We start from the raw sequence: 57,671 nt of genomic DNA, 5'->3' as shown, positions 1-57,671 counted from the left end.
TATGTGGCAAAAAGGATATATACATAAAATACAACCTTTTTCACCCGCTTATCATCCTGCAGAACAGAACCAGAGGCATAACGCTCAACTCCGATCGAAGCTCTGCCTTTTTTTCCCGTCCGGTATACACGGACAAACAGGTTCATATAAAGCATGAAGAATACCAGCAGTACAACAGCCAGTGTCACCGCAGAAGGGATTGCATTTTTTGCTGCCAGTTTGCTGACTTCATTCTTATCCACGATCGCAACCACATACCAGTTATCCAAGATTGGTTTCACAGATATCCATGCACTGTCTGTCTTATAGCTGACAGTACCTTCTGTCTCCAACGCAAGTTCCTTATCAATATCTGAAACATAAGTCTCATATGCATCCGTTCTGTGATACATGCTGTCCAGTGTCTTTCCCATATATGCAGACTCTCCGCCTGCAATAATACTTCCGGTCTGATCTACAATATAGATCTCACTCGTTCCTGCATCCAGTTCCTTCAGAAGATCTGACAGTTCCTCCAGATCAACATCTACACCGATCAGGTTCGAACCGTCCCGGAACATACGTCCAACGGATACCACCTGCCGGTTCGTCTTCATATCCAGATATGGTGTCGTGATCGTAAGTTCTGTACCATTCTGCTTCATCTCCTGATACCAGGAACGATCCTCGATCCGATATCCCTCTGGCTGCTCCCATGCAGTACTCAGCATCAGTTCTCCGTCAATATATCCATAAATCCCAAGATACTGCATACTTTCTTCATTTTTCAGATAATGGGTCTGTTCGGTAAAATACGCACGGAACTCATCCATACTATGTCCTGACTCATGCATATACTGCACTGTGAAATAATTCACTGTCAGAATATCGATCGCATCCGACAAACAGTTCTGACAGGACATGGCTGCATAATCTATATTTTTGTTCATCTCATCATCCACCTGCTCCGTTGTCTCCCGGATCTCTCTTGCACAGAAGATCAGAATCACACCTGCCATAAGGATCACAAATATACTTATATAAAATGCCAGTCTTTTATATGCTCTTTTTACCATCATTCACACTCCCCGCCTCTTATCCGCATTTATACCGTTCCAGATCAGGATCTGTCTGCTAGATTCCTGACTCAAGCAGTTCTTTCAGATGCTCCAATCGCATCTCAAACTGCTCATAAAAATCCCGGTTCTCCTCATATCTCGCAACATACATGATATTCAGAATATACATACACATCTGCTTGATCCGTGCATCCTTACTTTCTTCTGCCCCGTCCTGCATACGGATCCGTGCAAATGTCTCCTGCACCTGCTTCTGAAAATCATGCCACTCATTAATGTACTCTGTATATCTCGGCAGATCCGGTGTATCGATCCATTTTGATACCTTGACCTTCACCTTGCCTGCCCGATCACATTCATGGATCTGAAGAAAGTATTTAAATCCGCCATCCTCATAATATCTGCCAAGCGGAAACAGTCTGCAGAATCCCGGCCTTGCCGCATGGATCCCACATCTGCCTTCTGCATTTAAAAAAGTACATGTTCCATTTACCATCTTGATATTTGGGAGGATCAACCCATCTACAACATTTAACTCTATCGTATCGGCAAGCAGAGCTTCAAAACTCTTCCCTGTCTCCTTTGTCAGTCTGCTCACATCCAGCGGATCTAAGATGATGGAATTTCCCATTCCCTCACAGCAGGCATGACACCCTTTACATTCATTGCAATATGCTTTTACCATATCCGTCTGATCGTATAAACGACCATCCGATATCTCTTCCAGACTACAATTTCTAAGCATGCTGTTTTACCTCACACAATACTCCATATTTTATCTTGATCCGGTCCAGTTTCAGCAAAAATGGCCGGGCCATGATCCACAGAAACAGAACCGTCGCAAATCCCTGTACCACATCAAACGGAAAGCCGGTTACATACGCTGCCACGATCATCTTAAGGTTCACTGCCGGCTGCCACATGATCACAGATGCCGGATTCATGATACCGCCATAGATCAGAATACAGCACAGGCCGCCAAAGATACACAGGCCAAGTTTCGTCACATTCTGACTTCTGACCCGACTGTTATTAAATACAAGCCCCGCCGCAAAACCAACCAGGCCAAGTGAAAACATCTGCCATGGTGTCCACGGTCCCTGTCCAAATACCATATTCGATACCAGCATCGTCACCGCTCCGGTCACAAATCCGGTCTCACATCCAAATGCTACCCCGCTGATGATCACGATCGCCATAACCGGATTAAAATTCGGGATCATAAAAAATGCTGTTCTTCCGACTGTAGCAAGCGCGCACAGAACTGCCACCGTTACAATATCCCGTGCTCCCAGTGCCTTTGTCTCAAAGGCTGTGAGAAACGGTATCATCATTTCGATCAGAACCAGAAGAGAAATAAAATAATACTTCCGGTCTGACAGAACCGTCTTGCCAAACCAGATCGTTCCTGCCACTGCTGCAATACAAAGAACCGTTATGATCAATTTTTTTCTGCTGATCCGGTTCCTTCTGCGCAGGTCAATATCCTGATCCCTGTTTCTTCCGACCGGACGCAGCAACAGAATATATATGACCGTTGCCAATATAAATATACCATACAAGATCAGATATTGTATACCTTCTCCGGTCACCGTTCCATCCTCAATCAGCCGGGTCAGATCCGCCTGTGTCATTGTCTTATAAAAACAGAACGCCATGATAACCGTTGTAAGTAGAAGTCCCAGTTTTCGGACAAATGACATTTTTTCCGGTTTTTTCTCCTGTATTGATATCTCGCTTTGAGTGCCGCTTCCTATCCGGTCTTCTTCCTGCTTTGCTTCGTCATTTTCCTTCCTGTTCCCGGTATCTGTCCATACAATTCCGTCATCTATATCGTCATCCGGTTGATCCCATGCACCGGTTTTGCCATATGCATGCAGGATATCCTCAACCGTTACAGCGCCCCGGATTGTTTCTTTTGCTATTCTGGCTGCCGCAGTCGTATAGAATTCATTTCCTGAAAAATAATCGTTTGTTCCCGCAACCGTTGCCACTCTGCCATCAAAGATCAGACAGATCCTGTCAGCCGTTTCTGCGCAGAATTCAATATCATGACTTACCATCACGATCGTATGTCCGGAAGCTTTAAGCTTCTTCATCATATGCGAAAACCGTTTTTTAAATGCTGCATCCATGCCCTTTGTCGGTTCATCCATCAGTATCACATCCGGAGCAGCAAGCAGTACCTTTGCAAGTCCAAGTCTCTGCTGTTCTCCCCCTGACAGATCATATGGATGCTGCGTCAGTACAGATTCCAGCCGGCAGAAATGAATACTTTTCCAGATCATTTCCTTCGAAATCTCCTGCTCCGCCACCTCAAACGTCCCATGTCTGCGGATCAGTCCCAGTTCTTCTCCAACTGTATTTGCAGTAAATAACAGCTTGGGATCCTGCGGAAGATATCCGATCCGGAGTTGCTTCTCCCGCCGGATCCTGCCTCTGTCCGGCCGGTAGTTCCCTGCGATCAGGGATAACAATGTTGACTTTCCGCATCCATTTGTACCATTTATGGCAAGGATCTCCTGCCGCTTTACCGACAAGGTAAGTCCGGACAATACCTCTTTCTCCATGGATGAATAATGAAAAAAAACATCCTTGATATTGATCACGTTCTCCGCTGTCTGATTTTTTCCCTGCGTATCCGCCTGCTCTGACTGTCCCCCTGCTGCCATCTGTTCATGTTTCTCATCATACTGCCGCAGCCATTCTCTGCCTTCTGCAACTGTAACCGGACAGTCTGTAACTCCATAACCTGACAATCCAAATGCTATCCTACATGCCGCAGGGATCTCGATTGCCGGTGCATTCTGTGCCAACAGCACCACGCCATCTGCAATGCTTCCATCATAGATCACTCTGCCATCTTCCATCAGAATGAACTGGCTGCACATCGGCCAGATTTCCTCCAGTCTGTGTTCTGTCAGGATCACTGTAGTTCCAAGTTCCCGGTTAATACGATACAGGCACTGAAAAAATTCCCTCGCTGCCATTGGATCTAACTGGCTTGCCGGCTCATCTAAGATCACCACCTCCGGCGCCATTGCCATGACTGATGCCAGATTTACCAACTGCTTCTGTCCGCCGGACAATTCATTTACCTTTTTGTGAAAAATCCCATCCAGACCAAAGAACGAACACATTTCCGCTACCCGCTTATGAATAAAGGCATTGTCATATCCAAGACTTTCCAACCCAAATGCAAGTTCATGCCATACCTTATCCGTTACAAGCTGTGCATCTACATCCTGTACAACAAATCCGATCTGCTCCGTCTGTACACGATCATCTATGTCTCCAAGTTTTTTCCCCTGAAAACAGACAGTTCCTTCCCGTTTTCCACGAGGTGTCAAAACGGATTTCAACTGTCTGAGCAATGTCGTCTTCCCACTTCCGGAACCACCTGCGACAATGACAAAGCTGCCCTTTTCTATGGAAAGGCCGATATCCTTTAATACCGGCTTCAGATAAACATCATCCCTCTCCGATGCAATATCCGGATATGCAAATGTCAGATTATCGATCTCATATAATTTCATCTTTTCTTCCTTTCCCGGATTGCCTGATACAAATGCATCACACATGGCAGGCTTACTAATAACAGATAGCCTGCAAATACCGCAGTTCCCATTCCGTCTGATCCATTTCCTGTTATATCCGGATAATACTGCCAGTCAATCACGCCCCGGATCATTCCTGCCGCAACAAAGCTTCCCGTTGCCAGAATCACGACCAGACAGCAGCCATCACTTTTTCTAAAATGAAATAATGAATATGCTGTCCTGCCTTTTAACCCATATCCCCGGCTCTTCATACTGTCACCTGTTATGACCGCCCGTTCTAACGCCCAGGTTGCTGCCGAAGAGATCACCCGCATACCGGTTCGAAGCCGTTTAAAATATTTCCCAGGCATCACACAGCCTGCCGCTTTCTGTGCCTGATATACCTGCCGGATCCTTGCGGTAAATTCCGGCAGGAACTTCAACGTCATAGACAGAACGATCGACAGATACGGTGCCAGCCGCCCAAACAGATAGATCATTTTATCAGAAGTCATGATCCTGTTGAAGGATGAGAACCAGCACAGTACTGTCACCAGCATTACAGCAGCCGCTATACCATACAGAATAGATTCGAGCGTCAGCGGATTGCCGGACGGCAGATACCGCAGGATCGTCACCCCCTGATGACTGAATGCCGGATTAATGAGTGCCGTCAATATCACAACCGGCAGCATATAGCGCAGATTCTGATATAGTGCCCGTCTGCCATTCAGGCAGATAGAATATGAGACCGCTCCCAAAAAAGCGATCCCTAAACTAACCGGATGAAGCGACATCATTGCAAATCCGATGACAAATATAAAATATATCAAATTCACGATTGGATGACTGTCTGCAAATGCATCCCTTCTGATCTTCTTCACCTGTTTCTCCTGTCTGTTATTCAAAATATGGATTTCCTACATCTGCTCCAAGGTCACAGGTGTATTTCCATTCAATCTTATCTCCATCTTTCAATACATATTTTGAGCATCCAAATGCCGGGAACTTCCCATTGACACAATACTCCCAACCGGATAATTCTCCGCAGTCAAATTCATACAGATTATGGATTCCCTCAATGTAGTAGCTTCCGTATAATGCAGTAAAGGAATATTCAAGCTGTATACTCTTTTTTTTCGTGATATCCTTTAATACATCAAATACGGTCTGTCCCTTTTTAAATTCTACCTCGACTTCCTTCAGGATCCAGCCATCGGCAGGTACACAGGACTGCTTGCTCTTATCTAACATATTCCAGTTTTTCAGAATATTATCGCAGTTAATCGATATCGTGCAGGTATATGTCTGCTCCTCGGTCGGCTTCTGCTCTGTCGTTTCCGGTTCTTCCGTTGTTGCAGGCTTCTCCGGTTTCTGATGCGCCGGCCGTTCCGTCGTTGGAGCTTCTGTCGTATTCTGCCCCGGTTCTTCTTCCGTCGTTGGCTGTTCCGTTGTTTTCGGTTCTTTTGTTTCAGTCGTTTGTTCCGTCGTTGGCTGTTCGGTCAGAACCTCTGTCGTCCCTGAGGAGCCTTGTCCATCCGGACCATATGGATCCTGTCCATCTTCTGTTGCCACTCCTTCTGATGTCTCATCTGTACGGTCTGTATCCTGACTATCAGCGTCCTGACCGTCCGTTGTTTCCGATTCCGTCACCGATGACTGTCCGGTCTCCTCCTGACCAGTTTCAGCTTCTGCCAGTTCGGTCGAATTCCGGGATTCCGTATGCTGCTTTCCAAATCCGGAAAAGCCTCTGGAACCCGGTGCATTTCCACCATACCAGAATGCCACGGTAAGGATCAGCACCACCGCCAGAATACCAATTATTTTTTTTATATTTTTTTTAATGAACTTCATATACTGCTGCTTTCTGTCATACGGTATTTATTGTACCTGTAATTTCTGCTTTCCGGACATCTGCATGTTTATTCATCTTCTACGATCCCGATCATGCCCGGATATTTACGGTCTTGCTCCAACTGCTGTAATACTTCTTTTTATTCACCGTTTTACAGCTCCGGATCCGTACATAGTATTTCTTTCCGGCTTTTAATCCGGCTATAGTCTTTTTCACGGTTCCGGCTTTTTTTATCGCGATCGTCTTTGCCCCCTGCATGGACGCCTTCGTTCCATACATGATCTGGTAACTGTTCGCCTTCGTGTTCTTCTTCCAGGAACACTTCAGTCTGCCTTTTCCTGCCTTTTTCACTTTCAGGGCTGGCTGTTTTACCCGGTATATTGTGTGTATGGAACTGTATGCTCCATATACACCATCCGCATACGCCCGTATCTTATATGCGTATTTGCTTCCATTTGTAACTTTAGTATCTGTAAAGGAACATCCATTTGCCGCCTTTACCGACTTATATTTCTTCCAGGAGCCATTTCCCGCTTTACGATATATGATATATTTCTCTGCGCCTGTCGTCTTTTTCCATTTCAGCCGGATTCCGGTTTCTATATTTGTCACCGAAGAAATCACCGTTGCCGTCGGTGCGATCGTGATCGTTCTGCTTACGCTTCCGGTATAATCACCCTTACCTTTTACTACGACCGTTGCCTTGCCTGGCATTTTATTATTCTTATATGTGACTGTATAATCTGTGTCTTTTTTTAAAGTGATTGTTGTTCCATCCAGCTTTTTACAGGTAACAGTCACTGCAGGTCTGATCGTCTTTCCGGTATATGTGTATGCGGTCTTTGAAATGGTTACGCTGCAATCTGCCAGCTCCATAACACATGCTTTATCCGCATCTGTCATATCATATAAGGTTGCTTTTTTATTCCGGAACCTCTGATACGCTACCAATGCGTAAAACGACTGCTCGGTCGCCATCTGATTGCCGGATTTTTCCGTGTCTACATGTTTAAACATACCGGTTGATGGTATATAAAAATACAACAGACCATCCAGCACAGACTTTCCATTTTTTACAAAACGACTGTCCGTGCTTCCATCAATTCCAAGACTGGATAAAGCCACCAGCACCTGTGCCGTGCTTTCTGCATTCTCACTTCCATATGAACTGTATGCTCCGGAGGTTTTCTGCATATCTGAGAGAACTTGTATGTTCCGGTCCACTGCTTCCCTGATCTGCTTCTGAAGTTCTGTTCCAACAGTTATCCGTCCGGTATAATATGGTGCAAATGCCTGCAATGCCATTGCTGTCACATCCGGATCTGCCCCCTGTGAATCACTTTTCGTCAGATTAAATCCACCATCTGTAAGCTCACTGCTTAATATATAAGATAACAATTTTTCTCTGGATACCTGGGCTGTTGTTTTACCCGATGAGATCTGCGGTATCTCATAATTACCGGAATCCAGCGCAATCAACGCCCAGATTGGTCCATTTAAGCCCTGTTTTTTTACATATGTCATATCCGACAGCGCACCGGTCAGATCATATCCCTCTATATCAGATGCATCAAGCCCCATAGATGTAAGGGCGAGAATAATTCGAGAATTTTCAGTACTTTTTGTTTTATGCAGTTTTAAAAACTGATTATCCCAATCTCCTACTGCATATTTTTCTTTATTTATGTTATATGTTGCCTTTATATATTCTGTTATATTGTTATAATATGCCCTATACCATGGTGCATTTTCCATACCATAACGGCACTCGCCGATAACAGTCCATTCCCCACCAATAGATCCAATTGCCGGTCCCCACCATTTAACCGTTCTCTTTACCTCTTCATACTCACCTTTTTTATTCTTTTCATAATGAATCGGCAATTCATATTCATATGAAATTTCTAATGTTTTCTCGATTGCAGCAGAAGTCTCTTTCAAAACCGCCTTATAATCAATGGCAGTATCCGAAGCTGCCTCTACCTGACTAATCTCTGCAATCGTACCTGTGCCTGCCTGTTTGCCAGTTCCGTCAAATGCTCCATTCACAGCAACCTGTCCAAACAAGGAAACAGCCATCACCATTACCAACATATAACTAACAATTTTCGTCCAACGCGATCTATACATTTTCTCTCTGTTTTCTTTTATCTTTCTCATTCTAACCTCATATCATTTCAAAATACATCATGCCCTGCAGCCATGATCTTCATAATCTTTCTTAACAAGTTTTCCTAACAAGCTCATCCATAATGCTCATACATAATACCTGATTCCGCATGGAAATCCCCTATATCAAGCCTATACTAGCAATTATAAAACAATGTGTCAACAGAGAGAATCTGGCAGGGAAACTTGGCAATTCTATAAAACCCTCTCCATGTCCGGATCATTTCTTTATGCAGAGCACTTGCGTTACGTGAGACACAAACAAATGTAGCTATAAAAAACGCCCACGCCGTGATCAGATATTTCTTTTGGCAGACCTTGTCTCCCGTCGGTTCTTGATGAACCGCTCTGCGGTGAATTTAGTACCGCTACGTGAGACACAGAACGAAAGTGTTCTGCATAAAGAAATGATCTGATCACGGCGTGGGCGTTTTTTATAATATTATTCTTCAGCCTGCTGCTTCATGAGCTCCTTGAAGAACGCATCCTTCTCCGGATAACGTTTCCGCATGAACACCGGCTTATTGTTCTCATCCAGCAGACAATGACAGGATGTGCCGACGCACCGAAGCTCTCCGGTCTTCTTGTCATGTACTTCATAGGAAAATCCAATACGGATGCCTGTGTACTCTGCAAGCTTTACATAGATCACAATGTTGTCTCCATATCTGGACATGGTTTTGTATTCCGCAGATACCGACAATACCGGAATAATGATATTGTCGTCCTCGATGGTCTTGTAATCCCATCCAATCTGCTTCATCCAGTCCAGTCTCGCTTCCTCAAACCATCTGATATAGTTAGAATGATGAACAATTCCCATTCTGTCAGTTTCATAGTAATAAACCATACGCTCATATGGCTTAATTTCCATATCTATCATTTTATGAACATCTCCATTTCCTGCCTGCTTCTCACAGGCTATGTCATTTCATCTGCCTGTAATCTATCCCAGCAGATAATCGTCCGGACTTATTTCCAGTCTTTCTCTTTGATCTCTACACGTCTTACCTTACCACTGATCGTCTTTGGCATCTCATCGACAAATTCGATCACACGAGGACGTTTGTAGCTCGCCATGTTCTCCTTGAAATAACGCTTCAGCTCTTTCTTCAGGTTATCATCGCCAACCGTTCCTTCTGTCAGAACGATCGTTGCCTTGATCGCCTGTCCTCTGGTTCCATCCGGTATAGCTGTAACTGCACATTCCAGAACATATGGGATCTTCATAATCTCATTTTCAATCTCAAAAGGTCCAACACGGTATCCGGCAACCTTGATGATATCATCCACACGGCCTACGAACCAGAAATATCCATCCTTGTCCATATATGCGGTATCACCCATGTGGTAATAACCGTCGTGCTTAACTTCTTTTGTCATTTTCTCATCATTATTATAAGTAGAGAACAGACCATATGGTTCGCCATCTGCAATCTTAATAACGATCTCACCGGTCTCATCTACATCAGCAAGTGTTCCGTCCGGTCTCATAATGTGAACATCATAGAGTGGGCTTGCCTTACCCATGGAACCCGGTCTCGGTGTTGTATTTTTCAGATTTCCGATTGCAAGTGTAGTCTCTGTCTGACCAAAGCCTTCAAAGATCGTAAATCCTGTCATCTCTTTGAATTTATAGAATACTTCCGGATTCAGGGCTTCTCCTGCGGTTGTGCAGTAAGTCAGTGCGGAAAGATCGTATTTGCTCAGATCCATCTTAACAAGGATTCTGTAAAGGGTCGGTGGCGCACAGAAGGTTGTGATCTTGTACTGTTCTACAAGCTTCATGATATTGTCTGCACTGAATACATCAAAGTCATAAACGAAAATACAGGTCTCGCATAACCACTGACCATAGAGCTTGCCCCAGAGAGCCTTACCCCAGCCGGTATCGGATACTGTAAAATGAATACCATCCGTCTTTACGTTATGCCAATATCTTGCTGTAATATAATGTCCAAGTGCATACAGATGATTATGTGCAACCATCTTTGGATGCTTGGTTGTTCCTGATGTGAACATGATGATCATGGTATCATGTGCATAGACTGTATCTTCACCTGTCGGACGTGCAAATTCTTTGCTGAATGAAAGGATATCTTTATCAAATGGATGGAAATGCTCTCTCTCACCATTTACGATAACCTTGATCACCTTATCATCCGGATCGATGGCTGCCATTGCATCCGGAATCTTGTCATCAGCTGTACATACAACAGCCTTTACATTTGCAGCTTCAATTCTGTATCTGTAATCTTCTACCTTTAAGATATTGGTTGCAGGAATTGCTACTGCTCCGATCTTGTGAAGTGCAAGGATCGTAAACCAGAACTGATAATGGCGCTTTAATACCAGCAGCACTCTGTCGCCCTTCTTGATACCAAGGCTCTTATAATAATTTGCTGCCATATTGGAATACTCTTTGATCTCTTTAAATGTAAACTTCTTTTCTTCCTTATCTCTGGACACATAGATCAACGCTGTCTTATCCGGTGTCTTTTCTGCTAATGCATCCACTACATCAAATGCAAAATTGAAGGTCTCATCATTTGTAAATTCAATCTTGCTTAATACACCATTCTCATCAAATGCTGTCTTGACAAACTTTCCGGCAATTCCTTCTTCCGGTTTTAACTCTGTTATCATACTGTCTGTTCCTCCGTAAAATAATGATCTATATAATGAAAAATATATTTCCTTTTTTCACGTTTTTGCAACTTCGTTCTCGGTTTTTCCAGACTTTATTCTGGGTTTTTCGTTAACTTCAAACGTAGTTTTGAAAACTACTTTACCTATAGTACCATATTTCACTTATCTGTCAACAGTTTTTTGCAGTTCATTTTTACAAAAAACGGGGGAATTATAACTACAACCAGCTAATTATATATTGACTTACGTCGATTTCTATTCGCTGCATATGCCTGATTCGTAAATACTCCTGTGCCAACTCGTCCTTCGGACTCAAACAGGCACTCGTATTTACTGGCACTATGCATCTCATTACGAAATCTTTGGTAATGTCAATATATAATTAGCTGGTTGCAGTTATATTCCACCTTTATTATAATTTAGAAATATCGCAGATAGATGCAGACCATCGAGATCAGAATAACGATAACGGATGCCGGAGCCGATACCTTACAATATTTGCCCCAAGAGATCGGATGACCTTCTTTTGCCGCGATCGACATTCCGACAACATTTGCCGATGCCCCGATCGGAGTCGCACTTCCACCGATATCTGTACCCATTGCCAGTGTCCATGCAAGAACCGAGAGATCCACACCTGTCGATGCTGCCAGAGTCTTGATAACCGGGATCATGGTTGCGGCAAATGGAATATTATCTACAAATGCACTTGCGATCGCGGATACCCAGATAATAATGGCTATCATTACCTTGGCATTTCCATGGCTTACCTTCCCGATAAATCCGGCTGCCAGTTCCAGAATACCGGTCTGCTCCAGACCGCCGACTACAACAAACAGACCAATAAAGAAAAGGATCGTCTTATAATCTACATTTTTTAAAATATGTCCGATATTCTTTCCTGATGTCAGAAGAACCAGTATTGCTATAAACAGACCGATAAATGCAACTGTCAGTCCGGTCTGTGCATGTGTGATAAGTAAGGCAACCGCACATAAAAAGATCACACAGCTAATGGCAAATGCCCGTTTATCCGTGATCGCAGATACCGGTGATGGATGATCTTTCTCCGAAGTCTGTGACGCCGAAGATGCAGTGAGTTCTTTCCTGAAACAAAAATAAAAGTAAAAAATAATAACCACCAGTGAAAGTACCGCCATCAGGCCGGTATTTGTAATAAAATCGGAGAACGAATACCGAAGGGATGTTCCGACAATGATATTTGGAGGATCACCACACATTGTTGCCGATCCACCCAGATTTGCACAGAAGATCTCAGACAGGATCAGCGGAATCGGATTAAAGTCCAGAAGCTGCGCCAGTTCCACCGTAACTGCTGCTAAGAACAGGATAACCGTGATACTGTCAATGAACATAGCAAGGACAAATGACATGATCATGAATGTAATAAATATCGGAATGACCCTATACCGAACGGCTTTCGCGATCGTCATACATAGCCAGCGAAAGAACCCCGCCTTTGCCATACCTTCTACCATAACCATCATTCCCGCAAGAAAGATAATCGTGGCCCAGTTGATACCACCCGTACTCTCGGATGAGGCTCCTGCCTCATACCAGAACGAAAGTGTAAAAATGTTTCTGATATTTAATGTTTCAAGTATCGCATCCATGCTGTGCATTGCTACACCAAATACCAGAACAAGTGTTGCCAGTCCACATACCAATGTGATAACATGACGCTCAAATTTTTCGGATATGATCAATCCGAACATAACTACAAAAATGGCAAGTGCCAAAATCTGTGCTACCATGCGTGTAACCTCCATTGAAAAAAATGCCGCCGGGCTTATTTTATGTTTCGTCTGGCGACATTTAATTTTCTTACTTTCTTCTTTATTTTCTTTTGTTGTTAATAGTTTCTGCTTTTCCCTGTAATATCAGAAGTCCCCACATCCGATATTACAATTACCTTCTTATATCTAACGGATCATATCAACCGTTTCTGCATTCTGTTTGTCCAGATTGTCCTTGATCAATATATCCGATGATTTTGCAAGTGCTGCATTTCTGTCACGCATTGCAAGATTTGGATCCCGGTGTCTCGATGGACCGCCGACACAGCCACCTTCACATACCATACCTTCGATGAAGTCTTCTGGAAGTCTTCCGACCTTCATCAGCGTCAATGCCTTCTTGCATTCGGTTATGCCACTGCATTTGCATACAGATACATCACCGGTACAGCCAAGTTCTTTCATACTTTCAAGAACTGCTGCGGTTACACCACCTGCATTTGCAAATTTCTTACCATAGATACTGCCCTGATCATCCGTATCTTCTTCCGGCTCCAGCTTTACACCCTTTGCACGAAGCATCGCACGAATCTCACCATAAGTCAGTGCATAATCTGCAGTATCCTTCTCTCCTGACATGGATTCCGCTTTCTTCGCGATACACGGTCCAATGAATACAGTAACTGCACCCGGAAATTTTTCCTTTATATAACGGGATGCTGCACACATCGGTGATACTGTCTCTGAGATCGCATCCTTTAATGTCGGGAAATGCTTCTCAATATAGTTCTTAAATGCCGGACAGCAGGAGGTTGTCTTCTTCTCCCCCTTCTCCTTGGCTTCGATCCATTCCTTCGCCTCATTCATGGCAGTCATGTCCGCTCCAAGTGATACATCTACAACATCATAAAAACCAATCTTCTTTAAAGCGGTTCTCCAGCTTGCCATCGTAATATCTGCACCAAACTGGCCGATCGTTGCAGGTGCAAGCATAGCAAACACCTTAATATCTGAACGCATCTTCTTAATGATATCCACGATAAATGTCTTAGAACCGATCGCGCCAAACGGACATTTATGGACACAGGAACCACACTGTATGCATTTGTCCTGATTGATCACGGCAATACCGGTACCATTATCGGCCACCGAGATCGCATCCACAGGGCAGCTCTTCATGCAAGGTCGTACCAGATCTGCGATCGCATTATAAGGACAGGCTTTTGCACACTGCCCACACTCTTTACATTTAGATGGATCAATATAGGACTTATCCCGCCCCATGCTGATCGCTCCAAACCGGCAGGCTGCCTGACAGGCTTTACCCATACACTTCTGACAGTTATCTGTTACTACATATCGGGAGATCGGACATCCTTCACAGGCGGAATTAATGACCTGTACGATATTTCCGTCATCTTCAGCACCCGGTGCTTTACCTTCCGCAAGCCGGATCCTCTGTCTGATAACCTCTCGTTCCCGGTAGATACAACATCGAAATGCCGGCTGCGGTCCCGGAACCATCTTATAAGGAAGACTGTCTCTTTCTTCCTCCAATCGTCCGGCATACGCAAGCTTGGCAACTTCATACAATACTTCATGTTTTACTTTTAAAAGCGTCGCATCGTTTGTTATCATTTTTTCTCATTCTCCGTATTCTATCTTCCGTATACGCAGTTCTTTCTGCGCATATTTTCTATTATTATGACTTTTTTCTCAACTAATTCTTCCTATTAATGTATACCACATTTTTACCACAAAAGGAAGCGATTTTGTCCAGTATTCCATATATAACCAAAATACAAAGAATAACTATAACGGCATACGTGATCAGATATGGAACATAGCCATGCCGCAGATAAACAGACAGAAATGGAGAACCATTGGACGGATAACAGAGGAACATAAAGTTGCAGCCCCAGATCCTGTTTATAACATAGACAGAGGGAACAACTGTAAACAAGAACAAAAAGATCTGCCAGATCCTTTTTATAGAAGGTTTGTATCTGCCGGATGTCAGAACAAGCACCGGAATGAGCACTAAAAGTCCATGTATCAAAAAAGAATTGATGTGCATGTAATTAAATAACGGATATCTGGTCCAGTCCGGAAATAACAATGCTGCCATTGCACCGGGCATACTGATCACGCACATAATTTCTCCTAGAAATTCCCGGTGGAAAAATGCAAATCCCAGTTCCACAAAAATCGCCAGTCCGCACATCTCAAACGGAAGATATGATATCCCCATCTCCCCAATCAGGATCAGATAGATATCTTTCAATGATTCCAGGCATATCGATGCTGTTGCCAATATCTTCAGGATCTTATCCTGTGTAGCAGCATCCACCCTTCTATATCTATGACTGACAACCAGGCATACAGATACGATCCCGACCAGCCACCCCATATGAATCCATCCAAATAACGAAAAACCACCTTGCTCCGGCAGCTCATCCCAATATCGAAAAAAATCTCCAAACATACCTATATCATCTCCATAACCAGACATTTCATGCGATATAATGAGCAAAAGGTGCTTCCGTATATCCGCGCCATGGTCTGGCGGTGTTATAAAATATCATTGCGAGGATTTCGTCGTGAACTGCGCATTGTCAGTAAATGCGGGTGCTTGTCTGAGTCCGAAGGACGAGTTAGCACAGGAGCATTTACGAATCAGACATGTGCAGTGAACAGAAACCGCAGTGAGATATTTATAACACCGCCAGACCACGGCACGGATATACGAAAGCACCTTTTGTTATATTTAAAAAAGAAAAGAGCCACCAAAATGGTGGCTCCAAATGAGGGGGGAAAGGATTCAAATATATGAAAAGCTTTCGTATTGTATGTTACAGTATATATGTGAACATTTCATGAACGATATGTGAACTATTTATGTTTTCCATGTCAAAAAAAACGACAAATTTCTGTTAATAATCACGGAAATCTGCCTATATTTGACATGATACCGTATAATTTTCTATTTTTCATTTTCATTTTGTCCGCATCGCACACTAAATTCTGAACTTTTCAATTTTTATGAAAAAATAATCCACTCCTTTTTTATCTATGCTATAATACTCACAAATATTCTTTTCAGGAAGGCGAAACATCATGTATAAAATTGATTTTAATCATCCAATAAATGTACATTTTATGGGAATCGGTGGTATCAGCATGAGCGGACTTGCCGAAATTCTTATTAAAGAGGGTTTTAAAGTCACCGGTTCCGATATGAAAGCATCCCATATGACAGATAAACTTTCTGACATGGGTGCTCTGATCAATATCGGACAAACCGCAAGCAATATTACAGATCAGATTGACCTTGTCGTATATACAGCAGCCATCCATCCGGATAATGAAGAATTTCAGGCTGCAAAATCCAAAAATATCCCTATGCTGACAAGAGCACAGCTCTTAGGTCAGATCATGGAGAATTACAAATACTCCATCGCGGTCAGCGGTACTCATGGTAAGACAACCACGACTGCCATGCTTTCTTATATTATGTTAGAGGCCGACGTTGACCCGACAATTTCCGTTGGCGGAATCATCGATGATATCGGTGGAAATATCCGTGTAGGTTCTTCTGATTACTTTGTAACAGAAGCCTGCGAGTATACAAACAGCTTCCACGCATTCAAACCATACATCAGCATTATCTTAAATGTTGATGCGGATCATCTGGATTTCTTCAGCGGCATTGAAGAGATCGCGGAGTCATTCCACACATTTGCAACAAAGACTCCTGAAAACGGAAAAGTCATTGTAAATGGTGATATGCAGTATTTTGATACCGTAACAAGAGATCTGAAGTGTCAGGTTATTACTTTCGGCGAAGATCCAAAGAACCATTACAGCGCTGCAAATATCCGCTTTGATGAATTTGGCCGCCCAACTTATACCCTTGTGATCGACGGAAAGGAGATCACCGACATCACACTTCATGTATTTGGAAAGCATAACGTATACAATTCCTTATCTGCTATTGCTGCCGCAACAGAGCTTGGCATCGAAATCGATGCGATCAAAGCAGGTCTGCTGCATTGTAAGGGTGCAGAGCGGAGATTCGAGTATAAAGGAACGATCCTCGACAATGTAAAGGTCATGGATGACTATGCACATCATCCAACTGAGATTGCTGCAACCCTCTCCGCTGCAAAGAATACAGACTACCATGAATTATGGTGTGTATTCCAGCCTCATACCTACAGCAGAACATATGCCCTTTTCGATGACTTTGCAAAGGTCTTAAGTGTCTGTGACCATGTTATCGTTGCTGATATCTATGCGGCCAGAGAGAAAGACACAGGTCTGGTATCCTCGAAGCAGCTCGCCGAAAAGATTGCTTCTTATGGAACCGATGCGTTCTATCTGCCATCCTTTATGGACATCGAAAATTATTTATTGAAAAATTGCAAAAAAAATGATTTGTTGATAACTATGGGTGCCGGAAATGTCGATTCTATCGGAAATGAGCTGATAAAAAAATAATTATCCACATTATCCACAGAGCTGTGTGAAGGAGTTTTCCTCATACAGCTCTTTTCATTTGTTTACATAAAATTTACTTTCTTTTTTTCACAAATGCCCTGTTTTAGCACCTGTTCCCGATGTGTTAGTAACAAATAATTTTTTTATCCAAAACTTCTCCACATTATCCACAAAATCAACATCCCTGTCCATTTTTCCAACCGACCATTTGTTCTATTTGCAATTTAAAAAACACATGCTATAATGTGAGCACTTCTTGACCAGAGAAGGTTTGGAGACATCCAAAAGTTATGAAAGGCGGGAAAAGTTACCATGAGTTACATTACAATTTCAACAGAAGCAAAGGAAACATTTTCCCTGGTATCGAATCATTTTATTGATTATTATATGACCGAAGCAAATGGCGAATTTGTCAAGGTCTATCTATATCTTATCCGACTGTTGTCCTCAAAAGCACCGATCTCGGTAGCTGATATTGCAGATCATTTCAACCTTACAGAGAAGGATATCTGCCGTGCGATCCGGTACTGGATCAGCGAGGACGTATTACGTCTGGATTACGATGCATCCGGCCAGCTTACAGGTATTACCCTTCTTCCTCTGCATGAAAAAACAAAGGAAGAGGCAGACACCTCCCTGTCGCTCGACAGCATCTCTTTATTAAAGTTTCCGGAAAAGAAAAAGAAGCCTGCTGTTCCAGCAGCAAGCAAACCGGTACATACCAAGAATACCATATCAGGACCGGAACCGGTTCAGAAACCGGCGTCTGTATTTCCGGAGAAACAGCCTTACTCTGCCGCCCTTGCAGCAAAGGCAAAGGAAGATGATGCATTTGCCGACGTGATATTTGAAGCAGAAACCTATTTCAGAAAAGAATTATCGGTGAATGATATCGAGATCCTGATCTATATTCACGATCAGTTAGGCTTCTCCACCGAGATCATGGAATATCTGATCGAATACTGTGTCAGCATTGAGAAACCGGATCTCCGTTATGCAGAGGGCATTGCCAAAAACTGGTATCAGGCTGGCATCCACACACTGGAGGAAGCAAAGGAAGCTGCTGAAAATGGCAACCCATTGTACCGTGCAGTCTTTAAGGCACTTGGTATCAACCGGAAAGCTCCAACCACAGGAGAAGTCGCATGGATGGATTCCTGGAATAAGGAAATGGGATTTGAACTGCCGGTCATCATTGAAGCCTGCAACCGTGGAATTGCACAGCATCCTCACGATGTAACATTTGCCTATATCAACGGTATTCTGAAAAAATGGCAGAAACAAGGTGTCAAAACAGTCGATGATATTGCCAAGGCAAGCACAGAATATCACGAAGCAAAAAAACGAAATACATCGCAAAAATCAAGTCAGTACAATGCTAAACCGAATGCTTTCAATTCATTCCAGCAAAAAGACATGTCGGCTGAGCTTGATGAAATGGAGCAGTTGTTCCTAGATGAGATAAATTCTCACTAAATAAGGATTATGTGTAATTATGAAAAATATAGATTATGATAGTATATTGTCAGGCTTTCAACGGAAGCGTCTTGAAAATGAAATTCTGGCAGACAATAGAAAAGCTGAAATATATGAAAAGATTCCTGAGATAAAAAAGATCGATCAGGAGATCGCTTCCTCTTCTATTCAGGCAGCAAGAAACAGAATACGAAAACTGCCTGTTAATATGGAAGACATCAACCAGAATAATCGGAAACTGGCAGCTTATAAAAAAGCTCTTTTAAAAGAACACGGATATCCGGAAGATTATCTGGAACCGATCTATGAATGTCCGCTCTGTCACGACACCGGCTATCAGGGAAGCCATCCCTGCAAATGTATGACACAGAAGGTGATTGACGAGCTGTACAACCAGTCCACGATCCGTGAGATCCTGGAGAGAGAGAATTTCTCTACTTTTTCCCTGAACTACTACAGCCGGGAGAATGATGGCACGCATAAGCATACGCCATACGAGAATGCCTCAAACACTCTGGCAGCTTGCAAAGATTATGTGGAGCATTTTGACGAATCCCACTCCGGTATTCTAATCTATGGAGAAACAGGACTTGGGAAAACCTTCCTGTCCAACTGTATTGCAAAGGCTTTGTTAGACAAAGGACACACAGTTCTTTATCTGACTTCAATAAATTTATTTGAAAATATTTTATCAGGCATTATAATGGGTAATGTGCGTGAAAAAGAAAAGATGATGTTATATGATTATATCTATAACTGTGAACTGCTGATCATTGACGATCTCGGCACCGAGGTTCCGAATACTTTCGTTAATTCCCAGTTATTTGAGATCATTAACATGCGCAACAACCGATCCCTTGCTACTCTGATCTCAACCAATCTGAGTATGCGGGAGCTTTCTGACCGGTATACGGAACGTATCATGTCCCGTATCATTGGTGACTTTAAGGTATTTCCATTATATGGAACAAATATCCGCTACACCAAACGAAAAGACCGGATCCAGAATAAAACTTCTAACTGATGGCATTGCAGTCTTCTGCATTTGCATATATACTATCAATGATACTAACAATATAAGGTATCGAATCATTACACTATAAGATTATGGAGGATATTTATCATGCCAGACGATAGCAAATTAGAAACCATACCCGTGGGCAGTCTCGGAATTGTCGCTCACAAAAGTTGTACAGGCCTTGGTGAAAAGGTTGATCATTATCTCGTAAAATGGAGAGCTAACAGAGACAATGTACACAAAGACAACATTGTTTTCCACGGATATGAAGCTGATACTTACCTGATCAGTGCCGATTGTCCACGTTTCGGCTCCGGTGAGGCAAAGGGTATTCTGAATGAATCCGTTCGTGGTAAAGATATCTATATTATGGTTGATGTCGGAAACTATAGCTGTACTTATACAATGGCAGGCCAGCCACAGCGTATGTCTCCGGATGACCATTATGCAGATTTGAAACGACTGATCGCCGCTATGACTGATAAACCAAAAAAGATCACAGTAATTATGCCATTCCTTTATGAAAGCCGCCAGCACAAGCGTTCTTCCAGAGAATCTCTTGACTGTGCCGTTATGCTTCAGGAATTAAAGTCTTATGGTGTTGACAATATTGTGACATTTGACGCACACGATCCTCGTGTCGTAAATGCCATCCCTAAGAGCGGATTTGAGAATGTACGTCCAACCTACCAGTTCATCAAGACCCTGCTCCGTACCACACCGGATCTTGAAATTGACAACAACCATATGATGGTCATTTCTCCGGATGAGGGTGCTATGCACAGAGCAATCTACTTTGCGAACCTGTTAGGTGTCGATGTCGGAATGTTCTACAAGCGTCGTGACTATTCACGCGTTGTTGATGGAAGAAATCCGATCGTTGCTCATGAATTCCTTGGTGATTCTGTTGAGGGCAAGGATGTTATCATCATCGATGATATGATTGCTTCCGGTGAAAGCATGATCGATGTTGCAAGACAGTTAAAGCAGAGAAAAGCAAAACGTGTTTACTGTATCGCTACCTTCGGTCTCTTCACAAAGGGTCTTGAAGTATTCGATAAGTGCCACGAAGAAGGTCTGATCGAAAAGGTCATCACAACCAACCTGACCTACCAGATGCCTGACCTGTTCAAGAAGGACTGGTACGAATCAGCCGATATGAGCAAGTACATCGCTCTGATCATCGACCACTTAAATCACGATGCTTCTATCAGCGAGCTGTTAGATCCTGCTGAGCGGATCAACGCACGTATCACTGAGTACAAAGAAAAACATACCATCTCTGATAACTATGAGATGTAATTAAGTATAACTAAAAACCCCCGCCTGCATCCAGCTCTATTGCAGGTAGGGATTGAAACGCGTTGCACTTTCTATTCGATTTGCACGCCTATTTGTCAGCAGTCGCCCAAACTCGCCTTATCAGGCTCAAACATGGGCTTGGTGCTGACAGCTAGTGCAAATTTCATAACGAAAGTTCCACTGATGTTTCAATTCCTACCTGCGATAGAGCTGGATGCAAGCGGGTTTTTCTATGTTATAAATAAGATTTATTGTCAATTGTAATCTGAGATTCCATAGCCGCCATCTCAGATTACAATTGACAACCCAACAAACAAGTGGCTCAGAGCCCATCAAATGACAATTAATAATAAAACTAATAACATCAACTTAACGGACTTATTAAAATCCGGAGATATAATGGGAATAAAAAAGAAAAAGTGCGAAAATATTATTGCCGAAGTAGATGCAGCCGTTAATAACTTTGAAACTTTTGCTGAAAATGAAAAGATTAGAGAAAAAACATATTCAACGATTCAAGGTGTGCTTGAGCAAAATAAAATAAATATATAACATTAACACTTATATTCTTATAAAACGATAAAAACAATTAATTTTCTTTACTGATTTGTTTACCCATTCTTTTATCATTTGATAAGATGCTATATAATTTCTTTCTATAACTCCTTGATTTATTTTCTTATTTAAGCTGAAAAATGCAAGTTATTACATCCAGACATACCATTTATTACATTTATGAACTTTTTCTTTTTATTTCTGGTAAGCTGACCTTGTCGATAAAACAGGCGCCGGAAATTAAGAGGAAATAAATTTATGTACAATGAAAATAAAAACAATAATATCATGACCACATCAGAATGTAACAGGTCAAAGTCTTCTATTACAAATATTAAACAGCTTTTCCCATCCCGAACCAAAGATGAATGTCTATTAGAATTAAAGAAGAATCCATCCGTTTACCGGACATATCTGAACTGGCCTGACAAATGGAAATCAAACTTTCTGGAATTCATGAAAGGTAAGAAAAGCCTGCCATTGACCTATGATCCATTTTTCAAAAAGCTGTTCAACCCAGATATATACCCGGAACGGTTATCACGACTGATCAGCAGTATCATCGGCACAAAAGTAACCGTAAAATGTATCCTGTCAAATGAGGACAGCATGCTGCCATCAACCTCTCTCCTGCTTCTGGATATCATCGTCCAGTTAGAAGATGGTTCGATCGCAAATGTGGAGATCCAGAAAATCCCATACACATTTCCGGGTGAACGGATGTCCTGCTACTCTGCTGATCTTCTGCTCCGCCAGTACACCAGAGTAAAAGGAGAAAAGGGAAGTACATTCACCTATCAGGATCTGAAAACCGTTTATACGATCGTGATGTTTGAAAACAGTCCAAAAGAATGCAACGATCCCAGATTATCTGATATCTACCTGCATCACGGAAAAGCAGCATTTGATACCGGGATCGACTTCCATCTTCTGCAAGAATACTATGTCGTTGCCCTTGACGTCTTCCGGAAAAGTAAGTATTCTAAAGATATCAACGAACTTAACGCATGGTTATCCCTGTTAACGGCAACTACCCTGGATGACCTTGCAGTACTGATATCCGACTATCCGTGGATGGAAGCCATCTGTATGGATATGTCAGAATATCTGTATCATCCGGAGGAGGTTGTTACCATGTTTTCTGAAGCATTACGAAAATTGGATGAGAATACAGTCAACTACATGATCGATGAATTAAAAAAAGAACGGGATGAAGCAGTCACTGCTCTGGCCGAAAAAAATGCTGCTTTATCTAAAAAAGATGCCGCATTGTCCGAAAAGGATGCAGAGATTGCCGCACTAAAGGCTCAGCTTGCTGCATTAAATAAATAGCAACTCTTACTCCCATAGAATATAACAAAACCCCTGCCGGTTTCCAAGTCTGTGCTGCTAGGGATTGAAACACGTTGCAGCACAGACTCGAAAACCGGCAGGGATTTTTTACATTTATTCTATTATTTATTTACAACTCCACATAATTATATTCCATAGAGAGATCATCCAGCATATCTCCAATGGCATTGTTTGAAGTAAAGATTATGACCTGATCGGTATCAATGCGGCTCATACAGTAGAGTGCATTTTTCAGACGGTGTTCATCATAGGCTGTAAAGATATCGTCTACAATGATTGGCATACGGTCTTTGCAGAGAAGCCCTGCGATGCACAGCCGGACAGCCAGATAGATCTGTTCAATCGTTCCGCTGCTTAGGAACTCGATCGGCATATAATGATCGTCGTCAAATACCGAAATATGCATATTTTCATCCAGTTTCACATCGTTATATTTGCCATCTGTAATGATACTGACGATCTCCGAAATATTCTCATTTAAACGGCCACCGAAATCATTATAAATATCCACCGATATATCATTGATAGTCTGGATCGCAAGGTCGATCGCCTTCTGTTCCTTCTCCATCACCTCAAACCGTTTCTGAAGCTCATCCCGTTTGCCCTTTAATTCATAATAGGAATCCCGCTTTGCTACGGCATCATGCTCCTTGAACTTCAACAGCTCTAATTTTGCATCATGTGCTTCCTGAAAATTCCGGTCGATCTCGATCCGGACTGTTCTGGATTCTGTAGCACGTCCAAGCTCATAGATCATCTGGTCGAATTCTGCCTCATCCGGTACTGCATCCGCTCCATCAAAGAAGCCCTTCCGGAATAATCCGTCAATGATCGTAACAGCCACAAATGCGATCGTACAGATTGTAAATAACTGCTGGATGGCTTTCTGGAAATTCAGCAAGTGAACCGCCAGCATAACTGCGGCAACAACCAGAATACCAGTCAGCATTATAATAAATATATTGTCAGTCAGCTTTTTCTGTGTCTTCGGACGGAACTCCTCGTCATCATCCAACGCTTCCACATCAAGGAAGATATGACTTCTGGTACGATCTTCGTCTTCATCCGGAATTGCTGCATTCTTCTCGTTTACAAGCTGTCTTGCCTCCCGTTTCAGCCGCGCGATCTCCATATTATAAGCATCCAGCTCTTCCCGGCGTTCTTCCCGGATTGCTTCCAGATCTCCGTCTACATCTCCAAGCGCATCCATCTGTTCATTTAACTGATCGATCTCTGCTGCCAGCTTTTTATTTTCAAAATTCCGGCGTTCATTTTTCAGATACCGGACCGCTTCTGTCTTATCAATATCGGCATTCCGGGTTGTGGTCAGATTTACCACATAATTGCCAAGATCCTCTGCCAGTTCCTTCCCCGGTGCAGCACCATGTTCTCCGATACAAAGGGTATTCGTATAGGTGCTTTTATCTACATCAAACAGGATGCCTTTATAAGAATTCGGATTCTTAAGCTGTACTTCTTTTCCTGTTTCAATCTCTGTCAGCGTTGCATTTTTATTTGTACGAAGGAAATTCCGCTCCAGAAGATAGCTTTTGTCATCTGTTACAGCGTATGCCTTTCCGGAATAACCACCGCCGTTTACCGGTTTGCGAAGCTCATAATTATCCAGCCTTGCTCCGATCCCTCTGGTCTTATCGATTCCATACAGCATGCCAACAATAAATTCTTTCACCGTTGTCTTACCGGATTCATTTGCACCGTAGATCAGATTCAAGCCCTTTTTCAGCCGGATCTCTTTATTATTAAATTTTCCAAATTCCTTTAATAACAGCTTATTTATATACATGATCACTTATCTCCAGTTGCAAGTATTGCTTCTACCCCATACTTTAATGCATGTTTGCTGATCTCATCCTCTGCATCCGCGAATCGTTCAATAAACTTTCCAAGCAGATTATCTTCATTATCCAGATGAAGCTTGTCCAGATCGTACTCACACAATGTATTATCCACGATCTCATAGATACGGTAGTTTCTCATCAGACCTGAAAAATCCGGTTTCAATCCATTTGCCATATGTTCAGACAGAATAATGCGGTAAATATTCTGTGTCCCCATATTCTCCATCTGCTTCGCAAGAACATCCAGAATCTTTGCTTCGCTATATTCCGGTTTCACAGCAAGCCCCAGATTAATATAGCTTCGACAGTTAAATGGCTCCCAGCGTATCTTCGTCTCACCGTCCTTAATCTGTCCATAGATAAATCCATGTCTGCCGGTCTCGGTCCGATCAAGCGGCTCTAACGAACCCGGATATGCCATCTTATTCTTCACGATATGCTTTGGTTTGTGGATGTGTCCCAACGCGCAGTAGTCAAATCCCGCCTCTGCCATTTGCCGAAAATTGATCGGAATATGCTTCTCATCTCCACCATGTGCCAGCAGAATATTGACCACATCCTCCATCTGCGGCATGATATCCGCATAGACATCTTCTGTATATTCCACCTGTCCAAAACTGAATCCTGTCACACAGACATTGATATCGTCCAGATATGCATTACTGAATGTGTCTGCCGGCATCAGCACTGTGTTCGATGTAAATTCATAACTCTCTGCCGGTGATCCTTTACTGATATAATCATGATTTCCCGCGATCATGATCGTTCTTGTATTTGTGAGCTTCGACAGCTTATAATCCAGACTCTTCAGATCCTGCAGGGATGGCTGTGCATGGAACAGATCTCCCGCGATCAGCAGCAGGTCTACTTTGCGTTCTTCTGCCACAGCCAAAAGGCGGTCAAATGTTGATTCGATCTCGTCTGCCCGCTCTTTGCTCCAGCTTTTATCTTTATCAGGAACAGCGCCCAGATGGACGTCCGCTATATGAATAAATCTCATAGGATAACCCCTTTTCTGTTTCTCAGCCAGAAAAACCTCTGGCAACTCACCCTTGATTATACCCCACCTGCCCCTATATCGCAATTAAAAAGATTGGCAAACATGGATATTCCGGTCGCTGCGCTATTTGGCATAGGGCGCTAACACATTTCGATTTCTATTCGATTCGCACGTCTGAGCGGAGCACTTAGCGAAGGTGAGTCAAAGACGAGACCTGAGGTTAGTGCGTGCCATGTAAGTTACCTTAGCGAAGACAAACCAAAGGTGTAGTCTGAGATTAGTAGAACTTACTATCAGCTAGTGCAAATCTCATTACGAAATCTACATTAATGTTAGTCGTCCTATGCCAAATTACACAGCAGCCGGAATATCCCAAACTACGAGTCTTTTTAATTTGCGATATAAAAGCAGGTGCGGTATACTTTGGCTATATTTTTAAGTTGATTTAAGTTATAGCTGTTATTTTATAGATAGAAACTTTTTTACAATAAGCAATTATTGGGCTGCATTTTCGTAGCACAGGAGCATGAGCAAATTAGGCATATACACCGAATAGAAAGCGCAACTTGTTTGCACCAGAATCGATCAGTGGTATACAGCCACATAAATCGGGGCAAATCAAATAAGAAATGAAAGGTGTGAATAGTAAGGATAACAAATCCGATCCATATGATAATTCAACCAACAACAGTGTTGTGACTATGAATGCAAATGCCGTCACCTCAGAAACCCAGACTTCAAATTCCTCTGACAATGCTGCAAGCTCCAAAAATACACAGTTCCCTGACAACAAACAGATGCCAGGGAATGCACCGGGCAGCATAGGAGGCTTTGACATGGATGCCGACGAATCCTGTGTCCTCACGATCAATGGCGGCACTGTTACGATCAACGCCGATGGAGATGGCATCAACAGCAATGGTTATTTCTACATGAATGGTGGAACTGTATATGTCGAAGGACCGGAGAGCAATGGCGACAGTGCACTGGACTACGGCATCTCCGCAACCATTACAAATGGTTACTTCCTGTCAACCGGATACTCCGGCATGGCGCAGAGCTTCAGCTCGGATTCTACCCAGTGTTCCTACATGCTAACGCTTTCATCAAATACAAATGGAACAACCACTGTTGTTTTGACCGATGCCGATGGAAATGTACTCCTGTCACATGAAACTTCAAAGTCCTACAATTCTGTCATCGTCAGTTGCCCGGAGCTTGAAGTTCGCAGCACCTACACCCTGACAGCCGGAGGTACCAGCCAGAGCATCACGCCGACCTCCACCGTCAACTAGGGTGGCAAGCCGAATGTCCACCGTGTATCGTAGTCTGTCCTGTAACAAACAAGCTGTGCTTTCTATTCGGTTGCGCTGGAAATGCCGCCGACTGCTTCGGCAAGCTTCATCAGGTCGAGGGCAGAGCCATCTCTGGCATCCAGAATGACAACCTGCTCCGGCAGCTCCGGATCCTCCGGATCTTCATATTCCGCAAGGATCCATGCCGGAACATATTCAAATCCGCTTCCATCTTCCTTCTGTTTCAGATAGTAAGACAACGTAATATCGTTAAATGCAATCTGCTTATATGCTGTCGGATATTTGGTGTAATATGCTGCTATAGACTCATTTGCTTTCTTAAGCATCTCATCAAAGGATAACAGTTCCACCGCCTGTGGGCTGCCATCTGCTTCTAGATAACTATTCCAGAGAGCATCGGTCACTCCATTTGCATCTACCTGAATCGTATATTTTTCGATCGAAACATTCACAAATCCATTTGCCTGACGTAGATTATCAGCAGTCCAGACTGCTACATCCGACACCGGCTGATCCATAACCGATCTTATGTATTCAAATGAATATCCGTCAACAACCGTCGGCAGATTCTGATCAGACGAACCATCGTTCCGATACAGCCAGCACAGATCCGATTCACTCTGTAAAATCGCATCCGATCCGCCAATCTTTGACAGAAATTCTTCAGCAATCTGCCTTGCCTCATCTACCGATAGTGAACATTCATTAATATCCGATTCCAACTCTCCATATTCATCACCCAAGCCGGTATTGTATTCTTCCAGGCTGGATGTGAATACACCGGTCGCACCTTCCATCGGACGATACTGCAGAAGATCCTCCTTTATCCGGAAAAGCGTATCATTTTCCCCTTCCTGAGGAAAACTGATTCTGTATTCCAGATCACCAACTGTACCCATATATTCATCCACGGAATAGTCTCCCGCATTTTCTCTCTGCTTTGAAGTCGTTTGCAGCAAACGGTTCATACGGTCAATATCCGAATCATAATTCGCGGCATGTGACGGATCTGCCTTTTTCTGCTGCTCGTACAGATCGATATATTCCTGAATATCCTCCTTTGACAGCTTGTCCATATTCTCCATATCATAATAGACATAGACACCCTTATCTGTGTCAAATAACTTTTCTACCAGATTTTTTCGATATTCCGGATCGATCTCTTTCATCTTTACCGGAGCTACATACATTGCACCGGTATTCGGCACAGTAATATCCGAATCTGTCAACCGGATCTCTTTAAGCCCGGTCGATCCTGCGTCAAATGTGGTATCACACGATTCCGGAATACTATATTTACTCTGAACGCTTCCGCCATCTCCATTACCTACATCCACATTATAATCGGTATCTTTTTTCCCACACGCGGACAAAGCTGCAATACATGCAAATGCCGCTGCCATTACCACAAACTTTTTCTTTCTCCATAACTTCTGTCTCATTGTAATCGCCTCCGTTAACTATCTTTTACCCCTTATTCTCGTACATTCTCCTTGTTATATCTATTTTTTATTTTAACCAATCTCATCTGATAACACAAGTAAACTAAAAAAGAGAAGCAATCTTTTCCAAATTGCCTCTCTGCATCATCATCTCATGTCATTTTCTGACTCCATATCTTTTCGCCTTATACCAATCTATACAAATATTTTTATTCATTGTCCCTCTTGTTCTTCCCGCTCATGCAGATATTTCTCCTTCGTCGCCATTCCTCCCCGGATGTGCCGCTCCGCTTTATTCACATCCAAAACAACCCGGATCCTTGCCGCCAGAAATGGATTGATCTTTACCAGTCGTTCCGTCACATCTTTATGTACCGTGCTTTTGCTTACTCCGAATTTCTTTGCTGTCTGCCGGACAGTCGCTCCGCTTTCTACGATATATTGTCCAATTTCTTCTGCTCTTTCTTCAATATAATCTCTCAAAAAAATTCCCCTGCAAATCTCATTTTTACAATGTATGCAGAGGAATTTTTGTCTATGTCTATCTGATGGAATGAACATAGAATTATTTTTATTCTATTAATGCGCTTAGATCAAGCTTATATATCATATCTCCCAGTTTTTTTTCCTTATTCAAAAATGTTACCATATAAATAGGATAATATATAATATTGTCTTTTTTATTTACATTACCATTACAGAAAACAAACGCCTCATGAATATTATATCTAGGATTTTTCATGCAATTATTAAGAGCCGCATGTCTTTCATAATCTTTTCCTGATTTTATCTCAATAGGCAATACGCAATTTTCATATTCGATAATAAAATCTAATTCTCCAGATCGATTATTGTTATAATAAAACAAATTAAATCCATGACATTTCAACTCCTGTGCAACAACATTTTCATATATTGCACCATAATTTATATTGAGCTCATTCATCAACATTTTCTTTTGAATTCCATTTGCATACATGGCTGTAAGAAGTCCTACATCTGCAAGAAACAACTTAAATAAATTAGTCGATTTGGATATAAGCAACGGTAACATGGGTTCCGATACACAAAATACCGGAAGCGCAACCCCTGCATCCTTCAGCCATATAAAACTATTCTCATATCTGGAAAGCTTAAAATTTTCATTAAGATTTTTCATAATAAATCGTTTATTCTTATTGTTCAATTCACTTGGAATCAGATCAAATATGTCTTCCAAATATAATTTGCTTTCCGGATCATACTTAGCAATATCTTTTTTATATTGCATTATAATCTGGCTTTGCAAATCAATAACATTCTGAAGATTATTTGTATCAATATATTGCTTAACCACCTCTGGCATTCCGCCAACGATCAAATATAAGCGAAATAATTCCAACATTTTTTCATGTATAACTTCATCTACGACTTTTTTGTTTATAAAGCAATCCTTTAATGAGTCCAATATCCGTTGGCTCACATTGTTTGCCATACAGAACTCTTCAAAATCCATAGGATACATTTCTATAACCTGCAAATATCCGACAGGAATTGATCGAATATCCTTTAATTCAACACCAAGAAGAGAACCACTTAATACATATTTATAATTTCCTTCTTCAACCAAAAATTTTATTGCCGTAACTATCTCCTTACACTCCTGTACCTCATCCAAAAAAATAATCGTTTCACCTTTTATTAATTCACCTTCTGTAAATGCCGATAATCTGAGCAAAAAATCGCGTGTATTTTTAAAATCCGAAAATAATTTTTTTGCCTCTTTATTCTCAATAAAATTGATTTCAACAAAAGAAGCTGTGGTTTCCTTTATACATTCTCTAATTATATATGTTTTACCGATCTGTCTAGCTCCAGTAACAAGCAAAGCCTTCTTTTTGGCATCCTGATTCAAAAAATTCAAAATATCATTTTTTATTTTTCTTCTCATTCTACACCTTCTTTCATATTTTCATATATATTATGCCATATCTTTGTCCGTTTATACAAGGTTATTTTTGCATTTCTGTCCGTTTATACAAGGTTATTTTTATATTTTTTGTCCGTTTATACAAGATTTGTACATTATTTTTGAACCATGATATAATGAACGCAAAATTATTTGCTCGCAAGGATGCTGATTTTGTGGAATGCATAGAATGTGCGAAGCACATGATATAATGAGCGCAAAATCACTTGCTTGCAAGGGTGCTGATTTTGCGGAATGCATTGAAGAAAGAAGTTTTGATAATGAACAACAAACCAAACAACTACATCCTGGATTTTACGCATGTATACTGCGATGAAGATATGAAGGATAACCCACGGTTTCACTGGATCGACTGCTCTGACATTGAAGGCTGCGACCTGTATTGTTCAGATGAAGCCGCTGCCGAGATCCGGAAACGCATCATGCCATATGGAATCAACGGTATCCATTTTATTGACTCCGGGAATTTTCATTATGTAACAAAGATAACAACCGACCAGATCAAACGACCGTTCTCGCTCGTAGTATTCGACCACCATACAGATATGCAGCGACCACTCGTTGACGGAATGATGAGCTGTGGTGACTGGGCGGGGCTTGTTCTGGACCAGAATCCAAATCTGAAACAGTTAATTCTGATCGGACCGGAAGCAGCCGACATTTTCCAGATTGATGCAGTACGCAAAGACCGTCTTCTGACCTTTTCTGCTGAAGAACTAAAAAATGGGACTGCCCGAAAGAAATCAGCAAACATCCTCTCAGGTGTCCCATTTTATATTTCTATTGATAAAGATGTTCTCTCTACCCGTTTCACAGAAACCAACTGGAATCAGGGCGACATGTCACTTGACATGTTGGAACATCTGCTTGGCATCATCTTAAGCCATGAAACCGTATGCGGCATCGATATCTGCGGTGAATGCCAACCGGATCTACCACTTCCAGAATACATGGAAGACGAAGAAAAAAATGAACGTATAAATCATGAGCTGATTGATTTTATTCAATCACATATTTCTAACGATACCCCATCCGTTTCTCATAATCGATGATATAATCCCTGTTTGCAAGCTCATACTGATTAAACATTGCTGTATCATCGAAATCATCCGGATCAATCGTTCCATTGTACCAGCTCTTGGAATTGAAATATGCCTGATAATCCGGATCATTAAATTTTCTTCCATGGCGGGCATATATTTCGTTAAGAGCGAGACGGCATTCATCCGGTGTCAGCCCATCCAGGTCACTATCTGATATGTATTCAGAATCACTATTCGGAAGCATATACTCGGAATCTGAAGTATCCCCTGTTTCCTGTGAGCCTGACTGGTTATCTGTATTGGCGAGCACCTTAGAATTATAATTATCACTTTCTCCGCTATATTCACAAGCTCCATCCAACGCCAATACCGTAACCATATGGTAATAATAATTTGCTCCTGCCATAGAATAAATCTTTGCAACAGCTCCCAGGGTTCCATTTTCATCAATATATGGAAGTGCCTCTGCAACATTTTCAGACGCTATTGTTTCATTGTAAACGACATCATAATAGTCATCTGTATCTTTAAAGCTTCCATACAATGAATAAAAGCAGGCATCCATGGTATCCTGTGCATCCTGTTCATAATCTGCTTCATCTATATTCAGTTCTGCAAGCAGATCCTTCTTCGTAAGCAGCTTATCCTTTTTCAGATCCAGAACATACACATTATACTCAACCATATCTGCATCAAATTGAAGCGGTATGATCAACGATAATATATTGCCATACAGAGTCCATTTATAACTGATTCCCATACAACCCGATCCATATTCATCTGTATTTTCTATGTATTTCTGTGCAAGCTTCTCGATTCTTTTATTTACTTCGTCACATGCTGCACCGTCATAATTTATGTAAGGCAAATAATATACACCTGTATAATTTACAGTTTCTACCTGTGCTGACATATCGGAATCAATAACCATATCTGCACTGTATGCAGTCTGTGCCTCACTTGTATTCTCTGAACAATTTTTCTCCGTAACCTGAGCATCTGTTGATGTATCTGTTGACAAATCCTTTGATGCATCTGTTATCATTTCTGTCTGATCTTCGGAAACCTCACTTTGTTTTGTAGTGACTTTATCGGAAGCTTCATCCTTTTTCCCATTCGAAGCATAGTAGATCTCTGCAGATAAACCTGCTGCCAGGATAGCGAAGCATATAAATATCGCCCGTTTCCATCCGCCAAATTTTCCTAAAATCAAAGGGCAAAATAATACAGCAGCCAACATCATAACTGCTCCAGCCAGATACTGTCCCATAATAAAAAACACTACAGCAACTATGATGCCACATACCGTCGCACTCCAAAAACGAAACTTCTGGTATCCTGTCAATGAAGTTGTTTCTGTTCCCTTCTTGCTCTCTCTATCATTATGGCCATTTTGCAAATCAGGCTGAATATAATCAAAAGTCTGAGTATTGTATTCTATATTCTGAGACTGACCAGATTCGGAAATTTGCTCCGGTGAGGTCTGTTCTACAGGTTGTCCGCAATTTGGACATACCGCCCATTCATCCTGTAATTCTTTTCCACAATTACTGCAAAACATATTTTTCACCTTCCCTTTCTTCTATTCATTTATCTATGGTGTATACTCATACTCACTTTTATCGTATATTCCTCCATATTCATTAAACAAATCCCGGTCAGATATAGCCAGATAAATTCTTTCATATTGAGGATTATATGTCAGCATTGCACCATCTGAATAATAAATAAATACCCCATTTTCATTAATATAATCCGGTATTAATTCAAACGACCATGACAATGTATAGCCACTATACATTAACTGCAAATAACGATCACTCATATTAATAACCTGCAGATTGGAACCATTTCCTACTTGTGTATACATAGCACTGTAATTTGTATACCAATACAGATCATTCTCGTTATAACTTACGGATTCATCCTGTGTTACATCTGATCCCGGCCGGGTTGCCAGACATAATTTATATTCTCCACACACTGTCATGCTGATGCGACTGGTATCTTCATTTGCATTTGCAGGAAAATCAAAAACTACCTCCACATTAGCTCCTGTATTTCCCGCCAAATTACCAGATTCCCAATCTGACCAGATTCTTTTGCAGGCTACTCCATCATTGTCAACATCACTAAATATATTGGATGATACAAATCCAGATGTCATTTCATCCTTATTATAGACATAAACTGTGCAATGGACTTCCAACCCTTGACCATCATTTCTTGCCCGGACACGCGCATTTTTTACCTGAACGCTCCAGTATGGATCCTGATCTATAGTCTCCATTAGATAATACACATCGGAAGATACATCTGCCTTCTCACTCTTTTCTTCCGCCGCCTCCGTTGTATTTACAGTCTGCTGCTCTGTCGTAACCACGCTTTCCTCTGTTTTATCCTGTTTTGTCCCACTCTCACCAAACAAACGGCTATTGTAATCCTCAAAAAGACTTTCATTTGATTTGCCATCATAAATTACATCATGTAATACCGGATAGCCATCACTATTAAAACCAAATATTACAGATTCATCCACACCATCCGGTTCTGTAAAACTGACTGTTACATATTCTTTATCATCAACTTTCTCATACGACCAATCCAGTTCATCCTCACTATAAGCAAATCCAAAAAAGTCCTCTATCGTATAATCTGCGGTCGCCATCGGATATGTCTTAATATATTCAATACAGCCCTCTTCCCTCAAAGCATCATCCCAGTACCAGGTAAAAATACCAAGCAACACCAATATGGCACTGCCGATAATCAACAGAACTTTCTTTGATCCTGCCTTTTTTATCAACCAAGGCATTGCCAATATTCCGGCTATCGCAAATACAATACCCGATATGATATGTCCCATTGGAAAAGCTATAACAGCAACAAGAAACATTCCAATAAACATCCATTTCAAACGTGCCATCTTTGATTCATGATAGGCTTCCCTCAATATCTTTGATCCGCTTTCTTTTTCCTCCGAGTCACTTGAATTGTTCAAATTAATATTGGATATATTATTTGTTTGATTCTGCATATTGCCTGCGGATCTACCGCAATAAGGGCAAAAATTCCCATCAAAATCATGTCCACATATACATTTCATATATCAATCTCTCCTCCTTCAACTACCATATTAATAATTCTATTATCCAATCCATATCACCCGTAAAAAACAACCCTCCACCTATAAGAACAATGGTTACAAAACCCATAGCACGTTGTCTTTTCTTAGGTAACCGATTCAATACCAGTGGACATAAGGTAAATGCTCCACCTACTAAACAAATTCCGCTCAATATATCTCCATTAGAAAAAAAGATAATAGCAAATATAACTCCCAGAATAGTAACAACCCAAAAACATTTCCCTTGAAATCCTACTAATGGATTCAATTCCTCTTCAGGAGTTTGATTATAGTTATCTCCCGTCGTATCCGTAATGTAATTTTGATTATATGTAGATGAATACCCATATGCATTCGGGCTACTATAGGTATTCTGTTTCACCCAATTGTTGTCCATTACTGGCTGCTGTCCAACTGCTTTTCCACAATTTGAGCAAAAATTATCATTAACTTCGCATCCACAATTCCAACATTTCATATATTGTCTCCTTGAAAGTGTATCATATTATTTTGTAATTAAAGAAAATTAAAAGAATATTTTTTATAAGACATTGTCCAATTATGATTCCAACCATTATGTAAAAGCAGCCAGGACTCAATTGTAATTTCTTTTTTTTAGTCTTAAATACATTATTGATAATATCAGAACATACAAATAACATAAGCAAGAGCACCGAATATATCATAGCAGGGTGATATATAAAGCTTTTAACGAAATGTCCATTCATTAATGCTACTGCAGCCCTTGTTCCCCCACACCCGGTACAATATAATCCATACTTCTCGTATAAAATACAATGCGCCGGAATCAAATCTATTAAGGATATGTGAAAGACTTTTATGCCAAGTACCCCCATTAACAAAAATATAAATATCCATAATGCCACACTTCTTTTAAAAAACAAACCATATATCTGTTTAAACTTATTAGATTTCATCAAGCAAACTTGCTCCACATAACAATACGATCATTGCTGGTATTAAAGCAACAATTCCACACACCATTCCGGCTATTGCCATTCCTCGATTTGCTCCAGCCGCTGCCTGTTTCTTTATAGATAAATATGCAAAAACAACGGCTACAATTGCCGTAGGAAATGAAATATAATAAAAACAACAAGAACAGCATAAAGCAACAATTCCGCATACCATGGCTGTTATTGAAAATCCTTTTGCGGCTCCTCCTTCTTGTCTTGGATATGCCCCAGTATTATATGTTCCATTATAATAATTCTGGTTTACGGCTCCCGAATTATTATAATATCCCTGATTATATGTTCCATTATAAGCATTCTGATTCGATATTCCCTGACTCGTATAATAATTCTGATTATATGCTACCTGATTCATTTTCATTTCAGAACCTGTCTGCTGATATCCTACGGTCTGTTGAGTTGCGTATTGATTACTCGATACCTGTTGTTGATTTTGTGTATTTGATCCCTCTGTCGTTTGATTTGTTGTTCCCTGACTCGTCGATAATTGTTGGGATGCTGGCTTTCCACATGAAGGACAAAAGCTGCCCTCATATTCTCTTCCACATTCGCATTTCATATGAATTCCTCCTTACGTCTCATTTATCAAGATATATTTTTATAATCCTTATGTGTTAGCTTTTGCTTCTTGGATTTTACACATTATATCACATTTCTCCCTCAAATCAAACCTTTTAAGTACCATTTTAAAATATTACTAAACCTTTTAAAGTGTTATAAATGCATAGATTTACACATAAACTATATCTAGGAGGTCTAGAACACGTATGGAAAGTAATGTTTTAATAGCAATAGGAAAAAGAATCGCCGAAATACGAAAGTCCCATAATATTACTCAGGAAACTCTAGCTGACCAGCTTGGTGTAAGTCCTAAGCACATATCCCATACCGAATGTGGGAAATCCAGTCTTTCCTTAAAAAATTTAATTGAATTTTGTCATCTGTATGATTGTAGTCTGGATTATATTGTATTCGGAAAATCTGAAGACAGTACGCTGTCAAAACTGCCACCAGAAATATCAAATATACTTTACACTGGAACACCAACTGAAATAGATCGCTTGAATCGCTATCTGCAAATTTATATCGAATTACTACAAAAGCAGGACTGATTTCTATCAACCGAAACCGCCCTGCTTTTCTCTTTACTGTATTTCTTTATTATCCTTATAAAATTTTATCACTATTACTTACCCCCGCAGATAATTCTTCTCCCCCTTGCCAATAAAATACACCTTATGAAACGGCACCGTCACAAGCAGCGTCACCGCCTCCGCGATCGGTACGGCAAGCCATGCTCCATAGATCTTAAGGAAATGCGGCAGGATCAGAAGGCTTAACACCGTAAAGATAAATGTCCGGCTGAATGAAATGATTGCCGACACCTTACCATTTGAAAGGGCTGTGAAGAAACCGGAGGATGTGATATTTAATCCACTGAACAGGAAATTGATCGCAAAGATCTTGAATCCGATCTCTGCCAGTTCAAATGTTGCCGGGTCATGTGTGAACACCGTAATGATCCAGGTCGCGAGCACCTCTGCAATAACCGTCAGAATAACCGCCGATACCGCCACAAAAAGGAATGCAATCTTATAAATACTCCGAAGTTTTTTCTTATTCTTTGCACCATACTGGAACCCAACGATCGGACTGATCCCGATTGTAAATCCCAGATAAAATGCATTGAATAAGAACTGTCCATACAGCAGGATCGAGATAGCCGCAACTCCGGCTTCTCCTGCAAGACGCATTAGAACAAGATTGAACAATACCGTTACAACAGAATTTGAAAGCTCTGATACCATCTCGGAAGAACCGTTATAGCAGGCATGTCCAAGCTCCCGCAAGGAAAGCTTGAATCCGGTAAACCGAAGCTCACCTTTGGATAACATGAAAAATACAAGTCCGGCAATCGCGGGAATGCACTGACCGATTCCTGTTGCAAGTGCCGCACCTGCAACTCCCATATCACAGATCACGATCAATACGTAATCAAGAACAGCATTTACAATACCTGCACCGATCATAAGCAGCAAGCCCATCGTTGGCCGTCCTGCTGTGACCAGATACATCTGAAACAACGTTTGCAGCATACAGGCAGGAATGAATAAGCTCACCATTCCCAGATAACTTTTACAGTCTGCCAGAAGCACTTCATTAGAACCCAGCAGTCTGGATATCTCTGTCAGGAACACCTGACTGATCACCACGATCACAAGACTGACCAGAATACATACCGTAACAAACTGAGTCAGACTCTCACATGCTCTCTTTTTATTTCCCTCTCCAAGATATTTGCTAATGATCGCATTTCCACCCGATGCCAGCATCATGGCAATGGCGATCGCCACATTTACTACGGGATATACGATATTTAACGATGATAATGCATTACTTCCGACAAATCGGGATACAAAGATACCATCCACGATGGTATACAACGACATAAATACCATCATGATGATTGACGGTGCTGCAAAGCTCAGCAGCGACCATGGCGTAATGCGACGATTTAATGATTTACCCATTTTAACAAGTCCTCTCCGTTTTATAACACTTTTCTAATTGACAAAGCCAAGCATATACTATAGGGTAACCCTATAGTCAAGTGTAATTTTGAAAATGAAAGGAAATTCAAATGAATAAAAAGATATATATGACGACCGGCGAGTTCGCCAGGATCATGCGAATAACAAAAGAAACCCTGTTTCATTATGATGAGATTGGTTTATTTCAGCCGGAGCTCACCCAGCCAAATGGTTACCGCTATTATTCGATCTATCAGACCGAGATCCTTGACACCATCCTTTTATTAAAAGACCTCGGTATGCCGTTAAAAGAGATCAAACAGCAGCTTGCCAACCGTGATCCGGCAAAGATGCTCCATATATTAGAAGAACGTGAACATCAGATCAATACGGAGATTGCCAAATTACGCTCCATGGAAAAATGGATCTCGCAGCAAAAGAGCAAGATCCATTTCGCTATGCAGATCGATCCGACAGCCATCTTTATTGCTGACTTCCCGGAACGATACTATCTCTATGCAGAAGCACCGACCGCTACAGATGCTGAACTGTATCGAAAAACCGATGACCTGATCAATCTTCTGCTAACGGTCGGTTCTACTTTTAAAAATGATTATGATATGGCATATTTCCAGCATGCTTCCCATATCGAATCAGATAAGTACGCTGTCTATGATAATGTCGCCCTGTTGTTAGATAACAAGCCTTACGGGCTTCCTGTCCATACCTTGCCTGCAGGAAAATATCTCACCGCCTACCACACCGGTCACTGGGATACGATCGGCGATACTTACGACCGCCTGATGACCTTTAAACATGAACACAACATCCATACTTCCTCTGAATATCTGGAGCACAATGTTATAGATAGCTTCACTGCCGAAGACCCGCAAGACTACATTACCGAGATCACTGTAGCCATAAAAGCATGATCTACATTTCTATATAAGGCTCCGCTTAAAACTTCTCAAAGAAATGATATTCGTACAGGTTAGTCAGCTTCTTACCTGTCAGCGCCGCATAGGTACGGAGCAGCGAGGATGCACAGCCTGCCACACCGACATACAATCCCGGATAGCTCACAACTCTGGTCGGGATCGTTCTCCACCAACTGTCATACCAGGTACGGAGTCCCGGTGTCCGGTGATCTGAATCGGAAAGCATTACATCAGCAGTACGGATCATATAATCATAGAACTCTTTCTCTCCGGTATATTCATACATGGCGGCAAAATGCTCCAGAATACCTGCTGTTCCACAACACTGGCACTGGCAGTTCCAGAAGCCCCAGGAATGTTTCTCCGGCGCACCGGCACGGACGATACCACGCGATAATTCGATCGTCCAGTTCCGGTAGATCTCCTCTCTGGTAATCTCATATAATTCACGAAATGCCAGCGTACTTCCAACCGGGCCATGACATGTACTGAGATAATATTTGTCATACGTCGGACCTGTTACCGGATGATCCTGATATGGAATCAATCGTCCGGTTTCATCTCCAACTGCGATATTCATTGCATATGTAAGTCCTTCCTTTGCCAGCTCCAGATATTTCTTTATACCGGTCTTACGGTAAAGGATATCTAAGAATACGATAAATCCGCCATCTGCGGTGATATCCTCCTGATCACTCCAATGCAGTCCTCTCTCATCAGTTACTGCTGCTTCAAGCAGGACATCCGCAACATATAATACATAATCCCGATACGCCTGTTTTCCTGTCACCTGATACAGGTCTTCAAGGAAATATGCCTCACCAACCGGGCCATTGTAAGGGCCTGCCGCCCAGCCCGGAACCGGAATAATACCCTTTACCTCTGAATGAAGCGTCGTCTGATACCATTCCACGCCAACCTTCGTTGCAATGATATGCGCCGCTGCTTCCTCTGCCTCAGTCAGCCAGCGTGTGTCTCCGGTTGCTTCATACAGCCGGATAAAGAAAATACCAATACCTGCCGAACCGTCATACATACTCTTCGGCGCAAATAACGGAACATCCTCCCGGTATCCATCCTGTCCTTCCGGCAGAGCCTGCCAGATTCTTTCATATTCCGTCTTAATCGCCAACGTATCGATCCATTCCGCCGTATCGATCGCCGCTTTCAAATAATCTTCTGCTGTATTCTTTTGAAAAATCTCCGGTGTAATCAACTTTGCCATATCTTCGTCTCCTTTGTAACTTTATCATATCCTATAAAACCTTCTCACTCTGTCCCAGTTTATCTCGCTGCTTATTATCTCTTTCTCCAGTCATTCCTGTTTCATCGCTTTTATTTCCTAGTATTTCTATATGATAATTATACATGTATTTTCAAATTAAGCAAGCCTTAAAATCACACCCAAACTATAACTATACTATTAAGTGTCCTTTTCATTACATTTTGTATCGTGTTATATCGTTCTCCCCTTATTTACGAACTCTCATAAGGGAAAATAAGGGAAAGAAAATCTGGTAACAAATTATAGAAATGGCGCTAGAATATTGGGACTTGATATGATAAGATTAACGGAAATACTTTATTTGAAAGAGGTGAGAACGATATGAAATATATCCGAGATAATTACTCAGTACAGTTGATGTAAACTGTTGGCAGATTGTGCTGAGGTGAAAATAAACTTGCTAGCAGTCGTTAACTGTACTGTCCAAATGATTGAACTACAATATATAAAGGAGTACAGTTATGCGCTATATAAAAGAAATTCTAAAGAATAACAGAATATGGGTATTAGCTTACATTGGACTAGGTATATTTAATGCATTTATGGCTAATTACAAGACGGACTATTTTCAGAAGGTTATTGACGGATTGGCGACTGGAACACTTACATTTGCAGGAGTTATAACCTACGGTCTTATTTTGCTGGTAAATTATTGTATGAATTATCTGGATAATTATCCAGAAAAGAAATTGGAGTATGGTATTTATCTGGATTTTAAGCTTTTGTCGCTTAGAAAAATAAGTACAATCGATTATACGGAATATCAGAAAATAGGTACTGGAAAACTTGTTCAAAGGATCGAGAATGGCTCATCCGCAGGCAGAAATGTAGTATTCAATTTCTGGTTACGTTTGATTCGTGATTTACTTCCTACCATTGTTTTTAGTGTATATTTTATTTGGAAGATTGATAAAATAATTACTTATATTTTGTTTGTAGGCTATATGCTTATTTTTATAATAACCAATATTCTACTAAAGTTTCTATACAAAATAAAAGAAAAGATTTTGAACAGTGAGGAGCTATTCAATCATTTTCTGGTTAGGGGCTTTATGGAAATGTTGGTATTCCGTATGAGCAAACAGTTTCCGAGTGAAATAAAGAAAACTCGTAGTGCCAAAGAGAATATTGTTTCATCAAAAGTAAAAATGAATATGATTCATGAAGCATTTTTTACAATATTTGCGCTACTTGTGGCAATGTTAGATATTGGTATTTTATTTTACGCATGGAAAACAAAAAATCTTACAGTGGGTTCTATAGTTGCACTCATTGCGCTGATTGAAAATGCTTACACGCCGATCGCTATTTTTAATGTACTTTATGTTCAATATAAATTGGACAAGGCATCCTATAAGAGATTTGAAGAATTTTTAGATTTAAAAGATGATAATCAATTAAGAAATGGTAACGCAATTAATACGGACATTGGTGAAATAGCGATAAAAAACTTATCGTTCCAATATGAAGAACGGAAAATTATTGATGATTTGAGCCTGTTCATAAAAAGGGGACAAAAAATAGCTTTTGTAGGAGAAAGTGGCTCTGGAAAATCCACTGTGATTAAAATATTACTGGGATTACTAAAATACAATCAGGGAGAAATCTGCTTAGGTGATATGGAGTTAAGTGGAATTTGCCTTAATAATTTGTATGACAAAGTCAGCTATATATCGCAGGATGTTCCCGTTTTTGATGGAACAATAAAAGAAAATCTGGTATTTGAAAAGAACGTGTCAAAAGAACAAATGCTGGACGCATTGAGTGAAGTGCAACTATCTCATTTGGTTGAGAATCTTGCGGAAGGCTTAGATACTGAAATTGGTGAGAAAGGAACCTGCTTATCAGGTGGAGAAAAACAAAGACTTGCCTTCGCCCGCTTGTGGTTTGAAAACCCTGAACTTGTCATTTTGGATGAAGCAACATCTGCAATGGATAATTTAACAGAAGAGATTGTAATGAAATCGGTTATGCAAAAAATGAAAGATAAAACGGTCATTGCGATTGCACATAGATTAAATTCCATTGCCGGTTTTGACAGAATTATTCTCTTTAGAGAAGGGAAGATTGTCGGACAAGGGACTTTTGAAGAACTATTACATACAGATTCTTATTTTAAGGAACTGTATAATGCGAATGTTCAATAATAGTATTTGTTACATTTGAATTTGTAAAAAATTTAAAGTGGCTGGCGCTCTTGCTTTTAGTGTTTGAACGACAGCCACCCAACAGAAATTCATACTATTTTAAGCAAATAGTTTTTGCTTTTGTAGATATTCGAATTGCCTTTGTACGCATATTTTTTCACAGATGCATTATCTAGTTGAACATCCCCTGTAATGAATATCAGTAAGATTTCCGTTATAAAATACAGCTTGCCAGCATATGCGGGCGCATGTTTGAGCCGGAGGCGAGTTTGCGCAGGAGCATATGCGAATCAGGCAAACTACTGCTCATCCTCCAGCATCTCCCGGTCCTTCTCCATCTCCTGCACAACCCCAAACGCCGACAGCTCATCCGCAAATTCTTCCATATAATCCTGATAATGCTCCATCAGTTCTGCCTGAACCGCATCCACGCCCTTCTGTTTACCCAAATGGCGCTTCTTATCCACACCATGCTTCCGGCTTTGGCGCATCCCCGGATATACCTGATCTGCAGTCCTGTTTCTTCTATTAAATAACATATCCCATTCCTCTTTTCATACAAAAAGAAACCGCCATGTATATAAGCCATTCCGGCTTCCTTTCTTTATAAAAGAGTATCGACATCCAGCGATCGGTTTATACCATTCCTTCTGCTGTATCAATTAAATCATAAATAAAAATCCGGGAGAAATTAAAATTGTGTATAGAAAGGGCTTGAGCCCCAGTAATTAATACTGAGGCTCATTCTTAAAGGAGAGGTCATGGAGGATTCCAAAAAGGGGGGGTTTGGGGGGGTTTGGGGGTTATGGGGTACATTACATCGTAATATAGGGATTATACGAATTCGTGCATTGGGAATCCTCCATCATATCTATTCAAATGTTAAGTAATTGTCTTTTTTAACTTACTACACTGTAGTAACTTCTTTCAAGATGTTCGTTTTTATTTCCTGTCCATCTCTTATGGTGCTATGATAACAAATTCATTCAAATTTGTAAATATTGCATAATAAATAAAGTTTTCCGGGTTTTATGGTTCTTTTTGCACAAATTTTACTATATATGATAGCTTTATGAATATTTTGACGGATTTTGCCTATCTCATTTTGTCAAATTTACTATTTCTTTACTCAAACAGCCAAATTCAATCAAATAAAATTTGATTTGCGTGCGATACTTTTCGACATTTTACGATTTTTTACAGCAGCAAAAATTTGAAAATATTGTGAAAAATGCCATTTTTTGTTCAGAATACTTTTTTATATCGCGAAGCGTTTATATTTTCTTCTTAAAAAATAAAATCCGGAATGTAACAATACCTAATTTCTCCGTCAGATATAAAGAAAAAGGAGCTCAAAACTGAACTCCTCATCTTTCGAAAAAAATACTATGCAAATATATAACGTCTGTCACAATCTTACTGACCCCGTATTCGGAATCCTCTTCTATCGCGCCAGACGCTTTACACAATATATACGTTTGTATAGATTTTGTCAAGAATATTTCAAAAAAGTTAAGATTTCTTTCCCCCCTTTACAAATTGTTCCAATAATCCTATCATTCTACATAGATTGAAAGAACACAACACAGCCGCGCAGGAGGAAAACCACATGAATACAGATGCATTATTACAGGGACGATTCAAGGATCTTGCAAATAAAGCCTATCAGAAGAATATCTATACCTTTACGAATTTTCTGTCTGCATCCGATCTGGATATTTTCTATTCTATCCTGCCGGACATCAACCATGTACCATATCAGATTTTCGGTGGCCGGGAAGGATGTGACCGTGTTATGATCCGCTTTGGATCAGAGGATATGACCGGATATGAACTTTCATTTCCGATCACCATACTTCAGATCACACCATTACTGGACAAATTTTCAGACGAGCTGACTCACCGCGACGTTCTGGGTTCTCTGATGAACCTTGGTATTGAACGTGAAATGACCGGTGACATTGTTATGAAAGAATCCTCCAGAAGCGGAAAACGAAATACCGCTTATGTGTTCTGTGTATCTTCGATCGCAGATTACATCACTGATAATCTTACCCGCATCAAACATACCAATGTCCGCTGTATCATCTGCCCGGATGATGACCTGCCGGATATTGTACCAACACTGGAAGAATTTCAGTGCATTGCTGCCTCAGAACGGATCGATGCTGCCATTGCTTCTATCACGAAGCTCTCCAGAAGCCAGACTGTCGCCCTGTTCCGTGAAAAAAAAGTATTTTTAAACAATCGCATTCTTGAAAATAACAGCTATAACCTGAAACCGGAGGATACTCTGTCCATCCGCGGATATGGCAAATTCATCTATAAAGGCTGTGGACATGAAACCCGGAAAGGCAGGATCTATCTGACATTTGAACGTTATGTCTGAATTAATACATACAAACAGTGCAGACCTGAAGCAGCTAAGCGAATCTCCCGATATGCTGCGCTTCCAGACCTGCACCATTTTTGACATCTTATAAATTTTCTGGTTTATTTTTTTATGTTGTCACTACCCTCCTTCCATTTTTGTTTATCGGAATCCCTTCATATATCCCGTAACATCACTATACAAAAAATCACCTGCGAAAAACCGTTGATGTAATAAATAGCATGTCTCAATGTAACTTTTGGTATTGCAATTCCAAAAAAGCACGCACTACATACTCAAACTCACTCTTTTTTATTTCAAATGTTCCATTATAAAACGCCACTACTTCCTGTACAATCTGAAGGCCCAGACCATGCGGGTTCCGCTCCACCTGCCCGTTACGCAATCCGGGTATTTGCTTTTCTGCCCCGCCGACAGGCCCGCTGATCTGTATGCTGTTTACCGTCATTTCCTTGATCGTATTCCTGCATACGATCATAAGATTGCTCCTGTCATATAAAATCTTGATCCCTATTTTTCCCCCACGAATCGTATATTTTACGGCATTGTCCAGTATATTTCCAAGCAGCATATTCAAATGATGGTCATTGATCGCAAGATCGATCGGCACTGATATCCATGTCGTGATCTCAATTCCCCGTTCGGATGCTTCCCGCTTTTTATAGGACAAAATTGCATCGATCAGAACATGCCCGGAAATCACCTCCTTTGCTACCACAACTGCCAGTGCCTTTTCATATTCCTGATGCAGCAGCTCATATTGACCATTTTCCAGATACACACATTCCAGCATATATTGCTTCTTCAGGTCATGACGAAATTTCCGAAATTCCTGCCAGACCTTTCCCAGAGAAAAACTATATGCCTTATACTGTTCTGCTTCCGCACGCATCGTCCGGACATTCACTTCCCGTATCTGTCCATTTCTTTCCTGACGATACAGGTTACTGGATAATATATTGACCGCATACAGAAGCAGTACAATGGTCGGAAAATGTTTTCCTCCACATGCCGTCCGAAAATGTGTAAACAATGCCAAAGTTATTACCGGAACACAAAATACCTCCACAAAATCTCCAAACGTCACCTTATACTGCAAGACCAGTAGTGGATCCGGACAAGTCTCATCCATATCGGGTGCACCAACATTTGCATGATGACTTCTCCACAGCATTCTCCACGCCAGAATATTCAATTTTATAAATACTAAAAGGATAATTCTTGAAATAGATACAGCAGATATCTGAAGCCTTATAAAAGTTTCTTTTCCAACATCAGCATGGCTTCCAACCATAATAAAATAACGATAAACAAGCTTTTCCGCAGCGATCATAAACACTGCCAGATAAATGCCTGTAACAGCCGCCTGTTTCCATGGATATTGAGATTTCCCGGCTATTTTCCTGCATTTTCCGGATATACAACCAGAACTTCCAAATAACCGGATTGTCCAGATATAAAAAAGATTAGATGCCAGCGACAGAATAGAACTCAAATGCCTGCTCCCCCGATCCAGTCCATATAATATTCCCGGACATATTTCTTATTGTCTCTGCTGATGGCAAGCTCCATCCCATTACTCATGATAACTTCTGAGTATCGAAGCTCCCTGATATGACTGGTATTGACCAGATAGGATTTGTGGATCCGGACAAAATGCTGCTGGTGCTCCTCCAGATATTTTTCCAGATTCTCAAGTTTATCATAAAATTCAAATATTCCGGAGACACAAACAGCCGTGATCACCTGGCGGTTACTCTCCAGATAAATAATATCTCCAATGTTAATAGCGTAATACGTGCGATTATAATAGAATGGAAGAATTTCCATATTGTTTCTGACATGACATATAATTCTGTCAAGCAAAGGAAGAAAGGTCTGTTCATTTACCGGTTTATCTAAAAACTGAAATGGCTGGACATCAAAGGCCGCCCGATAATATTCACTGTACCCGGACACAAATACAAGAAGCATAGATGGATACTGTTTCCGAAGCTGTACTGCCACCCGGATCCCATTCATCTCCGTCAGCTCAATATCCAGAAATACGATCTGATACATCCCGCTCTGGTCGATCTCCATCAGCAGCTCCTCGCCACTGCAAAATGTATCAATCTGAAAATTGAAATTACAGTTTCTCATATACGTTGCTGTCATCTGACTGATCTCGTCCAGAACATGCTGCTCATCATCACAAACCGCAATCCGAATCATAATATTCCCCCCCATAATATAATTTGTACTTATTTCATCATTGCTGTAAGTTTATCAAGCATATATAACAACTGTTCTGTTTTCTCAGCCCCAAATCTCTGATATGAGATATGTTTTTTCTTCTCGTCATCCCCAATTTCATAATCCATATACAAACTGTCCTGAAGAACATAATCAGCAGATATCTCCAACGTATTGATCAATGCAACAAAACAATCCAGTGACATATCTGCCTTACCTGTTTCGATCCTGCTGATATATTTATCACTGAGTTCAGTCAATTCTCCCAACTGTTGCTGGGTAAGACCTTTTTTCTTTCTTGCTTCTTTCAACCGTTGTCCTAGAAACGTTCTGTTAATCTTCACTAATCTCTCTCCATATTGCTTTCCGGATTAATATGCTTCAACCTTCTCTTTTGTATTCTGTCAAAATTTGTCTTTTTATAGAACAAACCAACGAAGCATTTTCTAACCAACAGTAGAATTTCTAAATTGTTTTTTGCGCAGAGCGTTTTTTCTTTTCATTCTTTTTTCTGCATACAAAAACAGTGCCTGACCGATACAACCATTTCCACGAATCCACCGTGAATCTGACAGTATTAAAACCAGGCACTGTTTTTATTTTTATATGTTTGTCTTTCCTGTAAATTTATAAGATATACCGTTTACAGACTTTCTGCACGTTGTCTGATATTCTTCTTGAAATTGATCACCTTATGATCGTATTCCTGATCCATGTATTTGGAATTGATCATAAAATCTGCAGTCGACTTGTTATTTGCAATTGGAATATCATACACCTGCGCGATACGAAGCAGCGCTTTTACATCCGGATCATGTGGTTGTGCTGTCAGAGGATCCGAAAAGAAGATCACCATGTCGATTCTGCCCTCTACGATCTTGGCACCGATCTGCTGATCACCGCCTAATGGTCCGCTGTTGTAACCTCGCACCGGCAGTCCTGTCTTATCTGCGATCATCCGGGCTGTTGTTCCGGTTCCGCAGAGAAAATGATTTTTCAGTATGTCCTTATTATCATTACACCACTCGATCATCTCAGCCTTTTTGCTGTCATGTGCGATCAGTGCAATATTCTTCTGTTTCTCAATCGTAAGTGTCACAAAATCATCTGTCATATTAGGTCTCCTTTCTGTCAAAACCTGCTTACCTTATAAGAATTACCACGACATTTCTGCCAGTGGACATTTCTGCAAGCCTTTATTATTTTGTTATACCAAGCTTATGTGCTTCATCCGCAACTGCCTTGGCAACCACCTTTGCTACTCTGTCATCAAAGGCACCCGGAATAATATATTCTTCATTTAATTCTTCATCGGTTACAATTGATGCGATTGCTTTTGCTGCTGCCATCTTCATTTCCTCTGTAATTCCTGTAGCCTTTGCATCCAGTGCGCCACGGAAGATGCCAGGGAAAACCAGAACATTGTTGATCTGATTTGGATAGTCAGAACGTCCAGTCGCCATAACACGAACGCCGCCCTTCTTTGCTTCCTCGGGCATGATCTCCGGTGTCGGATTCGCCATAGCAAATACGATAGGATCGGCTGCCATGGATGCTACCATCTCTGCCGTTACGATATTCGGTGCTGATACTCCAATAAATACATCCTTCCCCTTCATGATCTCTGCAAGATTTCCGGTCTGTCTGTCTTTATTTGTGATCTCTGCCATATCTGCCTGTGCCGGATTCATCCAGTCCTGACCCGGACAGAGTGCACCCTGCTTGTCAACCAGAACTACATTTCCGATGCCAAGCTGAAGAAGCAGCTTACAGATAGAGATACCGGCTGAGCCTGCACCATTGATTACAACATTTGCCTTATCAAAATCTTTACCTACCAACCTCAGTGCATTGATCAGACCTGCGGATACAACAATAGCTGTTCCGTGCTGGTCATCATGGAATACAGGGATGTCCAGTTCTTCCTTCAATCTTCTCTCAATCTCAAAACATCTTGGTGCTGATATATCCTCCAGATTGATACCGCCAAATACAGGAGCGATTCGTTTTACGGTTTCTACAATCTCATCTACATCCTTTGTATCAAGACAAATAGGGAATGCATCTACTCCGCCAAATTCTTTAAACAGGATAGCTTTTCCTTCCATAACAGGAATCGCAGCCTCTGGTCCGATATCGCCAAGTCCGAGAACTGCAGTTCCATCGGAAACAACCGCTACCATATTGCCCTTACATGTATATTTATATACATCAGCCTTATTGTCACGGATCTTTCTGCATGGCTCTGCAACACCCGGTGTATATGCTGTACTTAGATCATCTCTGTCCTTGATCTTTACCTTTGAAATGACCTCAACCTTTCCTTTATTTTCTTCATGCATCTTTAAGCTCAGGCTATTGTAATCCATTTGTATACATTCTCCTTTTAATCTCTCATTATTTTCTTATGCCAGACTGCTTGACTGCCCGCATTTCTGCATGCTTCTGTTCATGCATATATTCTGTTTATACGGAATATAATATATAGATATAATAGCACAAACAAGCAGTCTGCATCAATGAATCCTGCTAATTATTATGGTAAAAATATAATTCTATTTTTAAATACAAAACTGCTTCTGCGCTTTATGAAAATCTTACAAGGAGAATCATTCTTATGTATCATTCCGGCAAATATAACTTTTTTATCTGGGGTATCTTTTCTTCGATCTGTATTGTCATTCTCGGAAGTATCTGGCATTTTCTTTATGATATTCTTGGAAAAAACAGCCTCATTGCCTGGTGTGCTCCGATCAATGAAAGTATCTGGGAGCATCTGAAGCTTACCCTGTTTCCGACTCTGATCGTCATGTTGATTCTTTATGCACTGCACTACATTCCCGATCAGCCTTCTATTCATAAAGTTATCCTGATGATCTCAACCGGTATCTGTATCGCCAATCTTATCATTGTAAGCATCTACTATGTCTTATCCGGCGGCTTCGATCGTACCAGCATGGCGATCGACTTGACCGCCTATGGAATCGGTATTCTTGCCGGGCAGTTCTTAAGTGCCATACATCTGCTGCCACTTCATCGGATCCCCAAATGGATATATGCCATCGGCTATATATTCCTGATCGTCCTTATCATAATTACGGCTGTATTCTCTTATAATATCCCGGATTTTCCAATCTTTGTTCCATCCGATCAGACGGTATGAAAAAAAAGGAGACAGTCACCCCACCTGCTATGGGTTGACTGTCTCCTTTTTAATTAATGCTGCTTAACTTCCGTTTTTACTCTGTAGATAGCTTTCTGAAATGCAATAATGTTATTCATACCATATTTTTTTACGCTAAGTCTGATGCGTCCACCTGCATATTCGATCACTAGCCATTTCTTGATCAAAACAAGGAATGTGATCAGGAATATAATTGCAACAATGATACCACTTGCCAATATACTGCCATCATCGGCTGATGAAGCTCCTATGATCGAACCGATCAGAATCAGTATCGCAACGATCAGAATGGAATATGGCTTGTTATCTGTTATCTTTGTACCGGTAATATCTGCTGCATCTACAATCTCTCTTGTAGATATCCGGTTGATCAGTCCTTCCCGGTGATTGTAATATAATCGTTCATCTGTAAGTACTGCCTGCTCATTTTTTAACCCCTCACCCGAAATCAGATTCAGAACCATGCCATTGCTTAATGTTGCAACCGGCGTTTCACCTTTTTCAACGAATACCTCGTCAAATACATCTCCGGATACCTGACTATTGTAATAATTGTTCTCCGACGATGTCGTCTGCTGTGACGTCTGCGTATAATAATTTGTATTATATGGATTTGCCTGTGCATTGTTATAATAGGCATTCTGCTGATAGTATGCATTATTCTGTGCATTCGTATCATATGCTCCATATGTATAGCCCTGCTGTGCTCCATACACATTCTGTGCTGCAGCTGTATTCGGCTGCGTCTGTGTCGCTGTTGCCGTGTTCTGTGTCTGTCCGGTCGTTTCCTGAACATTATTGTTTTCATTTGTAGCCATTTTCTCGTCTCCTCTTCTTTGTAATAAAATGTCCTTATGCAGGTCTTTCAGCTTTCGCTTTCTCTAATATTTAATATAGTCGTTTGCAAAAACAAACGCAAGCGGCTACACTGTTTATTTTGCAAAATCCACTTACAAATTTTCTGCCGCTATTTATATGACAGATCATGTGAACTAAAAGTTTTAAAATATTTGAAACCGGATCAATTTAAATACATACAAAAACCCAGATGCATAAGCACCTGGGTCTTTGTATGTATTTAATTTTAGATTATTGTCGAAGTATTCTGTAAATATTCGAGGTTTCCACACCCGCCATATAAAACGCCATTTTATATAAAATCTATAAATAAATTCTACTGAAGGATGAGCAATTATGTATGCTCCCGATGCAACTGCATCATTCAAATTTTAGATGTATGGTACAATATTTCAAAAGATGTGAAATGTTATACCGCAATGGTACATATTATATAAACTCCTGCTTATAACGAATCTAAACAAGTGGCATCTGTAACAGTCACTGCCTGAACAGATACTATGTTGTACCAATCCTTCCAACAACTTCTAAGCGTCTATGTGATATAGCCTAATGCCCTTGAAACACTACCTATATCTTGTGTTTTGAACAATCCTAGCAGAACATAATCGGTAATCTAATACCTACATCCCGATACTTCAATCTATGCCGAACCGGCATCTGTGTGGGGACTTGTTTCAAGTTATATCGATAAGGCATCCCGTGTGGAAACAACTTCCCAATCATGTATGCTGCTATGATAAAACTGTTCTTCAATTGTATCCAACGGAATCTCCTCCTTCCTTGAACTTCTGGAAAACACCTTTTACTTTTGACCAGTTTCCGTGTACCGGACCTCGATCTGTTTATCCAGGTGGCATCTGTTTGATGACCGTTCTTTAATGTATCTTTATTATATGTGATAATACCCATTTTGTCAACATTATTTTTTGACAATTTAATCATTTTATTGTATTTATTTTGTCTTTTTTCATTCAAATGTTGTATTGTAGTATTAATTGTGTATATTTTTTAAACAATTATAATTCCATAAAAATTAAGTTGACTTTTCCCCTGTGCAGTGCTAGACTTTTAGAAAAATCAAAGGCTATGACAGGAAGGAGTACTTAAGCAAGTGTTACTTCAGAGAGCAGGCGGCTGGTGTGAGCCTGTAGAACATCTTAAGGAAGCAGTCCCCGAGCTGTGATTGCGAAATAGGTTTTAGATTAGCAGTCAACGGAAGGTTCCACGTTACAGGAACAACGGTTAAGAGATCTGGCCGTACAGAGTGCAGGAAGTTTTTCCTGAAGTTAGGTGGTAACACGGACTATAAAAATAATAAGTTCGCCCTAAGCAAAATTTATTTGCTTGGGCTTTTTTATTGTCATCTTATAAAGTCCGGCAAATTCCCATAACAACAGTTTCCTGTACAAGAATGGATTCTTAAGGTTGCTTAACTTCCGGTTTTGGGAGCCGGATAAATTCTTATAAAGAGAGGTATATCGCATGAGAACATACGAAAAATCAACGAAACTCGATAACGTTTGTTATGACATAAGAGGTCCTGTTATGGACGAAGCAAACCGCATGCAGGCAGCGGGCATTGATGTTCTGAAACTGAATATCGGAAACCCTGCACCATTTGGTTTTCACGCACCGGATGAAGTCATCAAAGACATGTCTTACAATCTGAGAGACACCGAAGGATATTCCGATTCCAAGGGCTTATTCTCCGCAAGAAAGGCTATCATGCAGTATTGCCAGTTAAAGCATATTCCAAATGTCGGAATTGACGATATCTATACCGGAAATGGTGTAAGTGAACTGATCACCATGTCTATGCAGGGACTTTTAAATAATGGAGATGAGATTCTGGTTCCTTCTCCTGATTACCCATTATGGACAGCTTCTGTCACACTGGCAGGCGGTACTGCTGTTCACTATATTTGTGATGAACAGAGTGACTGGTATCCGGATATCGATGATATGAGAAGTAAGATCACTCCAAATACAAAGGGTATCGTCGTGATCAATCCAAATAACCCAACAGGTGCCTTATATCCAAAGGAGATTCTGGAACAGATTGTTGATCTTGCAAGAGAATTCGATTTGATCCTGTTTGCAGATGAAATCTACGACAGACTGGTTATGGATGGCAGAAAGCATGTTGCACTCGCATCTCTGGCACCGGATGTGTTCACGATCAGCTTCAACGGTCTGTCCAAATCCCATCGTGTAGCCGGTTACCGTATCGGCTGGATGTGTCTATGCGGCAGAAAGGATCATGTAAAAGGCTACATCGAAGGTCTGAATCTTCTGTCTTCAATGCGTCTTTGTTCAAATGTTCCTGCACAGAGTATCGTTCAGACTTCTCTGGGCGGTTATCAGAGTGCCGATGAACTCCTGCTTCCGGGCGGACGAATCTACGAACAGCGTGAATATATCTACAATGCCCTTTGTGACATTCCCGGTGTATCCGTTGTGAAACCAAAAGCTTCTTTCTACATATTCCCGAAACTGGATCAGGAGAAGTTCCATATCAAGGATGATGAGAAGTTTGCCCTTGATCTTCTCCGTGAGAAGAAGATCCTGATCACCTGTGGTACCGGCTTCAACTGTACAGACCCGGATCATTTCCGTATCGTATATCTGCCAAATATCGTGCAGCTTAAAACCGCTATGGGAAGAATTGCTGATTTCTTAAGCTACTACCACCAGTAAATCAAAAAAAGATTAAACCGCCTCCAGCCCTCATAAATAAAGGGCTGGAGGCGGTTTTTATCAACACGTTTTGTCCTATAGATCTATCTTAATTTATGAAACAATAAACACATCACTATAGTATTGTTCTGCTTGCTCCCTGGTCAGATCATATCGTTTCATTATTCTTTCAATGGTTTCCTTCTGATCAAGTCCACATTCATCATAAGTTTCAATCGCTTCATAAATTCCTTCTCTACGTACAAAAGCTGCAAATTCATCTTTCATATAACCATCCTCCTTTATACTGTTCTTCACATGTGTAAATTTGTTATAAGTATTTGGAAATTTATCCTTATCAGCGACTGTTAATTGCTTTTTTTGAAATAAAGTCATTAAATCCGATATCTTACTTCCATCCTTTATTTCAGTATTTACATAAATTTCTGTCAGTCCATTATCAACAACGCTTCCCGTTTCCAGAATTGTATTCTGAGCATGATATATCGTTCGTCCCTTTCTGAAAATATCAAATTCAGAAATATATATAATACATAATGTCTGAACATGATCAAACGAATCGCCTGGCTCTGAATTATTTGCTGTTATTACAGACGCATGAAACCGAACCCTTTTCACATGATTACAATTCATAGATCGTTGTATTTCTATATTAAATACATTATCTTCTTCTCCTATAACATATGCATCCATTCGAATTGAACGGCCCGCAAGATTGCGGATACTTTTTTGAGCAATCAAAGAATCTGGTTTAATTTTGAGTTCAGCATTATTGAAAATTGTTTGAAGAAGTTCTTCTATAAAAAGAGGGTCTTCACACATAACCTCAAACATTGCATCATTCATAATTACCAGCGAAGAAATAAGTTCCTGTTTTTCACTGTCAGTATGTCTTTTCTTTTTTCTATTCATTATATTACGCTACCTTTTTCATGTCAAAACACATCTAATATTGTTATTTGACAAGTTTCTTCTTTCCGGCACCTATATTGTCGACAGATTCAGCATAACAGAAAAATAATCAAAAAAGACACTAATGTAATAAACAGCATGTCTCAATGTAACTTTCGGTAAATTTATGTAAAAATCTTTGATTATAACCACAAATAAAACAAATACCATTATATAAAGTCAAAGGTTGCCTGCTGGTAGGTGATGTCCTGATATTCCAGTTCCTCCTGCGAGGTCTTGCTGGTGTAATCGACAACAACCGTCTGCTGGCGGTTACCGACCATCTGCTGACCAAGAACGTAGTTCACATCAAATTTGCCGGTGATCGCCGGAGTTGCGCCACGGGCAGGAACGATCAACTGCACATGATTAGCTGCAAGCATGGCAAAGATCGGCTCCCAGATATATACATCCTTTGCCGCGCCAAATGGGTTATCAATAAAGATCGTCTTTGTAGAGATCTCACCCTCCGCGCCATAAGAATACATACCTGCAATATAATTGATGATCGCAACCAGGAACTGAATGTAGATACCCTGTGACTGTCCGGTACTACCAACCGCTTCTTCATAACGAAGATACCGGCTCTGCTCCTTGATACGCTCTCTCTTATATAGTTTCAGCTTGATCGCATTCATGTCTGTGACCATTACGCCAAATAACCGCTTCAATGCAAGACAGTCACGGATATAACGGACACGCTTCCTCTCATCCTCATAGGCATCTGCGCCCTTTACGATATCGTCAATATAATCAGACATACGCTGTGCAAGGAATTCTTCTTTCACATATGGGATCGTCAGATCAACCATACGGATGACTTCTTCTCCAACGGTGATCTTCGATAATTTTGGAAGCTTCTCAAGCTCGGTCTTTACATCCATACAACGCTGTAAACACTGACTGCAAAAATTCTCCTTGATCGCAACCATATCTTCGATTCCTTTTTCCACTCTTTCCTTTTCCAGATCGATATAGGAAATGATCTGTAACAGGCTTTCAAGTAACGCCTTTGCATCATAGTAGTTTTCAGGTATGATGACATCTCTGCGGATCGTTTCTGCCATCTCGAATACACCCATTTCACTGAGTGCTTCCGCTGTCTGTCCCTTGAACCGCATCAGTTCATTTCTTGTCTTTTCCAAATTCTTGCGACTTCTGTCATATCGTAACAAACTGGTCTCAAATGCCTGTCGCAGCTCCTCTTTTCCGGCTTCTAACAGCTTACCATTTTCTACATTGATGTCATTTGTATCTACGATACGTTTTACATCTTTATAAAGCTCGATCATATAGCCCTGCTCTTTGTTACAGGTCTCATATTTCTCTGCTGTCTTCTTATAACTCTGTTCCAGCTCGGCAAGGATCTGATCGCCCTGTGCGATCGCCTGCTCTGCTTCACTTAAAGAAATCTGTTCTTCTACATATGCATCTTCACCATAAGTCTTTTTCAGACTGGCAACCGCATATTCGATATTTCCTTCCAATCTGCCGGAAGCCTTTGATACATTCTTCAGTTCTTCCGCCATGGATGCTGATACCAGTTCCAGACGCATCAATTCATCAGAAAGTGCCTGTAACTGCTGTTCAGATGTGGTAAATAACTGTGTCTGTGCTTCCAGATCCGAGAGTTTCACGCCACGCTTCTCGATCGTATGCAGGATACGATCCATTGACTGTGACAATGCCTGAACCAACTTCTTCTTATCCTCTACATCCGGTGCATTTTTATTTGCTACTGCATACATCGCCATAAATTCTGTCTCCAGCACTTCATCAGAGATCGTAAGGATCTCGATATCCCGTCTGGATACATCTTCCGTTTCCTGTCCAAGTGCCACCTGAATCTTCTGCTTTGGATCCAGTGACACATCCACTTTGCCATCCTCCAGGTAATAAGGTTTGAAGTAATTCTGCCATTTATCCTGTATATCCTGAATACTGTTTGCGATCGCAAGCATCCGTGCCTCCGTCTCGCTCACAGTTGTATTCCATCTGACTGCATCCCGCTTCAGCTCCTCGATCTGTCCGGTGATCCGCTGTTCTTTCTGAACATTCTCCGTATAACGGGATTCTTCCTCAACTGCCAGATCAGAAAGCTCCTTAATACGAAGCAGGATTGATTTGTCTTCCTCCAGCTCATGCAGCTTTTCTTTTACGGATGCCTCATCTTCTTTCTGCTGGGTGATCCGGCTTGTCCGTTCTGTTATACGATCCTGAAGCTCACGGACCTCATCCTTTTTATTTAACAGATCCTGATTCAGCTTTCGTTCGATATCTGCCGCATCCAGGTGCCTCTCATCTGCCAGATGACTGACAAATGCCAGATCTTCCCGGTAGGTCGCAAGCTTCTCATCGATCATGGATATCTCATCCTCAAGGTCACGGATCTGGATCGTCAGTTCTTCCTTTAACGATTTCAGAATCTCATCATCTGTAAAATATTCTCCTTTTCTGCAGACCATAAC

46 protein-coding genes and 1 other annotated feature (2 of these 47 cut by a window edge) are annotated in these 57,671 nt (G+C 41.1%); of the genes, 14 read left to right on the top strand and 32 right to left on the bottom strand.

The window, feature by feature from the left end; all coding sequences use genetic code 11:
- The 11 genes from DXB77_RS10435 to DXB77_RS10385 all read right to left on the bottom strand — a co-directional run.
- Nucleotides 1-1,058, bottom strand: the beginning of a protein-coding gene (locus DXB77_RS10435) for an ATP-binding protein (protein ID WP_118663186.1). Its footprint begins 2,341 nt before the window's first position; 1,058 of the gene's 3,399 nt are visible here — the first part of the coding sequence; its start codon is at nucleotides 1,056-1,058; its stop codon lies off the left edge, out of view.
- A gap of 55 nt (nucleotides 1,059-1,113) precedes the next feature.
- The gene (locus DXB77_RS10430; protein WP_117808119.1) at nucleotides 1,114-1,803 is read right to left on the bottom strand and encodes a YkgJ family cysteine cluster protein; all 690 of its coding nucleotides are present in this window, start codon (nucleotides 1,801-1,803) and stop codon (nucleotides 1,114-1,116) included.
- On the bottom strand, nucleotides 1,796-4,594 hold the full coding sequence (locus DXB77_RS13330; protein ID WP_147353817.1) for an ECF transporter S component: 2,799 nt from the start codon (nucleotides 4,592-4,594) through the stop codon (nucleotides 1,796-1,798). The genes DXB77_RS10430 and DXB77_RS13330 overlap by 8 nt, the downstream gene beginning before the upstream one ends.
- Nucleotides 4,591-5,505 (bottom strand): energy-coupling factor transporter transmembrane component T, encoded by a 915-nt coding sequence (locus tag DXB77_RS10420; RefSeq protein WP_243013849.1) that lies wholly within the window; start codon nucleotides 5,503-5,505, stop codon nucleotides 4,591-4,593. The genes DXB77_RS13330 and DXB77_RS10420 overlap by 4 nt, the downstream gene beginning before the upstream one ends.
- Nucleotides 5,498-6,451, bottom strand: coding sequence for a DUF4430 domain-containing protein (locus DXB77_RS10415; protein ID WP_118663184.1), 954 nt, complete (start codon nucleotides 6,449-6,451; stop codon nucleotides 5,498-5,500). The genes DXB77_RS10420 and DXB77_RS10415 overlap by 8 nt, the downstream gene beginning before the upstream one ends.
- Nucleotides 6,452-6,542: 91 nt before the next feature.
- Nucleotides 6,543-8,612 carry a hypothetical protein gene (locus DXB77_RS10410; RefSeq protein WP_118663183.1) on the bottom strand — a complete coding sequence of 690 codons (2,070 nt, stop codon included), beginning with the start codon at nucleotides 8,610-8,612 and terminating at the stop codon, nucleotides 6,543-6,545.
- A gap of 451 nt (nucleotides 8,613-9,063) precedes the next feature.
- Nucleotides 9,064-9,504, bottom strand: coding sequence for a thioesterase family protein (locus DXB77_RS10405; protein WP_117808115.1), 441 nt, complete (start codon nucleotides 9,502-9,504; stop codon nucleotides 9,064-9,066).
- Between the two features lie 89 nt (nucleotides 9,505-9,593).
- Nucleotides 9,594-11,267: an AMP-binding protein gene (locus DXB77_RS10400; protein WP_117784457.1), complete on the bottom strand. Its 1,674-nt coding sequence runs from the start codon at nucleotides 11,265-11,267 to the stop codon at nucleotides 9,594-9,596.
- A 422-nt stretch (nucleotides 11,268-11,689) separates the two neighbouring features.
- Nucleotides 11,690-13,045: an ArsB/NhaD family transporter gene (locus DXB77_RS10395; RefSeq protein ID WP_201815396.1), complete on the bottom strand. Its 1,356-nt coding sequence runs from the start codon at nucleotides 13,043-13,045 to the stop codon at nucleotides 11,690-11,692.
- A 168-nt stretch (nucleotides 13,046-13,213) separates the two neighbouring features.
- The gene (locus DXB77_RS10390) at nucleotides 13,214-14,665 is read right to left on the bottom strand and encodes a 4Fe-4S dicluster domain-containing protein (RefSeq protein WP_021944691.1); all 1,452 of its coding nucleotides are present in this window, start codon (nucleotides 14,663-14,665) and stop codon (nucleotides 13,214-13,216) included.
- Nucleotides 14,666-14,747: 82 nt separating this feature from the next.
- Nucleotides 14,748-15,512 carry a YwaF family protein gene (locus DXB77_RS10385; protein ID WP_173784033.1) on the bottom strand — a complete coding sequence of 255 codons (765 nt, stop codon included), beginning with the start codon at nucleotides 15,510-15,512 and terminating at the stop codon, nucleotides 14,748-14,750.
- A 632-nt stretch (nucleotides 15,513-16,144) separates the two neighbouring features.
- Between DXB77_RS10385 and murC the strand changes: the two genes are divergently transcribed.
- From murC to DXB77_RS10355, 6 genes are all read left to right on the top strand, one after another.
- A complete protein-coding gene (murC, locus tag DXB77_RS10375) occupies nucleotides 16,145-17,527 on the top strand; it encodes a UDP-N-acetylmuramate--L-alanine ligase (RefSeq protein WP_118663181.1) in 1,383 nt (460 codons plus the stop codon).
- A gap of 312 nt (nucleotides 17,528-17,839) precedes the next feature.
- Entirely contained in the window at nucleotides 17,840-19,003 is a 1,164-nt protein-coding gene (locus tag DXB77_RS10370; protein WP_118663180.1) for a DnaD domain protein, read from the top strand.
- A gap of 19 nt (nucleotides 19,004-19,022) precedes the next feature.
- Nucleotides 19,023-20,027, top strand: a complete 1,005-nt coding sequence (locus DXB77_RS10365; RefSeq protein WP_117808108.1) for an ATP-binding protein — start codon at nucleotides 19,023-19,025, stop codon at nucleotides 20,025-20,027.
- A 96-nt stretch (nucleotides 20,028-20,123) separates the two neighbouring features.
- Nucleotides 20,124-21,323: a ribose-phosphate pyrophosphokinase gene (locus DXB77_RS10360; protein WP_347559485.1), complete on the top strand. Its 1,200-nt coding sequence runs from the start codon at nucleotides 20,124-20,126 to the stop codon at nucleotides 21,321-21,323.
- A 336-nt stretch (nucleotides 21,324-21,659) separates the two neighbouring features.
- Nucleotides 21,660-21,875: a hypothetical protein gene (locus DXB77_RS12955; protein WP_147353815.1), complete on the top strand. Its 216-nt coding sequence runs from the start codon at nucleotides 21,660-21,662 to the stop codon at nucleotides 21,873-21,875.
- Nucleotides 21,876-22,136: 261 nt separating this feature from the next.
- Nucleotides 22,137-23,210: a PD-(D/E)XK nuclease family transposase gene (locus tag DXB77_RS10355; protein WP_118663178.1), complete on the top strand. Its 1,074-nt coding sequence runs from the start codon at nucleotides 22,137-22,139 to the stop codon at nucleotides 23,208-23,210.
- Between the two features lie 130 nt (nucleotides 23,211-23,340).
- Here the strand turns inward: DXB77_RS10355 and DXB77_RS10350 are convergent, their stop codons facing one another.
- On the bottom strand, nucleotides 23,341-25,035 hold the full coding sequence (locus DXB77_RS10350; protein ID WP_117808107.1) for an AAA family ATPase: 1,695 nt from the start codon (nucleotides 25,033-25,035) through the stop codon (nucleotides 23,341-23,343).
- A 2-nt stretch (nucleotides 25,036-25,037) separates the two neighbouring features.
- The gene (locus DXB77_RS10345; protein WP_243100176.1) at nucleotides 25,038-26,090 is read right to left on the bottom strand and encodes a DNA repair exonuclease; all 1,053 of its coding nucleotides are present in this window, start codon (nucleotides 26,088-26,090) and stop codon (nucleotides 25,038-25,040) included.
- Between the two features lie 638 nt (nucleotides 26,091-26,728).
- Here DXB77_RS10345 and DXB77_RS10340 point away from each other — a divergent pair.
- On the top strand, nucleotides 26,729-27,385 hold the full coding sequence (locus DXB77_RS10340; RefSeq protein ID WP_147353814.1) for a carbohydrate-binding domain-containing protein: 657 nt from the start codon (nucleotides 26,729-26,731) through the stop codon (nucleotides 27,383-27,385).
- A 62-nt stretch (nucleotides 27,386-27,447) separates the two neighbouring features.
- Here DXB77_RS10340 and DXB77_RS10335 read toward each other — a convergent pair whose 3' ends face one another.
- From DXB77_RS10335 to DXB77_RS10325, 3 genes are all read right to left on the bottom strand, one after another.
- Complete coding sequence (locus DXB77_RS10335; protein ID WP_118483124.1) at nucleotides 27,448-28,848, bottom strand: DUF6034 family protein; 1,401 nt, start codon at nucleotides 28,846-28,848, stop codon at nucleotides 27,448-27,450.
- Nucleotides 28,849-29,061: 213 nt separating this feature from the next.
- Nucleotides 29,062-29,331 (bottom strand): sporulation transcriptional regulator SpoIIID, encoded by a 270-nt coding sequence (spoIIID, locus tag DXB77_RS10330; protein ID WP_117784465.1) that lies wholly within the window; start codon nucleotides 29,329-29,331, stop codon nucleotides 29,062-29,064.
- An 88-nt stretch (nucleotides 29,332-29,419) separates the two neighbouring features.
- Nucleotides 29,420-30,778 carry an AAA family ATPase gene (locus tag DXB77_RS10325; protein WP_118663175.1) on the bottom strand — a complete coding sequence of 453 codons (1,359 nt, stop codon included), beginning with the start codon at nucleotides 30,776-30,778 and terminating at the stop codon, nucleotides 29,420-29,422.
- A 299-nt stretch (nucleotides 30,779-31,077) separates the two neighbouring features.
- On the opposite strand from DXB77_RS10325, the gene DXB77_RS10315 reads away from it, so the two are divergent.
- A complete protein-coding gene (locus DXB77_RS10315) occupies nucleotides 31,078-31,869 on the top strand; it encodes an arginase family protein (protein ID WP_182427485.1) in 792 nt (263 codons plus the stop codon).
- Here the strand turns inward: DXB77_RS10315 and DXB77_RS10310 are convergent.
- The 5 genes from DXB77_RS10310 to DXB77_RS10290 all read right to left on the bottom strand — a co-directional run bounded on the left by DXB77_RS10310 (nucleotide 31,835) and on the right by DXB77_RS10290 (nucleotide 36,541).
- Nucleotides 31,835-33,421, bottom strand: a complete 1,587-nt coding sequence (locus DXB77_RS10310; RefSeq protein WP_118500638.1) for a YARHG domain-containing protein — start codon at nucleotides 33,419-33,421, stop codon at nucleotides 31,835-31,837. The genes DXB77_RS10315 and DXB77_RS10310 overlap by 35 nt on opposite strands.
- Before the next feature lie 33 nt (nucleotides 33,422-33,454).
- Complete coding sequence (locus DXB77_RS10305) at nucleotides 33,455-34,966, bottom strand: hypothetical protein (RefSeq protein WP_118483116.1); 1,512 nt, start codon at nucleotides 34,964-34,966, stop codon at nucleotides 33,455-33,457.
- Nucleotides 34,967-34,988: 22 nt separating this feature from the next.
- On the bottom strand, nucleotides 34,989-35,465 hold the full coding sequence (locus DXB77_RS10300; RefSeq protein WP_117822361.1) for a zinc ribbon domain-containing protein: 477 nt from the start codon (nucleotides 35,463-35,465) through the stop codon (nucleotides 34,989-34,991).
- 22 nt (nucleotides 35,466-35,487) lie between these two features.
- A complete protein-coding gene (locus DXB77_RS13455) occupies nucleotides 35,488-35,844 on the bottom strand; it encodes a DUF2752 domain-containing protein (protein WP_347559484.1) in 357 nt (118 codons plus the stop codon).
- Between the two features lie 70 nt (nucleotides 35,845-35,914).
- Nucleotides 35,915-36,541: a DUF4190 domain-containing protein gene (locus DXB77_RS10290; protein ID WP_117822363.1), complete on the bottom strand. Its 627-nt coding sequence runs from the start codon at nucleotides 36,539-36,541 to the stop codon at nucleotides 35,915-35,917.
- Between the two features lie 208 nt (nucleotides 36,542-36,749).
- On the opposite strand from DXB77_RS10290, the gene DXB77_RS10285 reads away from it, so the two are divergent.
- Nucleotides 36,750-37,094 carry a helix-turn-helix transcriptional regulator gene (locus tag DXB77_RS10285; RefSeq protein WP_117822364.1) on the top strand — a complete coding sequence of 115 codons (345 nt, stop codon included), beginning with the start codon at nucleotides 36,750-36,752 and terminating at the stop codon, nucleotides 37,092-37,094.
- Nucleotides 37,095-37,172: 78 nt separating this feature from the next.
- Here DXB77_RS10285 and DXB77_RS10280 read toward each other — a convergent pair whose 3' ends face one another.
- The gene (locus DXB77_RS10280; protein WP_118483114.1) at nucleotides 37,173-38,513 is read right to left on the bottom strand and encodes an MATE family efflux transporter; all 1,341 of its coding nucleotides are present in this window, start codon (nucleotides 38,511-38,513) and stop codon (nucleotides 37,173-37,175) included.
- 110 nt (nucleotides 38,514-38,623) lie between these two features.
- Between DXB77_RS10280 and DXB77_RS10275 the strand changes: the two genes are divergently transcribed.
- Nucleotides 38,624-39,445, top strand: a complete 822-nt coding sequence (locus DXB77_RS10275; protein WP_118483112.1) for a MerR family transcriptional regulator — start codon at nucleotides 38,624-38,626, stop codon at nucleotides 39,443-39,445.
- A 25-nt stretch (nucleotides 39,446-39,470) separates the two neighbouring features.
- On the opposite strand, the gene DXB77_RS10270 is transcribed toward DXB77_RS10275, so the two are convergent.
- Complete coding sequence (locus tag DXB77_RS10270; RefSeq protein ID WP_118663174.1) at nucleotides 39,471-40,676, bottom strand: lanthionine synthetase LanC family protein; 1,206 nt, start codon at nucleotides 40,674-40,676, stop codon at nucleotides 39,471-39,473.
- Nucleotides 40,677-41,197: 521 nt separating this feature from the next.
- Between DXB77_RS10270 and DXB77_RS10265 the strand changes: the two genes are divergently transcribed.
- Nucleotides 41,198-42,883 carry an ABC transporter ATP-binding protein gene (locus DXB77_RS10265; RefSeq protein WP_117784471.1) on the top strand — a complete coding sequence of 562 codons (1,686 nt, stop codon included), beginning with the start codon at nucleotides 41,198-41,200 and terminating at the stop codon, nucleotides 42,881-42,883.
- Between the two features lie 299 nt (nucleotides 42,884-43,182).
- On the opposite strand, the gene DXB77_RS10260 is transcribed toward DXB77_RS10265, so the two are convergent.
- On the bottom strand, nucleotides 43,183-43,422 hold the full coding sequence (locus DXB77_RS10260; RefSeq protein ID WP_021944676.1) for a hypothetical protein: 240 nt from the start codon (nucleotides 43,420-43,422) through the stop codon (nucleotides 43,183-43,185).
- A gap of 1,070 nt (nucleotides 43,423-44,492) precedes the next feature.
- Between DXB77_RS10260 and DXB77_RS10255 the strand changes: the two genes are divergently transcribed.
- A complete protein-coding gene (locus DXB77_RS10255) occupies nucleotides 44,493-45,272 on the top strand; it encodes a YlmH/Sll1252 family protein (RefSeq protein ID WP_118483088.1) in 780 nt (259 codons plus the stop codon).
- 229 nt (nucleotides 45,273-45,501) lie between these two features.
- On the opposite strand, the gene DXB77_RS10250 is transcribed toward DXB77_RS10255, so the two are convergent.
- The 5 genes from DXB77_RS10250 to DXB77_RS10230 form a co-directional block, all read right to left on the bottom strand.
- Complete coding sequence (locus DXB77_RS10250) at nucleotides 45,502-46,770, bottom strand: GHKL domain-containing protein (RefSeq protein WP_118663173.1); 1,269 nt, start codon at nucleotides 46,768-46,770, stop codon at nucleotides 45,502-45,504.
- Nucleotides 46,767-47,489: a LytTR family DNA-binding domain-containing protein gene (locus DXB77_RS10245; protein ID WP_182439477.1), complete on the bottom strand. Its 723-nt coding sequence runs from the start codon at nucleotides 47,487-47,489 to the stop codon at nucleotides 46,767-46,769. Before DXB77_RS10245 ends, DXB77_RS10250 begins: the two co-directional genes overlap by 4 nt.
- A 29-nt stretch (nucleotides 47,490-47,518) precedes the next feature.
- Complete coding sequence (locus DXB77_RS10240; RefSeq protein ID WP_021944672.1) at nucleotides 47,519-47,854, bottom strand: helix-turn-helix transcriptional regulator; 336 nt, start codon at nucleotides 47,852-47,854, stop codon at nucleotides 47,519-47,521.
- Between the two features lie 299 nt (nucleotides 47,855-48,153).
- Nucleotides 48,154-48,624, bottom strand: a complete 471-nt coding sequence (locus tag DXB77_RS10235) for a methylglyoxal synthase (RefSeq protein ID WP_021944671.1) — start codon at nucleotides 48,622-48,624, stop codon at nucleotides 48,154-48,156.
- An 85-nt stretch (nucleotides 48,625-48,709) separates the two neighbouring features.
- Nucleotides 48,710-49,879: an NADP-dependent malic enzyme gene (locus DXB77_RS10230; RefSeq protein ID WP_117808079.1), complete on the bottom strand. Its 1,170-nt coding sequence runs from the start codon at nucleotides 49,877-49,879 to the stop codon at nucleotides 48,710-48,712.
- 248 nt (nucleotides 49,880-50,127) lie between these two features.
- Here DXB77_RS10230 and DXB77_RS10225 point away from each other — a divergent pair, with 248 nt between their 5' ends.
- Nucleotides 50,128-50,673 carry a DUF6512 family protein gene (locus DXB77_RS10225; protein WP_117808078.1) on the top strand — a complete coding sequence of 182 codons (546 nt, stop codon included), beginning with the start codon at nucleotides 50,128-50,130 and terminating at the stop codon, nucleotides 50,671-50,673.
- 53 nt (nucleotides 50,674-50,726) lie between these two features.
- Here the strand turns inward: DXB77_RS10225 and DXB77_RS10220 are convergent, their stop codons facing one another.
- Nucleotides 50,727-51,512 (bottom strand): hypothetical protein, encoded by a 786-nt coding sequence (locus DXB77_RS10220; protein WP_118483084.1) that lies wholly within the window; start codon nucleotides 51,510-51,512, stop codon nucleotides 50,727-50,729.
- A 1,120-nt stretch (nucleotides 51,513-52,632) separates the two neighbouring features.
- Nucleotides 52,633-52,886 (top strand) — a binding site (T-box leader).
- A 151-nt stretch (nucleotides 52,887-53,037) separates the two neighbouring features.
- On the opposite strand from DXB77_RS10220, the gene DXB77_RS10215 reads away from it, so the two are divergent.
- Complete coding sequence (locus tag DXB77_RS10215) at nucleotides 53,038-54,252, top strand: aminotransferase class I/II-fold pyridoxal phosphate-dependent enzyme (protein ID WP_021944668.1); 1,215 nt, start codon at nucleotides 53,038-53,040, stop codon at nucleotides 54,250-54,252.
- Nucleotides 54,253-54,345: 93 nt separating this feature from the next.
- Here DXB77_RS10215 and DXB77_RS10210 read toward each other — a convergent pair whose 3' ends face one another.
- Both DXB77_RS10210 and DXB77_RS10205 read right to left on the bottom strand, forming a co-directional pair.
- Nucleotides 54,346-55,164, bottom strand: a complete 819-nt coding sequence (locus DXB77_RS10210) for a PD-(D/E)XK nuclease family transposase (protein ID WP_117808076.1) — start codon at nucleotides 55,162-55,164, stop codon at nucleotides 54,346-54,348.
- 209 nt (nucleotides 55,165-55,373) lie between these two features.
- Nucleotides 55,374-57,671: the 3' portion of a hypothetical protein gene (locus DXB77_RS10205; protein ID WP_118663171.1), read on the bottom strand. 2,181 nt of this gene lie beyond the right edge of the window; only the last 2,298 of its 4,479 coding nucleotides appear in the window; its start codon lies beyond the right edge, outside the window; it ends in the stop codon at nucleotides 55,374-55,376.

This window comes from Clostridium sp. OM05-9 (assembly GCF_003481465.1).
In the GTDB taxonomy this organism is placed as follows: Bacteria; Bacillota; Clostridia; order Lachnospirales; family Lachnospiraceae; genus Coprococcus; species Coprococcus ammoniilyticus.
Note: the sequence above shows the minus strand (reverse complement) of the source record. Positions and strands in the feature narration are given on the sequence as shown.

What these genes read in the sequence shown, in the direction of transcription:
- murC (WP_118663181.1), top strand. Translation starts at nt 16,145, where the DNA reads ATGTATAAAATTGATTTTAATCATCCAATAAATGTACATTTTATGGGA.
- DXB77_RS10270 (WP_118663174.1), bottom strand. Translation starts at nt 40,676, where the DNA reads ATGGCAAAGTTGATTACACCGGAGATTTTTCAAAAGAATACAGCAGAA.
- DXB77_RS13455 (WP_347559484.1), bottom strand. Translation starts at nt 35,844, where the DNA reads ATGGGGGTACTTGGCATAAAAGTCTTTCACATATCCTTAATAGATTTG.
- DXB77_RS10335 (WP_118483124.1), bottom strand. Translation starts at nt 28,848, where the DNA reads ATGAGACAGAAGTTATGGAGAAAGAAAAAGTTTGTGGTAATGGCAGCG.
- DXB77_RS10325 (WP_118663175.1), bottom strand. Translation starts at nt 30,778, where the DNA reads ATGAGAAGAAAAATAAAAAATGATATTTTGAATTTTTTGAATCAGGAT.
- DXB77_RS10315 (WP_182427485.1), top strand. Translation starts at nt 31,078, where the DNA reads ATGAACAACAAACCAAACAACTACATCCTGGATTTTACGCATGTATAC.
- DXB77_RS10290 (WP_117822363.1), bottom strand. Translation starts at nt 36,541, where the DNA reads ATGAAATGCGAATGTGGAAGAGAATATGAGGGCAGCTTTTGTCCTTCA.
- DXB77_RS10285 (WP_117822364.1), top strand. Translation starts at nt 36,750, where the DNA reads ATGGAAAGTAATGTTTTAATAGCAATAGGAAAAAGAATCGCCGAAATA.
- DXB77_RS10370 (WP_118663180.1), top strand. Translation starts at nt 17,840, where the DNA reads ATGAGTTACATTACAATTTCAACAGAAGCAAAGGAAACATTTTCCCTG.
- DXB77_RS10235 (WP_021944671.1), bottom strand. Translation starts at nt 48,624, where the DNA reads ATGACAGATGATTTTGTGACACTTACGATTGAGAAACAGAAGAATATT.
- DXB77_RS10350 (WP_117808107.1), bottom strand. Translation starts at nt 25,035, where the DNA reads ATGTATATAAATAAGCTGTTATTAAAGGAATTTGGAAAATTTAATAAT.
- DXB77_RS10310 (WP_118500638.1), bottom strand. Translation starts at nt 33,421, where the DNA reads ATGTTTTGCAGTAATTGTGGAAAAGAATTACAGGATGAATGGGCGGTA.
- DXB77_RS10390 (WP_021944691.1), bottom strand. Translation starts at nt 14,665, where the DNA reads ATGATAACAAACGATGCGACGCTTTTAAAAGTAAAACATGAAGTATTG.
- DXB77_RS10300 (WP_117822361.1), bottom strand. Translation starts at nt 35,465, where the DNA reads ATGAAATGTTGGAATTGTGGATGCGAAGTTAATGATAATTTTTGCTCA.
- DXB77_RS10395 (WP_201815396.1), bottom strand. Translation starts at nt 13,045, where the DNA reads ATGGTAGCACAGATTTTGGCACTTGCCATTTTTGTAGTTATGTTCGGA.
- DXB77_RS10365 (WP_117808108.1), top strand. Translation starts at nt 19,023, where the DNA reads ATGAAAAATATAGATTATGATAGTATATTGTCAGGCTTTCAACGGAAG.
- DXB77_RS10415 (WP_118663184.1), bottom strand. Translation starts at nt 6,451, where the DNA reads ATGAAGTTCATTAAAAAAAATATAAAAAAAATAATTGGTATTCTGGCG.
- DXB77_RS10210 (WP_117808076.1), bottom strand. Translation starts at nt 55,164, where the DNA reads ATGAATAGAAAAAAGAAAAGACATACTGACAGTGAAAAACAGGAACTT.
- DXB77_RS10410 (WP_118663183.1), bottom strand. Translation starts at nt 8,612, where the DNA reads ATGAGAAAGATAAAAGAAAACAGAGAGAAAATGTATAGATCGCGTTGG.
- DXB77_RS10280 (WP_118483114.1), bottom strand. Translation starts at nt 38,513, where the DNA reads ATGGGTAAATCATTAAATCGTCGCATTACGCCATGGTCGCTGCTGAGC.
- DXB77_RS10400 (WP_117784457.1), bottom strand. Translation starts at nt 11,267, where the DNA reads ATGATAACAGAGTTAAAACCGGAAGAAGGAATTGCCGGAAAGTTTGTC.
- DXB77_RS10230 (WP_117808079.1), bottom strand. Translation starts at nt 49,879, where the DNA reads ATGGATTACAATAGCCTGAGCTTAAAGATGCATGAAGAAAATAAAGGA.
- DXB77_RS10345 (WP_243100176.1), bottom strand. Translation starts at nt 26,090, where the DNA reads ATGAGATTTATTCATATAGCGGACGTCCATCTGGGCGCTGTTCCTGAT.
- DXB77_RS10275 (WP_118483112.1), top strand. Translation starts at nt 38,624, where the DNA reads ATGAATAAAAAGATATATATGACGACCGGCGAGTTCGCCAGGATCATG.
- DXB77_RS13330 (WP_147353817.1), bottom strand. Translation starts at nt 4,594, where the DNA reads ATGAAATTATATGAGATCGATAATCTGACATTTGCATATCCGGATATT.
- DXB77_RS10430 (WP_117808119.1), bottom strand. Translation starts at nt 1,803, where the DNA reads ATGCTTAGAAATTGTAGTCTGGAAGAGATATCGGATGGTCGTTTATAC.
- DXB77_RS10265 (WP_117784471.1), top strand. Translation starts at nt 41,198, where the DNA reads ATGCGCTATATAAAAGAAATTCTAAAGAATAACAGAATATGGGTATTA.
- DXB77_RS10355 (WP_118663178.1), top strand. Translation starts at nt 22,137, where the DNA reads ATGTACAATGAAAATAAAAACAATAATATCATGACCACATCAGAATGT.
- DXB77_RS10225 (WP_117808078.1), top strand. Translation starts at nt 50,128, where the DNA reads ATGTATCATTCCGGCAAATATAACTTTTTTATCTGGGGTATCTTTTCT.
- DXB77_RS10385 (WP_173784033.1), bottom strand. Translation starts at nt 15,512, where the DNA reads ATGTTTGGAGATTTTTTTCGATATTGGGATGAGCTGCCGGAGCAAGGT.
- DXB77_RS10305 (WP_118483116.1), bottom strand. Translation starts at nt 34,966, where the DNA reads ATGAAATGTATATGTGGACATGATTTTGATGGGAATTTTTGCCCTTAT.
- DXB77_RS10260 (WP_021944676.1), bottom strand. Translation starts at nt 43,422, where the DNA reads ATGTTATTTAATAGAAGAAACAGGACTGCAGATCAGGTATATCCGGGG.
- DXB77_RS10255 (WP_118483088.1), top strand. Translation starts at nt 44,493, where the DNA reads ATGAATACAGATGCATTATTACAGGGACGATTCAAGGATCTTGCAAAT.
- DXB77_RS10245 (WP_182439477.1), bottom strand. Translation starts at nt 47,489, where the DNA reads ATGATTCGGATTGCGGTTTGTGATGATGAGCAGCATGTTCTGGACGAG.
- DXB77_RS10215 (WP_021944668.1), top strand. Translation starts at nt 53,038, where the DNA reads ATGAGAACATACGAAAAATCAACGAAACTCGATAACGTTTGTTATGAC.
- DXB77_RS12955 (WP_147353815.1), top strand. Translation starts at nt 21,660, where the DNA reads ATGACAATTAATAATAAAACTAATAACATCAACTTAACGGACTTATTA.
- DXB77_RS10220 (WP_118483084.1), bottom strand. Translation starts at nt 51,512, where the DNA reads ATGGCTACAAATGAAAACAATAATGTTCAGGAAACGACCGGACAGACA.
- DXB77_RS10405 (WP_117808115.1), bottom strand. Translation starts at nt 9,504, where the DNA reads ATGATAGATATGGAAATTAAGCCATATGAGCGTATGGTTTATTACTAT.